The 57,671-nt window shown below is 39.5% G+C and carries 40 protein-coding genes and 1 pseudogene (2 of these 41 cut by a window edge); 38 read left to right on the top strand and 3 right to left on the bottom strand.

The window, feature by feature from the left end; genetic code table 11:
* The 37 genes and pseudogenes from ACDG22_RS11310 to ACDG22_RS11130 all read left to right on the top strand — a co-directional run.
* Positions 1-792, top strand: partial view of a tetratricopeptide repeat protein gene (locus tag ACDG22_RS11310; RefSeq protein ID WP_270230972.1) — the 3' portion only. Its footprint begins 621 nt before the window's first position; only the last 792 of its 1,413 coding nucleotides appear in the window; its start codon lies off the left edge, out of view; its stop codon occupies positions 790-792.
* Between the two features lie 30 nt (positions 793-822).
* Complete coding sequence (locus ACDG22_RS11305; protein ID WP_270230971.1) at positions 823-1,296, top strand: NfeD family protein; 474 nt, start codon at positions 823-825, stop codon at positions 1,294-1,296.
* A gap of 30 nt (positions 1,297-1,326) precedes the next feature.
* The gene (gene floA / locus ACDG22_RS11300; protein ID WP_007565113.1) at positions 1,327-2,328 is read left to right on the top strand and encodes a flotillin-like protein FloA; all 1,002 of its coding nucleotides are present in this window, start codon (positions 1,327-1,329) and stop codon (positions 2,326-2,328) included.
* Positions 2,329-2,380: 52 nt separating this feature from the next.
* A complete protein-coding gene (locus ACDG22_RS11295) occupies positions 2,381-3,259 on the top strand; it encodes a nucleoside phosphorylase (RefSeq protein ID WP_270230970.1) in 879 nt (292 codons plus the stop codon).
* 95 nt (positions 3,260-3,354) lie between these two features.
* Complete coding sequence (locus ACDG22_RS11290) at positions 3,355-3,849, top strand: GAF domain-containing protein (RefSeq protein WP_270230969.1); 495 nt, start codon at positions 3,355-3,357, stop codon at positions 3,847-3,849.
* Between the two features lie 71 nt (positions 3,850-3,920).
* Positions 3,921-5,384, top strand: a complete 1,464-nt coding sequence (gene mnmE / locus ACDG22_RS11285) for a tRNA uridine-5-carboxymethylaminomethyl(34) synthesis GTPase MnmE (RefSeq protein ID WP_270230968.1) — start codon at positions 3,921-3,923, stop codon at positions 5,382-5,384.
* A 282-nt stretch (positions 5,385-5,666) separates the two neighbouring features.
* Positions 5,667-6,572: a helix-turn-helix domain-containing protein gene (locus ACDG22_RS11280; RefSeq protein ID WP_270212817.1), complete on the top strand. Its 906-nt coding sequence runs from the start codon at positions 5,667-5,669 to the stop codon at positions 6,570-6,572.
* Between the two features lie 125 nt (positions 6,573-6,697).
* A pseudogene (locus tag ACDG22_RS11275) lies at positions 6,698-7,776 on the top strand (site-specific integrase).
* Positions 7,777-8,326: 550 nt separating this feature from the next.
* Positions 8,327-10,135 carry a reverse transcriptase/maturase family protein gene (locus tag ACDG22_RS11270; RefSeq protein WP_270230445.1) on the top strand — a complete coding sequence of 603 codons (1,809 nt, stop codon included), beginning with the start codon at positions 8,327-8,329 and terminating at the stop codon, positions 10,133-10,135.
* Positions 10,136-10,598: 463 nt separating this feature from the next.
* A complete protein-coding gene (locus ACDG22_RS11265; protein WP_270230989.1) occupies positions 10,599-11,387 on the top strand; it encodes a mobilization protein in 789 nt (262 codons plus the stop codon).
* 91 nt (positions 11,388-11,478) lie between these two features.
* On the top strand, positions 11,479-11,817 hold the full coding sequence (locus ACDG22_RS11260; RefSeq protein ID WP_270230988.1) for a helix-turn-helix domain-containing protein: 339 nt from the start codon (positions 11,479-11,481) through the stop codon (positions 11,815-11,817).
* A gap of 19 nt (positions 11,818-11,836) precedes the next feature.
* Positions 11,837-13,060: a primase-helicase family protein gene (locus tag ACDG22_RS11255; protein WP_270230987.1), complete on the top strand. Its 1,224-nt coding sequence runs from the start codon at positions 11,837-11,839 to the stop codon at positions 13,058-13,060.
* Positions 13,061-13,352: 292 nt separating this feature from the next.
* Positions 13,353-13,586 (top strand): helix-turn-helix transcriptional regulator, encoded by a 234-nt coding sequence (locus ACDG22_RS11250; protein ID WP_117817920.1) that lies wholly within the window; start codon positions 13,353-13,355, stop codon positions 13,584-13,586.
* A gap of 12 nt (positions 13,587-13,598) precedes the next feature.
* Positions 13,599-14,636, top strand: coding sequence for a helix-turn-helix transcriptional regulator (locus tag ACDG22_RS11245; RefSeq protein WP_270230986.1), 1,038 nt, complete (start codon positions 13,599-13,601; stop codon positions 14,634-14,636).
* 17 nt (positions 14,637-14,653) lie between these two features.
* Positions 14,654-15,781: a restriction endonuclease subunit M gene (locus ACDG22_RS11240; protein ID WP_270230985.1), complete on the top strand. Its 1,128-nt coding sequence runs from the start codon at positions 14,654-14,656 to the stop codon at positions 15,779-15,781.
* A 13-nt stretch (positions 15,782-15,794) separates the two neighbouring features.
* Positions 15,795-19,799, top strand: coding sequence for an Eco57I restriction-modification methylase domain-containing protein (locus tag ACDG22_RS11235; RefSeq protein ID WP_270672907.1), 4,005 nt, complete (start codon positions 15,795-15,797; stop codon positions 19,797-19,799).
* A complete protein-coding gene (locus ACDG22_RS11230; protein ID WP_270230934.1) occupies positions 19,799-20,233 on the top strand; it encodes a DUF6078 family protein in 435 nt (144 codons plus the stop codon). The genes ACDG22_RS11235 and ACDG22_RS11230 overlap by 1 nt, the downstream gene beginning before the upstream one ends.
* Positions 20,234-20,351: 118 nt before the next feature.
* Positions 20,352-21,110 (top strand): HNH endonuclease, encoded by a 759-nt coding sequence (locus ACDG22_RS11225; protein WP_270230933.1) that lies wholly within the window; start codon positions 20,352-20,354, stop codon positions 21,108-21,110.
* 148 nt (positions 21,111-21,258) lie between these two features.
* The gene (locus ACDG22_RS11220) at positions 21,259-25,080 is read left to right on the top strand and encodes a DUF6035 family protein (RefSeq protein WP_270230932.1); all 3,822 of its coding nucleotides are present in this window, start codon (positions 21,259-21,261) and stop codon (positions 25,078-25,080) included.
* A gap of 178 nt (positions 25,081-25,258) precedes the next feature.
* A complete protein-coding gene (locus ACDG22_RS11215) occupies positions 25,259-25,462 on the top strand; it encodes an AlbA family DNA-binding domain-containing protein (protein WP_333492535.1) in 204 nt (67 codons plus the stop codon).
* Between the two features lie 13 nt (positions 25,463-25,475).
* Complete coding sequence (locus ACDG22_RS11210) at positions 25,476-28,046, top strand: hypothetical protein (protein ID WP_270230931.1); 2,571 nt, start codon at positions 25,476-25,478, stop codon at positions 28,044-28,046.
* A 13-nt stretch (positions 28,047-28,059) separates the two neighbouring features.
* Positions 28,060-34,449 (top strand): DEAD/DEAH box helicase, encoded by a 6,390-nt coding sequence (locus ACDG22_RS11205; RefSeq protein WP_270230930.1) that lies wholly within the window; start codon positions 28,060-28,062, stop codon positions 34,447-34,449.
* A 322-nt stretch (positions 34,450-34,771) separates the two neighbouring features.
* Positions 34,772-35,725 (top strand): IS110 family RNA-guided transposase, encoded by a 954-nt coding sequence (locus tag ACDG22_RS11200; RefSeq protein WP_007566304.1) that lies wholly within the window; start codon positions 34,772-34,774, stop codon positions 35,723-35,725.
* A 565-nt stretch (positions 35,726-36,290) separates the two neighbouring features.
* Positions 36,291-40,037, top strand: coding sequence for a hypothetical protein (locus ACDG22_RS11195; protein WP_270231025.1), 3,747 nt, complete (start codon positions 36,291-36,293; stop codon positions 40,035-40,037).
* Positions 40,037-42,031 carry a hypothetical protein gene (locus ACDG22_RS11190; RefSeq protein ID WP_270231026.1) on the top strand — a complete coding sequence of 665 codons (1,995 nt, stop codon included), beginning with the start codon at positions 40,037-40,039 and terminating at the stop codon, positions 42,029-42,031. Before ACDG22_RS11195 ends, ACDG22_RS11190 begins: the two co-directional genes overlap by 1 nt.
* Before the next feature lie 248 nt (positions 42,032-42,279).
* Positions 42,280-42,522 carry an ATP-binding protein gene (locus ACDG22_RS11185; RefSeq protein ID WP_270231027.1) on the top strand — a complete coding sequence of 81 codons (243 nt, stop codon included), beginning with the start codon at positions 42,280-42,282 and terminating at the stop codon, positions 42,520-42,522.
* 368 nt (positions 42,523-42,890) lie between these two features.
* Complete coding sequence (locus ACDG22_RS11180; protein ID WP_370858887.1) at positions 42,891-43,211, top strand: hypothetical protein; 321 nt, start codon at positions 42,891-42,893, stop codon at positions 43,209-43,211.
* Positions 43,212-43,521: 310 nt separating this feature from the next.
* The gene (gene istA / locus ACDG22_RS11175; RefSeq protein ID WP_007566682.1) at positions 43,522-45,129 is read left to right on the top strand and encodes an IS21 family transposase; all 1,608 of its coding nucleotides are present in this window, start codon (positions 43,522-43,524) and stop codon (positions 45,127-45,129) included.
* 6 nt (positions 45,130-45,135) lie between these two features.
* Positions 45,136-45,858, top strand: coding sequence for an IS21-like element helper ATPase IstB (gene istB / locus ACDG22_RS11170; RefSeq protein WP_040311749.1), 723 nt, complete (start codon positions 45,136-45,138; stop codon positions 45,856-45,858).
* 190 nt (positions 45,859-46,048) lie between these two features.
* On the top strand, positions 46,049-46,393 hold the full coding sequence (gene tnpB, locus ACDG22_RS11165; RefSeq protein WP_007567398.1) for an IS66 family insertion sequence element accessory protein TnpB: 345 nt from the start codon (positions 46,049-46,051) through the stop codon (positions 46,391-46,393).
* 88 nt (positions 46,394-46,481) lie between these two features.
* A complete protein-coding gene (gene tnpC, locus ACDG22_RS11160; RefSeq protein ID WP_143723011.1) occupies positions 46,482-48,242 on the top strand; it encodes an IS66 family transposase in 1,761 nt (586 codons plus the stop codon).
* A 150-nt stretch (positions 48,243-48,392) separates the two neighbouring features.
* Entirely contained in the window at positions 48,393-49,412 is a 1,020-nt protein-coding gene (locus tag ACDG22_RS11155) for a PGN_0703 family putative restriction endonuclease (RefSeq protein ID WP_147331694.1), read from the top strand.
* An 87-nt stretch (positions 49,413-49,499) separates the two neighbouring features.
* Positions 49,500-50,450 carry a 5'-nucleotidase gene (locus ACDG22_RS11150; RefSeq protein WP_117695020.1) on the top strand — a complete coding sequence of 317 codons (951 nt, stop codon included), beginning with the start codon at positions 49,500-49,502 and terminating at the stop codon, positions 50,448-50,450.
* A 16-nt stretch (positions 50,451-50,466) separates the two neighbouring features.
* Entirely contained in the window at positions 50,467-53,181 is a 2,715-nt protein-coding gene (locus ACDG22_RS11145) for an AAA domain-containing protein (RefSeq protein ID WP_178269925.1), read from the top strand.
* Positions 53,178-53,528: a DUF6361 family protein gene (locus ACDG22_RS11140; protein ID WP_270230636.1), complete on the top strand. Its 351-nt coding sequence runs from the start codon at positions 53,178-53,180 to the stop codon at positions 53,526-53,528. The genes ACDG22_RS11145 and ACDG22_RS11140 overlap by 4 nt, the downstream gene beginning before the upstream one ends.
* Before the next feature lie 98 nt (positions 53,529-53,626).
* Complete coding sequence (locus ACDG22_RS11135) at positions 53,627-54,247, top strand: YiiX/YebB-like N1pC/P60 family cysteine hydrolase (protein WP_178269926.1); 621 nt, start codon at positions 53,627-53,629, stop codon at positions 54,245-54,247.
* Between the two features lie 57 nt (positions 54,248-54,304).
* Complete coding sequence (locus ACDG22_RS11130; RefSeq protein WP_178269927.1) at positions 54,305-54,703, top strand: DUF4878 domain-containing protein; 399 nt, start codon at positions 54,305-54,307, stop codon at positions 54,701-54,703.
* A gap of 48 nt (positions 54,704-54,751) precedes the next feature.
* On the opposite strand, the gene ACDG22_RS11125 is transcribed toward ACDG22_RS11130, so the two are convergent.
* Positions 54,752-55,555, bottom strand: coding sequence for a TrmH family RNA methyltransferase (locus tag ACDG22_RS11125; RefSeq protein WP_178269928.1), 804 nt, complete (start codon positions 55,553-55,555; stop codon positions 54,752-54,754).
* A gap of 105 nt (positions 55,556-55,660) precedes the next feature.
* Between ACDG22_RS11125 and ACDG22_RS11120 the strand changes: the two genes are divergently transcribed.
* Positions 55,661-56,686 (top strand): threonine aldolase family protein, encoded by a 1,026-nt coding sequence (locus tag ACDG22_RS11120; RefSeq protein ID WP_178269929.1) that lies wholly within the window; start codon positions 55,661-55,663, stop codon positions 56,684-56,686.
* Here ACDG22_RS11120 and ACDG22_RS11115 read toward each other — a convergent pair.
* Together ACDG22_RS11115 and ACDG22_RS11110 are read right to left on the bottom strand one after the other, a co-directional pair.
* Entirely contained in the window at positions 56,683-57,174 is a 492-nt protein-coding gene (locus ACDG22_RS11115) for a hypothetical protein (protein WP_270230638.1), read from the bottom strand. The two genes, ACDG22_RS11120 and ACDG22_RS11115, sit on opposite strands and share 4 nt — an antisense overlap.
* A gap of 20 nt (positions 57,175-57,194) precedes the next feature.
* Positions 57,195-57,671, bottom strand: the 3' portion of a protein-coding gene (locus tag ACDG22_RS11110; protein WP_270230639.1) for a hypothetical protein. It continues 123 nt past the right edge of the window; only the last 477 of its 600 coding nucleotides appear in the window; its start codon lies beyond the right edge, outside the window; the stop codon is at positions 57,195-57,197.

Here is a 57,671-nt window from a genome sequence, read left to right as displayed (position 1 = left end):
AAGTTGATAGACAAGTGGGAAGATGCCAAGCCATTAAGCGGTCTGGACGAATCAGGACATAACCAAAATTATCCGTTTATGGCATCAGATGGTATCACACTTTATTTTGGAGCCGAAGGAGATGAAAGTATGGGAGGATACGATATCTTCGTAACCCGTTATGATTCGGATGACAATACGTATCTCCGTCCGGATAACATCGGTATGCCGTTTAACTCTCCATACAATGATTATATGTATGCATTAGATGACTTGAACAATTTAGGGTGGTTTGCTTCTGATCGTTATCAGCCAGAAGGAAAAGTTTGTGTATATGTTTTCGTTCCTAACTCGACAAAACAGGTATACGACTACGAAACAGCTGACCCGCAAGCTATTATTGATGCTGCTACACTAAAAGAAATAAAGAAGACATGGAGTGATCCCGATAAAGTACGTATTGCCAGACAACATCTGGCTCAGGTATTGTATGGCAGAAGTACAGAAAAGAAAAAGAGTGACTTCCGTTTTGTCGTAGACGATAATGCTGTTTATCATACATTATCAGATTTTCGTTCTAAAGAAGCACGGCAGATGTATGCTTCATTCTTGCAGAAAGAGAAAGATCTTGCATCATTGGAAGAATCATTGACAAATCTTCGTGCTGCCTATCAGCAATCGAACAAAGCAGGAAAAGAAAAAATGGCTCCCGGTATATTAGATAAAGAAAAACGTACCAACGAGTTACGACATGAGCTGGAACAACTGACTTTATCTGTGCGCAATGCAGAGCTTAAAGCATTGAAACAGTAAAAAATAGACACCATTTTTATACGAGCAGATATGGAAACACTGATTATTATTGCACTTATTTTGGCGGGACTTTTACTTTTTGCTGTGGAAGTATTTCTAGTCCCCGGCATTACCCTTGCAGGAATAGCATCGGGAATCAGTCTGCTTTATGCCATTTGTTATGCTTTTCATTCCGTAGGAACACAGGTCGGATTTATTACGCTTGCCGTTGAAGCCGTTGGAATAATCGGTATAACCATTTGGTTCATGCGCTCCAAGACAGTAGACCGTCTTTCGCTCAAACAGACACTCGACTATAAACCAGAACCGCTGAAAGGAATCAATATTCAGGCTGGTGATACAGGCATGTCATTGACACGCCTTACCTTGATAGGAAATGCCGAGATAAACGGCCATATCATCGAAGTGCAATCAGCTGATGGATTTATCGAAGAGCGTACTCCCATACAAGTAACTCGTATAAATAATGGAACTGTATATGTGACACGCTACATACAACAGTAATTTTTTTAAACCTTAAAATATCAATTACCTATGATTGACCCTAACTATCTTCCATTCATTTTAGCGGCTGGAGGAGTTGTCTTACTGGCAGTCTTCTTCCATTACGTGCCTTTCTTTCTTTGGCTTTCTGCCAAAGTATCAGGTGTACGTATTTCGCTGGTTCAGCTTTTTCTGATGCGTATTCGTAATGTTCCGCCATATGTTATCGTACCTGCAATGATTGAAGCCCACAAGGCTGGTTTAAGCACTATTACACGCGATGAACTGGAAGCTCATTATATGGCAGGCGGTCATGTGGAAAAGGTAGTTCATGCACTGGTTTCAGCATCAAAAGCCAATATCGATTTGTCGTTCCAGATGGCTACCGGTATCGACCTTGCAGGACGTGATGTGTTTGAAGCCGTACAGATGTCTGTCAATCCGAAAGTTATTGATACGCCTCCTGTCACCGCCGTTGCCAAAGATGGTATCCAGCTTATTGCGAAAGCACGTGTAACTGTACGTGCCAATATCCGCCAGTTGGTAGGTGGAGCTGGTGAGGATACAGTCCTGGCACGCGTAGGCGAAGGTATTGTTTCATCTATCGGTTCATCGGAAAATCATAAATCGGTACTTGAAAATCCGGATTCTATTTCCAAACTTGTACTACGAAAAGGACTGGATGCAGGGACTGCATTCGAAATTTTATCTATTGATATTGCCGATATCGATATAGGTCGTAATATTGGAGCATCTTTACAGATAGATCAGGCCAATGCTGATAAAAATATTGCACAAGCCAAAGCTGAGGAACGCCGTGCAATGGCTGTTGCTTTGGAACAGGAAATGAAAGCAAAAGCAGAAGAAGCCCGTGCCAATGTAATACAGGCTGAAGCCGAAGTTCCAAAGGCTATGGCAGAAGCTTTCCGTACCGGCAATTTGGGAATCATGGATTATTACCGGATGAAAAATATTCAGGCAGATACAGATATGAGAAGCAGTATCGCCCGCCCGGACGCAAATCCTGCAGGACATGAACCGATAGGTAAATAATCATTATCATATAATAGCAAAAACTCAACTAACTAAATAAAAAAAGAATATTATGAAAAAGTACTTTCCACCCTCAGAACTGATTATAAATGAAGATGGTTCGGTATTTCATCTTCACGTAAAGCCGGAACATCTGGCCGATAAAGTTATCCTTGTGGGAGACCCCGGACGAGTAGCTCTTGTAGCATCGCATTTCGAAACAAAGGAATGTGAGATAGAAAGCCGTGAATTCCGTACCATAACCGGAACGTATAAAGGGAAACGTATTACAGTCACTTCTACCGGTATCGGATGCGACAACGTAGATATTGTTATGAACGAACTGGATGCATTGGCTAATATCAACTTTCAGACTCGTGAAGAAAATGACAACTTCCGGCAACTGGAAATCGTACGTATCGGTACTTGTGGAGGATTGCAACCTTATACTCCCGTGGGAACTTATATATGCTCTGAAATCTCTGTAGGGTTCGACGGACTGCTAAACTTCTACGAAGGAAGGAATGCAGTTTGCGACCTTCCGATGGAACGTGCCCTTTTAAATCACTTGGGATGGAGCGGAAACCTCTGTGCACCGGCTCCTTACGTTATCCATGCCAACAAGGAACTGGTTGAGCGTATTGCCGGAACAGATATGGTACGCGGCGTTACAGTAGCTTGTGGAGGTTTCTTCGGTCCACAAGGCAGACAGCTCCGCATTCCACTTGCCGACCCTCACCAGAATGAAAAGATTGAAAGTTTCGAATATCAGGGTCATCGCATAACCAACTTCGAAATGGAAAGTTCAGCACTTGCAGGGCTTGCACGTCTGCAAGGACATAAAGCTACCACTGTCTGCATGGTTATAGCCAATCGCGTAGCCAAAGAAGCCAATACAGGATATAAAAACAAAATAGACGACCTGATAAAGACAGTGCTTGAGCGAATCTGATATTTATAATTCTTCTTTTTTTATATATACAGGTTCCTCTGTTTATTGCAGAGGAACCTGTTTTGTCAAAAAAACAACAGCTATTTAGAATATTTATGGAAGCAAGTTTTAAACAAGATAGCAAACTAAACAAAGCAGAACGATATCAATTTTTTCTTACACAACTTACACCCCTTATAGAAGGTGAAAGAAACGAAGTCAGTGTATTGGCGAATACCAGTGCGGCCTTAAAGGAAGCTTTCGGCTTTTTCTGGGTAGGTTTCTATCTGGTACATGACGGTGAGCTTCATTTGGGGCCTTTTCAGGGCAGTATAGCCTGTTATCGTATTAAAAAAGGACGTGGAGTATGCGGCACGGCATGGTCGGAAGCCCGTACACAAGTTGTACCCGATGTAGATCAATTCCCAGGACATATCGCCTGTAGTTCGCTTTCCCGTTCGGAAATTGTCGTTCCGATCATAGTGAATGGAGAAGTAAAAGGAGTATTGGATATCGACAGTGATCAGCTTTTTACGTTCGATGAAACTGACCGGGTTTACCTTGAAAAAGTAGTAGACCTTCTTATCAGAGAACTTTACACTCAAGAATAATTATCACCCAAACTTTTCCGGATATAAGCTGAAAAGCCGTATCTTTGTATGATTTAAAAGCAAAAGACATCGTGAATATACAACAAACAGAAGATACTATTTGTGCCATTGCTACCGCACAAGGCGGAGCAATCGGTACGATCCGTGTTTCGGGTGCCCAGGCTATAGCCATAACCGACCGTATTTTTACTCCAATATCGGGAAAACCTCTGACAGAACGTAAGCCATATACCCTGACATTCGGACATATTCTTTCGCCTGCAGGTGAGATAATAGACGAAGTATTGGTAAGCCTTTTCCGTGCTCCTCATTCTTATACAGGTGAAGATTCTGTAGAAATATCTTGTCATGGATCATCATATATTCTGCAACAAGTAATGCAGCTCCTTATTAAGAATGGATGTCGTGCTGCGGGACCAGGTGAATATACTCAACGTGCCTTTTTGAATGGTAAAATGGACTTGAGTCAGGCTGAAGCAGTTGCAGACCTGATTGCCTCGACTTCTGCCGCTACACATCGTATGGCAATGAATCAGATGCGTGGAGGATTCAGTCGTGAATTATCTGCTTTAAGAGAGAAACTGCTCCATCTGACTTCACTCATGGAGTTGGAGTTGGACTTTAGCGACCACGAAGAACTGGAATTTGCAGATCGTTCAGAACTGGAAGAAATAGCTCAACAAATTGAACAAGTTATCAGCCATCTGGTAGATACATTTAGTGTCGGTAATGCTCTGAAAAATGGTGTACCGGTTGCCATCGTAGGAGAAACCAATGCAGGAAAGTCTACCCTATTGAATGCTCTCCTGAATGAAGAGCGTGCTATCGTGAGCGACATCCACGGTACAACACGTGATGTTATCGAGGACACTATGAATTTAGGTGGTGTCACTTTCCGCTTCATCGATACAGCCGGTATCCGTGAAACGACTGATACCATCGAAAGTTTAGGTATTGAACGAAGTTTCCAGAAACTGGAACAGGCAAATATTGTACTATGGGTTATCGATGCAACCTGTGCAAAAGAACAATACCACCAATTGGCCGAAAAGATTCTACCACGCTGCCAAGGCAAGCACCTGGTAATTGTACTCAACAAGACGGATCTGCTTCCGTTAACAGAGGAAAGCTTATCTTGTTCAGTAACCGATACTACGGCATCGATGCATAAGCCAATAGATGATCTGAAAGCTATTCTTCCTGATTTGCCTGAAGATGCTTGTGTCATTTCCCTTTCAGCCAAGCAGAAAGAGGGCCTTTCTCTACTTCAGAAGCAGTTGGTGGACTTCGCTGCCCTACCCGACCTTTCACAAAATGATGTGGTAGTCAGCAACATTCGTCACTATGAAGCACTAAGTCGTGCACTGGAAGCGATTCATCGCGTACAAGATGGACTGACCATGCAACTTTCTGGTGATTTGGTAAGTCAGGATTTACGTGAATGTCTTTTCCATCTGGCTGAAATTGTTGGTGGAGAAATCACTAACGATGAGGTATTGGGGAATATATTTAAACACTTCTGCATCGGGAAATAAGGTAGTATTACAAACCATAAACATCTATCATATTTAATTAGTAAGGCGTTCATTTAGAGCGCCTTTTCTTTTTGCCATCTACCATATAATAATGGTTTCTAATGGTTTTTCATTCATTTTTTGTGTCGATTTTGTACCGCATGGGCTGATTTGGGTATTTTGAGATTTGCAAGGTAGTAGAGAGATTTCAATATGGTACAATATAGTTCAATATGATACAACTATTTGCGTCCATAATTGGAGTAATAAATATAGTGTTTAACATAAAAAAATGAATGTAAAATGGCAGCAAGCAAAATTAGAATTAGAAAAATCTGCGAATACTGCGGACAAGAATTTTATGCCTTGAAAACATCTACACGCTTTTGTTCAAAATCATGTAATGATAGGGCGTATAAAATGAGACAGAGAGTCAATACTGTTAAAAAGGCAGAATCAGAAAATCTAACAGTATCTCAAGAACATACCTTTAGTGTAATTAATCAAAAAGAATATCTTTCAATAAAAGAAGTTGGAATACTTCTAGGAATCACATCAAGAGCAGTATATAATTATATTTATAGTGGACAACTGAAGGCAATAAAATTGAGTACAAGACTTACCATTATACATAAGTCTGACATAGACTCAATGATGAGTTCTACCCCTTATGTAAAACGAAACAGAATCTCTCACACTCCTATTACTGATTTTTATACTACCGCTGAAGTTGCAAGTAAATATGGAGTAAACGAATCGTGGATATTTAAAGTAGGGAAAGAACAAAATATACCCAAAGTTTTCAAAAGAGGAAAAACATACTGGAGTGCTAAGCATTTTGATAAATATTTTGCATCTAAAGCACCGGACTCCAACATTACGGAATGGTATTCAGTAGAAGATCTAACTGAAAAGTTTGGCATGACAACAAGTGCTATATATTCTTTTGTTTCCCGATTTGCTATTCCAAAGAAAAAAATCAAGCGACAAGTATTCTATTCCAAAAAGCATGTAGATATCGCCAAAGGTCTTGCTAAGGCTGAACCAGAATATTATACGACAGCCGAAGCTATGGAAAAATACAATCTCACACGTGACCAATTGTATCACTATGTAAAATGGCATCATATTAGTAAAGTGCAGGATGGAAAATATATCAAGATATCGCGCAAAGAGCTTGATGATCTGCTTGCTCCACCTTCGATTTAATGCTATTTACTGGTTATCCTGTGGTTAACTTTAAAATAACCACATCACCAGGAATACACTTGTTTATTTTGCTATCACCACAATAAGAATTAAACCTGAATATAAATTTTAATACATTATATATTATGAGACAACAAACATGTACTACTGTAACATTAAGACAACGCCCCATAAGAAACGGACGAATCTCTCTTTACTTGGACTACTACCCTGCTGTACGTAATCCTAAAACAATGCAACTGAGCAGACGTGAATATTTAGGATTTTACATTTATGCAACCCCCAAAAATGCAATTGAGCTAGATTACAATAATGAAATCCTAGCTAAAGCCGAACTTATCAGATGCCCCGGCAAGAGGCCGTAATCAATGAAGAATTTGGATTTATGGATCGACACAAAATGAGAGCCGATTTTATGGCATATTTCAAAGAAGTATGTCGTAAGAAAGATCATAAATGGCATATCGTTTATCTGCACTTTGAGAAATTTGTCAATGGCAAATGTATGTTTGGTGAAATAACTGTTGACCTATGTAACCGCTTCCGAGACTATCTTCTCCATGCAAGGCAACTAAAGCATACTGATAAAATGGTTTCCCGTAATTCAGCTGCCAGTTATTTCTCATTATTCAGAGGAGTTTTGAAACTTGCGTATAGAGATAAATATTTACGTGAAAATCCCAATGATTTTCTTGAAAAGATAGAAAGCAGGGATATTCATAAAGAGTTTTTAACACAAGATGAATTAAAGACTCTGGCTTCAACCCCATGCGATATCCCTGTATTAAGAAATGCATCCCTTTTCTCATGTCTTACCGGGTTACGCATCAGTGATATATTGAATCTTAAGTGGGAAAATTTATGCACAGCCCCTGATCTGGGACATTGCATTCGTCTTCGTACGCAAAAAACACAGACAGAAGCTCTACTACCTATCAGTTATGAAGCATACGCACTTTGTGGAGAACCGGGCACAGGTAAAGTGTTCAAAGAACTGCGACGTTGCATGACTGGATATCCTCTTAAAGCATGGATAAAGAAAGCTGGTATTCAAAAACATATAACATTCCACTGCTTTAGGCACACGTATGCTACACTACAGATTGCAGCCGGTACGGACATCTTCACAGTGTCAAAAATGCTTACTCATAAGAATGTTGCAACAACACAAATCTATGCTGGTGCGCCCAGAATGGTCGCTTAATAAATACTTCTTTAGCAAGAAGTTAGGATTGGGTTCGATATAATCCTATCGTCAATCAGTTTATCCAAAGGGGAAACCCGATGGGGAGTGTAGCATACTGATTAAAGCTCCAAGTCCACTAATAGTCAGGTGGCGACTGAGGGGCAAGACGAAAAGACATACATAAGGATGAAGCCTTGATTGGTTGAATGATAGTTCAGTGGTACCAAATCTTGCAACAACGGAAGACTATTATACATACGTTGTTTCATAGTACTCTGCCTATTTTGTGCGTTAGTGCAGAGCATAAAGAACCGACTATGACACAGCCGCAATAAGCGGACAAGAACGAAAGTCGCATCCGACAGTATGTCGTGCTAATAGTTATTAAGAGAACTAACTGGGGATTACCTAAGTCGGAACGCTGGAACAAACAGCTATAAAGAAAGCTTTTGAATATCCGATATGGTAACGGAACTTCCGTAGTAGTCCGAGCAAGGGAAAGCCTTGTACATGGCGAAGGGAAGTAGTCTGTAACTTTAATACAAACAACGGAAAACGTGAGAGACGTATGAGAAATCCAGAGCAAGTATTAAACATTTTAGCTGGACACAGCAATGAGCCCGAGTATAAATACGAAAGGCTTTACCGTATTCTATTCAATGAACAGATGTTCTTTGTCGCCTACCAACGTATGTGTGCAAAGCCGGGCAACATGACACCCGGCACAGATGGCAAAACTGAGGATGAAATGAGCATTGACAGGATAAACAAACTCATAGAGAGTATAAAGGATGAGACTTATAGTCCCAATCCTGCAAAGAGAACTTACATTCCGAAAAAGAATGGGAAGATGCGTCCGCTAGGAATACCGTCTTTTGAAGACAAATTGGTTCAAGAGGTAGTAAGAATGGTGCTTGAAGCCATATATGAGGGACACTTTGAGTGGACATCGCACGGTTTCAGACCCAACCGAAGCTGCCACACAGCACTGAAAAGTCTACAAAACAATTTCAACGGTGCAAAATGGTTCATTGAGGGAGATATAAAAGGCTTCTTTGACAACATAGACCATAATGTGCTGATAGAAATAATGAAAGGCAGAATAGCAGACGACAGATTTCTTCGTCTGATACGGAAATTCCTCAATGCAGGGTACATGGAAGAGTGGCAATTCAACAAGACTTATTCAGGGACACCGCAAGGTGGTATCATAAGCCCTATTTTGGCAAACATATACCTAGACAAGTTCGATAAGTACATGGATGAATATGCCAACAAATTCAATAAAGGGACAGCAAGAAGCCGCAACAAGGATATTTGCAAACTCAACAGCAGAGTACACTACCTAAAACGTAGGATAAATGAAGTAGAGGATGTAAACGTAAGAACAAGGATGGTAGAAGAACTGCACGAAAAGCAGAAGCTGATACTTACAATGCCAAGTGGCAATGATATGGATGTAAACTTTCGCAGGTTGAAATACGTGCGCTATGCCGATGATTTCCTTATCGGAGTTATCGGAACGAAAAACGAATGTGAGACAATCAAAGCTGACATCACTAAGTTTATGCAGGAAAAGTTAAGACTGGAGATGTCACAGGAAAAGACTTTGATTACAAATGCACAAGACAGCGCAAAATTTTTGGGTTACGAAATATATGTCCGTAAAGACTATGCCACAAAGAGAAACAGTAACGGAACAGTGCGCAGATACTTCAATGGGAACGTGATATTGCACGTTTCAAGAGAAGTAATCAAGAACAAGCTGCTCAGCCTCGAAGCCATGAAAGTTGTCACCAAACACGGCAAGGAGACATGGGTGTCAAAAGGCAGGACTTATATGATTGACAATGAAGCGCACGAGATTGTATCTCAGTTTAATACCGAAATACGAGGGTTCTACAACTATTACTCAATAGCAAACAATGCATCGGCTTTGGGACGCTCTTTCGGCTGTATTATGAAGTTCTCCATGTACAAAACTCTTGCTCAAAAGCTGAATATGTCAGTGAGAAAAGTCATTGAAAGATACCGCAAGGACAATCTCTTTGCAGTGCCTTTTGTAAACAAGGGAGGAGAAACCAAGTACAGGGTATTCTATAATGAGGGGTATGCCCGTAAAACGGATTGTGAAACAGCCCCAAGTGACAATCTGCCGTACATGTTCAAAACGCCATCGTTGAGTCTGATAGAAAGGCTTACAACAAAAACGTGCGAACTATGTGGCAAGCACGGAGAAGTGGTAATGCACCATGTCCGCACACTCAAAGAGTTAAAAGGTAAAAATGACTGGGAACGCAAAATGCTCTACATGCACAGAAAGACTTTGGTTGTATGTGCGGAGTGTAACGCAAAAATCCAGAGATGTGTCAAGTAAGATGATGTTACAGATGGAGAGCCGTATACATGGAGACGTGTAAGTACGGTTCGGGGGCAGGCAAACGAAAACCTACCGCTGTAAAGCGGAAAGGCGTTGTTTGCCGAGCCTACAATTAGTAAGTGAAAAGAAAAGAGAGACTGTAGATAAAATATCACTAAAGTAATATGCAATAAAATTGCATATCTGAAATAGACATGCAATAGTGATCAAAAGTTTTTATATGCATAGCCGTTGGGAAAATCGAAGTTTCCCCAACGGCTTTTTCATTTATGTAACAATACAAAATACAGTTAAAAGTGTAAATTTTCTTTGTTCACTTTTTTATAAGTATGATTGGCGATTTCATGGAGTATGATACTTATATTATATTAAAAACCAGACATTTTGTAATCTTTTCCTTTAATTTCTGATACTTCAAAAATATATTTGCATCAAAATCAATAACAAAAAATCACGAATTATGAAAAGATTAAATTTATTTCATTTTGCTGTAATATATGTAACTGCAATATGTTCAATTACCTCAATTCCCAGATATCTGATATTGAAAGGAAACTCTCCACATAGTCTGGATCTTGTATTATACTCACTCTTCACTACCCTACTTTTTATTACAATCATATTTATGGTTGAAACAGCTTACTGTAAATATATTGTACCTACAATATGTAATCTTATTGATGTATTACAAGATCAAAGAAGTAGAAGGGTTACCAAAATAAAGGGAAATACGAAAAGGAATGGTAGACTATCCATAAAACTATTTCATAAAACCATTGATGATGGTAAAGAAAAGACAGAAAATTCTATATTGTACTCTCATGAGGAAGAAGTAAGATTGGATAGAGAACGTATCAAAAAAGAAAAAGATGATACAATAAAAGAAGTCTTGTCTTATTTTGAAGCTACTTTCAAAGATATACTGACAAGCAATGAAATGAGTGTCATGAAAGAAAATATTATGGCCTTAAACAATAAAACAGAAATAAAGACAGCTGTATTACGTCGTTTGAATGGAGTTACATCAAAAGATCTATACCATTTAGCTAGAAATATCGGAAAGCGGTTAGGATGCTCAAACATGCAAATAGCACATTTCATCAAAAAAAGTTTTCAGCTTATGCTTGAAGATACAGAAATACTGACCATTTCCAGCAAACTCACCTGTAATGAAGGACGGTTTACAATAAAAATTATTCCTATCGGAACACCGCTCGTTGCACAATCTCTTCCCTTTTCAAGGGATTAATATAGAAAAAACATTACTATCCATTGGTTAACTTATAATCCACCAGTTAACCAATAATACACCATCTTTCTTTGCTGAAAATCAATTTAAAATGATGAAGATAAAATTAAATTTCGAGGAATTACCTCAAGCCACAGCTTTTCTATTGGAGAAGGTGGAAGAACTGACGATTTCTATTAATGAGATGAAGCAGTTATTAAAGAGACAGACAGCAGCAAAGGAAGAAATGATTGGTATTAACGAGGCTTGTGAGATACTCAGTCTGGCTAAGCCAACGGTTTATGCTCTTGTTCAGGCAAATAAAATTCCCTATTATCAACCTGGGAAAATGCTTAAATTCAAACGTACCGAACTTATGGAGTGGATGGAAAAAGTAGGAAAAAACCGATTGACAAAGAGAGCCTATACAAAGAGATACAAAAAGGAGTAAAACATAAACCAAAATCAGGATGGGAGGAATTTTAGATATGGGAAAAATTGAAATGACAGATGAATACGTAAGAGTTGGTACCACACTCTATAAAATAGTTTTTCAACCTCTTATTAATGGTACATTTGCCAAGCGTAGAGTCCCTTGGAGTATGGGGACTTTACGTTATGATCATGGGAAAGACTTCATAGCAAGTGTTCCTAAATACGATGGTTTCTGTACAGTTCCAAGTCACGTAGATTATAAGAGGAACATCGGCTCATTCCTTAATCTGTATGAGCCGATTACCCATACCCCTCAAAAAGGGAAGTTCCCACATATACAAGAACTTATTCTTCATATTTTCGGAGAACACTATGAGTTAGGTATGGATTACTTTCAGCTTCTTTATCTCAATCCTGTACAGAAACTACCAATTCTACTTTTGGTTTCTCAAGAAAGAAACACCGGTAAAAGTACTTTCCTGAATTTTCTGAAAGCAATCTTTCAGGATAATGTCACATTTAATACCAACGAAGACTTTCGTAGCCAGTTCAATGCTGATTGGGCCGGCAAATTACTCATTGGAGTTGACGAAGTGTTGCTTAACCGCAGAGAGGATTCTGAACGATTAAAGAATCTAAGTACAGCAAGTGTATACAAAATTGAAGCAAAGGGTAAAGACCGCTGTGAAGTGCAATTTTTTGGTAAATTTATCATGTGTTCCAATAATGAAGATACCCCTGTTCTTATAGAACCGGGAGAAACACGTTATTGGGTGCGAAAAATTAATCCTCTCAAAAATGACGATACGAGTTTTCTTCAAAAACTAATCACGGAAATTCCAGCATTCCTTTACTTTCTTCAACACCGTCAACTCACTACGGACAAAGAAAGTAGAATGTGGTTCAGTCCGCAACAGATACATACGCCAGCTCTCGACAGGATCATCAATTGTAGCAGGAATCATACAGAAATTGATCTTGCTGAAATCTGCTTAAATATCATGGATACCATGAGCCAGGATAAATTAACTTTCTGCATTAATGACATTCAACAGTTATTAATGCTTAGTAATATCAAGGTTGAAACCTATCAGATTCGAAACATTTTAAAAAGGAACTGGAAACTTACACCAACTGACAATTCTCTTGCTTATTCAACCTTTATAAAAAACTTCCCTCCAGGCCCTCCGTATCGGGAAGAAAAGAAAACTGGCCGCTACTATACCATTACAAAAGAATTTCTTAGAAAATTCCGATGATTTGATGAAATGATGAATATTGTTATTAAACAAAAGGGAATGAATGATTTATAACTCATCAAATTTTCATCATAATTCAGAAAAAAGACTCAATGTTTCTTTATTTGAGGCATTGAGCCTTTATGTAAATATAGATCCATTTGTACAATTATGAAATATATACATATTAAGTAATTAAATTGACGAAACAATCAATTATTTGGCTTTATATGTGATATTTCACCAAGATTATAGGAAATAATTAATAAAATATAATATTTTTGCATCCATATTATGATTAAAAAACTTAAGTATGGAGAAACAACCTATAAACCGAATAAAAGTGATGCTTGCTGAGCGAATGATATCAAATAAGGAATTAGCCGAAATGTTAGGAAAAGACCCAGCAACTATCTCCAAATGGGTTACTAATACTTCTCAACCGAATTTAGAGAATCTAATCGAAATAGCTCGTTGTCTCAAATGTGACCTAAACGACCTCGTCCGTCTTGACAATGTTGTTGCAGTTAAGCCCACAAATAACTAATGAAAGAACTCTATGCCAACCAATAAAAACGCACAACTCCGCTATCAGATACTTGACCGTTGTTTTAGCGATTTTCTTCATAAATATACCATTGACGACCTCATTGATAAAGTCAATGAAGTACTAATGGATATATCCGGAAGCCAGGTCAGTATCCGTCAGATACGTGAAGACATCAAATATATGAAGGATAGAGTTACCTACAATGCCCCTATTGAAGCTTACCCATACGAAGGCAGGAAGTGTTACTACCGCTATTCAGACAAAAACTTCTCAATATTTAATAATGAATTATCTACAGAAGAAGTAACCTCATTACGTTCAACCATTGATATTCTCAGCCGCTTTCGTGGTATTCCTACAAATGCATGGTTGGAAGATGTTATTTCTAATCTAGAATTTCGGTTTGGCGTAAGACCTAATCCTGAGAATGTAGTTGCATTCGAACAAAATGAGATGCAGAAAGGGACTGAGTTCTTAGGCGAATTGATTAATTCAGCCATAAATCATCAACCACTGAATATAGTATACCGTACTTTTACTGGCAATGAAAGTACAAACATTATTCATCCCTACCATATAAAACAGTTCAATAACCGATGGTTTCTTATAGGTTTACAGGAGGGTGAACATGCTAATTACATAACAAACAAGGCTTTAGACCGCATAGTGAAATTTACGCATGCCAATGTTCCTTTCATTCCAAATACAGAAATAAACTTCAATGACTATTTCAAAGATATAATTGGAGTGACTTTACCTAAAGAGCATCCAGAACCAGAAGAAATTATCCTACAATTCGATGCGGCTCGCTTTCCTTACATTACTAGTAAGCCGATTCATGCTTCTCAAATAGTAGAAGACGAAGAGAAACATATTATCAAGCTTAAAGTAAGACCCAACAAAGAGCTTGAAGCAAGAATATTTTCTTTTGGAAATCAGGTAACTGTACTCAAGCCTATATGGTTAAGGAAACAAATGATAGAAAAATTAGAAGATATATTGAAAAAGTATTCTACTATGCAGAAAGACTGCAATATAGAGCCATAACTTTGCAAACGAAAATTATGATAAAAGATGCAGATATAAGTGAGAATCAACTCCTCGTAGGTTATGGCGAAAAGGTTTGCATGAACCTTTTGAAGGATCATACCACCCAGCAGAATATCTACTGGGCAACCGACTCATATTCCGACTTGGGAGATGATTACACCTTCTTTGCTCCTATTACACTTGATAAGATAACATCCTATGTTTCAGATGATGGTATTGTCATCACAAAGGAAAAATATAAAGAGCTTGTTAAAGAAAATCCGGAGGTTAAAGAAAAATATCAGGAGATTATCCGTCCCCGTTCGGTAAAATCGAGAGAAGAGCAAACCCAACGAGCAAAAGATAAAGCCGAAGTTTTCACTCCAGCCTGGATTTGTAATGCTCAGAACAATCTTATTGATGAAGCATGGTTCGGGCGGAAAGAAGGACTGTTTAATTCTCCTGATCCGAACGACCCTCACAAATGGATTAATAATAAAGAAAAAATTATATTTCCTGAAGATAAGACATGGAAAGACTATGTGGTCGACATGCGTCTGGAGATAACATGTGGAGAGGCTCCTTATCTCTGTAACCGTTATGATGCCGTATCCGGTGAATATAATGATGATGTTAAGCATCGAATTGGCTTGCTCGATAGAAAACTGCGTATTGTGTCAGAAAATACCAAAGACTCTAAGGAATGGATTTTATGGGCAAAGATAGCTTTACGTTCCACTTATGGTTTTGAATGGCAGGGTGACAATCTATTGCTTGCCCGCGAAGCCCTGTTCTTTACTTTCGAGGAGCATTATATTGCGCAGTTCGGTGAGAAAAAGTTCAATCAGAACAAAATGCGCATGATGCCCGGTGTGGCATACATCATATCGTGGAACATCTGGCAAATGGATGGTTTGAAATTTGGATTGCCCGGATATGATCCCTACATTGAAAAAGAGCCATCAACCGGTAAACAACTTTCCATATCATTTGACGATGTTCAAGAAGAGAAACACGAGCCCGCTCCACACGAGCGGCTTTGCCTTGTCAAAGACTTTCTTGAAGGTATTAATCTCCAGAAAGCCACACTTAACTCAAAAGATTTCCATGACCTGAAGGCACCTAAATGTACCTTTGAGTTTTTAGTAAATAAGAATAATTAAAAACAATATATCTATGGCAACGTACTCAACCCTCGAAGAAATAAAGGTGGATACACAAGCTAATCCGTCTTCGAACAACCTGATCGTACTACGTTCAGAACAAAGAGACGCAATAGATCAAGCTAAAGAACGTTTCTGCAAGAAAACCGGTCGAAAAGGTGATTATCAATATACCGTTCTTCCTGAGTCCCGACAGTTTCTCTGGAATGCAAAGATGCGTTTCGGCAAGACCATCTGCGCCATGCAGCTGATGCGCGAAATGGACGTAAAGCGTACACTCATCATAACCCACCGCCCCGTTGTTGGCGACAGCTGGCTCAATGCTTTCCGTCAGGTTGTAGGCTCCAAAAATTCAGTTCCTAAAGTAGATGGAAACTCTGATATACACCACACTTATGGCTTTGGCACACGCTCAGATAATGAAAGCGAAGGTAACTTCTACGACCTTGAAAAATTTGTACAATCCGAAGGTAACCACTATGCTTTCTTCGTTTCAATGCAATATATGCGTCTCTCTGAGTTGGTCAACCTAAAGACGCAAGCAAAATATAAGAATCAATCTGGAGAGAACTCTGGAGGAGCTACTAAAATTGAGAATGAAAAACTGAAAGCTGATATTCTCAATGCCGATTGGGACCTTGTTATTATCGACGAGGCGCACGAGGGCACACGAACATCTTTGGGGAAAAGCGTCATTGATGATTTCTTGAAGAAGGACAAGACCAAGATGCTTTACCTCTCCGGAACACCCTTCAATCTCTATGAAGATTTCAAGGAAGATGAAATTTACACATGGGACTACATTGCAGAACAGCAGGCTAAGAAAAAATGGTATGAAGAGCATCCTAATGAAAAGAATCCATACGAGGAATTGCCGAAGATGAATATCTTCACTTATGACATCACCAAGAATATAAACAATGTACTTGACCAGACAGGTATATTTACTTTCCCTGAGTTCTTCCGTACATGGACAGGAAATCCCAAGGCAGACAATCCAAAATCTGATAAAAAAGCTATACCTATGCCTGTTGGTGCCAAAGGGCGTTTTGTACACGAAGCAGATGTGCTGAAGTTCCTGAATCTTCTCTGTACAAAAGACGCTGAAAATAACTTCCCGTTCTCTACTACGGAATATCGTAAGATGTTCCGACATACATTGTGGGTAGTTTCCCATGTCAACGAAGCAGCCGCCTTGGAACAGCTGCTTAACGAGCATCCCACATTCAGGCATTTCAAGGTAGTGAACGTAGCCGGCAAGAACGATGCGGACGAACAGAGTGAAAATGCACTCGATAAAGTACTCAATGCGATAGGTGAACTGCCGGAAAAGACTTCTACCATTACCATATCCTGTGGCCGTCTAACCACTGGAGTTACTGTCGCCCCTTGGACCGCAGTCTTCTATCTCAAAGGTGGCGACCGTGCTGCCACCTATATGCAGACCATTTTCCGCGTTCAGTCGCCTTACAAAACACCTGACGGCAAGATGAAAACAGAGTGTTATGTATTCGACTTTGCACCGGATCGTACCTTGAAGATTGTAGCCGAAACTTCAAAGTTTTCATCAATGGCAAAGACTAAGGATAAGCAAAAGAAAGAAGGCGAAGAAGAAAAGACCCAGGAAATGCGCGATAAGGAGACTGTCCGTGACTTCATCGAACTCTGCCCGGTTATTTCTATGGATGGTGGAAAGATGAGTCCTATGGATGTCAATACTATCTACAAGAAATTGGAGAGTGTCTATATCGACCGTTTGGTTCGTAAAGGCTTCGACGACCCTTGCCTCTATGTTCAGGAGGAGCTTAACAAAATTGACCCGAACATCATTAATAATATAGGCGAGAACGGAGGTCAGGCTCCCGACGAGAAACGAAAGGATGCCAAAGAAACAATCGACCTCAGCCACATGACAGAAGAACAGCGTGCGGCATGGGAAGAAAAAATTCGCCAAAAGAAAGCTGAAGCTGCAGAAAAGGCAAAGAAGAAAGCTCAAAAGGATGAGGAGTTCCGAAAGCAGTGGGAATCATGGAGTGAAGAAGAACGCGAGGAATGGCAACGTCAGGAAGCTGAGCGCATAGCCCGCCGTGAAAAGGCTAAGGAAGAGCGCGAAGAGTTCCGCAAGCGTATCACCAACATACGTGGAATAGCCCTGCGAATCCCGCTGCTGATGTATGGTGGAGCCGATGCGGGCGATACGAAAGAAGACATCACCGTGGATAACTTTACCCGTAAGATTAGTAATGACTCATGGTTCGAGTTCATGCCCAAAGGAATTTCGAAATCAGATTTCAACAAAATCAAGAAATGCTTTAATGCCACTCGTTTTGAAGAAGCAGGTAAGAAATATCGTGCCCTAACCCGAGAGGCTGATTTCATGCATGTGGACGAGCGTATCCGTCAGATTACGGAAATCTTCTCATATTTCCGCAATCCGGACAAGGAAACCGTCCTTACTCCATGGCGAGTGGTCAATATGCACATGAGCGATACTATAGGCGGCTATTGCTTCTATGACGAGAGTTTTGATGAAAAGACCGGACAACTGGTTACTCCCCGCTATGTTGATCAGGGAGATGTAACTCGTCAGCTTTTCGATAACGTGGATTTGGCAGGCGAAGTACAGACCAAAATTCTGGAAATCAACTCCAAGACAGGTCTCTACCCTCTTTACATCACCTATTCACTTTATCGTCGTCGGTTGAAAGAATACATTAAAGCAGAGTGCATTGATATTGATAGCGTAAGCGTTGAAGATGAACAAACCGTATGGGACGATATTATTAAAGACAATATCTATGTCATCTGCAACACTCCCATGGCTGTGGGTATCACCCGTCGTACACTCTTCGGCTTCCGCGATGTAGAGAGAAAAGCGAATATAAAGGATGAACAATTAATTAAACGTGCTTCCAACGACCAGGAAGGTCTTGTTAAAGAATTGAAGACTGTTGGTTTTTGGAAGGGTAATTCAAATAAACAAGAAATGAAATTTAATGCAGTGGTGGGAAATCCGCCGTATATGTTAAAACAAAATGACACAAGCGATGATCCTATATATCATCATTTTATCGATATATCATACAGTTTAGCTCATAAAGTAACACTTATAACACCTGCACGTTTTCTTTTTAATGCTGGTAAAACTCCAGCCGAATGGAATCGTAAGATTCTTAATAATAAGCATGTTAAGGTGATCTGGGTAAAGAACTCAAATGAAGTCTTCCCAAATGTTGATATTAAGGGAGGAGTCACAGTAACCTATTATGATTTATCTGCTGACTTTGGTAAAATAGGAACATATACACGCTTCGATGAACTCACTTCTATACTTCAAAAAGTCATAAATAGTAAAAAGTTTGAAAGTATAACAAGCATCATTTATTCACAAAATAAATTTGATCTTAATAAACTATATTCAGATCATCCAGAGTGTAAAACTATGATAGGAAGCAATGGTCGTGAACGCAGATTAACAACCTCTATTTTTAGCAATCTTGAACCATTGTTTAACAATCGTCCTGCTAATACAAATGAAATTACAATTTATGGACTTGTTAATAACAATAGACAAACGCGTGCTATTTTATCTAAATATATAGAAGATAATGGGAACTTAAAAAAATATAAAGTGCTATTACCTAAAAGCAATGGTAGCGGCGCGATAGGCGAATGCCTATCAACGCCACTATGCGGCGAGCCACTATGCGGCGAGCCACTATGCGGCTACACGCAATCTTTTATTAGTTTTGGAGCATATGATTCTACGCTAGAAGCTGAAAATAATATGAGCTATATAAAAACTAAATTTGCAAGAACTATGTTAGGAACCCTTAAAGTAACTCAAGATAATCCTCGAGACACTTGGGCTAATGTTCCAATGCAAGACTTCACTTCTAACAGTGACATTGATTGGAATAAAAGCATTCCAGAAATAGACCAACAATTATATGCCAAATATGGCCTTGATATATTTGAGATAGAATTTATCGAAAAGATGATTAAACCTATGGAATAATGCCAAAGAAACTTTATACATCCATCCCAAAGAATTACCCTGTATGCCAGCATAGTGACTGTCCAATGGCGGTCACATGCCTGCGTCAGATATCATATACTGAATTATTGGAAAATGAAGAATACCTTCATTTAATAAACCCCAACAAATGTAGCAAAGACGTTACTTGCAAATACTTTCGGGATAATCAGCCTATCATGTACGCGCGTGGATTCACAAACTTTCAGAAACGAATGTTTCCGGATCAGTATCTGAAGTTCATGAATCAGCTGATTGCCACATTCGGGCGAAATCCATACTTCGAACGCAGAAGAGGAGAAACTGCTCTATCCCCCAAAGAACAAGCAATAGTCCTCAAAGCATTAAAACGAGCAGGAGTAACCGAGGAAATGAAATTCGATAAGTATGAAGAGAATTTAAATTGGAATGACTAACTCAGTACTTATATAAAAGTATCGCAGTACTCTCATGAAAGTACTGCAGTACTTTGGTATAAGTATTATAGTACTTTAATAGAAGTACTGACTAAACCTAATATTAAACAGAAACAAGATGGTAAAGAAACAGACTATACCCACTTCTGAATCAATACGTAATGCCTATATACAGGAATTGCTGAAACGTAGGACTGATGTGGAATCTTTCGTGTCTTTCAGCGAAGTAGAACTGGTAACATTTATACGTAAATACGAGTCCACTACCTTTTCGAGTATTTACGAGTGCCTTGACCATAACTTCTACGACCGTGTTCGGGACCGCATTGCAACCAACCGGGAAATGGCAGCTATTGACGAGGAGGCGGAACTGATGTATTCTGTCCATCTGAAAACCTACTCTCAGTTCCTTGAATCAAAAGCATTCAAAAACTTGTTCAAACGCAAAATAAATTTGGAAGGAACAGTCAAGAAGGCACAGCCTCAACAGGAAGTAAAGGTACAAAAATTCCGTGAAGAAACAGAAGGTGAACGCAAACATATTACAAAAGAAATGGAAGTAATACGTAGAAACCCTCAGCTCCGCCAGCAATGTATAAGCCGCTATGGTTATCAGTGCCAATGCTGCGGTATGAACTTTGCCGAGATGTATGGTGAAGCACTTGGGACAAACTTTATAGAAGTACACCATTTAAAGCCAATTTCTACATTTGAAACAGAAGGTATTCCAAAGGATTTCGTAGAAAATCTTGTACCTTTATGTTCTAACTGCCACTCCATGATTCATCACATTGAACAGAGCGATCATCAACTCCGCGACTTGCGTGAAGCATACAAAGGCACAAAGAAAGAGCTGAGAGTATTGAAAGAGGACTGAGTAAACAACTCATAAATGGAAGCAAATTACTAAAACCGAATTAATAAGAATTTAATAGAAAAACATGATATCCATCAAAAGATATACAAGGTGGAGAAAATAAACAAGATAAAAGAAGTAATTTATTTAAACTTAAAACTTTTACCAGATGACTATTACTCAGAAGATAATAAATTATTTAGCAGGCTATAATATTTCTGAAAAGGTAGAACAATTACACCATGCTATAAAAGAAAAAGACAACACTATACATCAATTGAAAGAAACATGTAAAGGTATAGAGGAGAAATATCAATCACTTTATACACAGCAGAATGAAATAAGCAATGAAATCACTAAGTATAAGGAGGAAAATATAAGACTAGAGTCTGAAAAAAAACTACAAAGCAGTCAAATCTGTAATTTAAAAAATGAATTACAAAATTACGAAGAGATAATATCTGAGGAGAAAAACAAAAACAATGAAACTTTAGAAAAACTCACTGACACCATCAATAAGTGTAATAAGTTAGAAATAAATATTGATGAATATAAATCCTATAATAACAAACTACAATCTTTTATAAGTCAATCAAACGAAGATATAGCAAGATTGAAAAATGAAATTTCATCTCTAACAGAATCTATATCAGCCAAGGAAAATGAAATTCATGATTTAAGCCAGAAAAACAATGAGCTATCAGAAGCTTATTGTAGGCTACAAAATCAATTACAGACTGTATCCTACGAGATGCAGGATTTAAAAAATGAGAATGAAACATTAGAATCAAATTGTGAAAAACACCTTGAAAGAAACAATCAGATAGATAATGAAAACAAGAAATTACAAGAGCAATTAAATGAGCTGAATTTAAAGTATAACAACCTGAATTCTACGTATAATGAGTTGTATTCAAAGCATGAGGAATCCATAAAGCAAAGCCATTCTGATGAAGAAATAAGAAACCTCGAAAAACAAATTCAGACAAACGAAGAGACGATTGCATCTCTGAATCAAACATTATCCATTAAAGAAGATGAATTAAGGAGAATCAAAGATGAGAAAAAGCATCTGGAAAAAGCATTAGAAGACGAAAGGGTTCAGATAATTTCGCAGAGTACAAAAATTTCCAAATACAATAATCTTAACAATATATTGTACGAAGAGAATAAACAACTCAAAAATAGAATAGATTCACTGGAAAATAGACTCAAGAATGACAATATTTCAAGCAAAGAAGAGTCAAACAAGCAAGAATCTTTAAGTTTGGATTCACAAGTCAATTTAGAAAGCAGTCAGAAAGAGGCTGATAAATCTAACTCTATCGAAGAAAGGCCTGCAAAAACTCCTATCCCGAAAAGTTATAGACCTGTAAAAAACAAAGAACAAGAAGCTTTTCAGCTAAGCGATGGAAATATTGTTGACTTTCCGGAAATAACAAACGATACGGACGACACCACATCAAGATCTATAAGATATGTTTACAACGACAAGGGAGAAATAATAGATGCAGACAATTTCTTTCGGATGAGCAGTGCGGAAGAGATTGCACATGTAAGCAGAATGTTGTCCGAAGCAGATATAAAAAGCAGTAAATATTGGACTTGTGGAATATGTAGAGCGAGAGTGAAGATAGCACACAGAAGATATGGGAACAACAAAGAATCTTTGTTCTTCATGCATGCGCAAAAAAATGTAAATTGCCCATGGACAATCATGTCTGACAAATCGAATGACAATCACTACGAAGGAATTGATATAGAAGAGCTCACAGAAGAAGAAATAAAAACAGCCTTAAGTTCCGATACAAATGTGCTCCGTAGAGATTTAAAACTGAAGATTATATCTCTCCTGAATTCAGAGAAGAGTAAAGCATTGGGAGTAACCGATGTGAATATGGACAAAATTATTCGCAGCAATTTTCCGTATATGAAATGGAGACGTCCTGACATATCTTTTAACTTCAAGGATAGAAAGGTTGTTATAGAACTTCAGAACAACAATGTAGACCTGGATACTATTGTCGATAAAGATATATTCTATAGAATCAATAATGTTCAGGTAATATGGGTGTTTGGAAATGGGAATGAAAGCAAATATGACTATATGAAGTTGTTCAACTATAAGAACACTCTTTTTGCCAATCATAGGAATGTGTTTGTACTTGACAAAGAAGCCTTGGAAGAGTCTATTTCCAGAGATGAACTCTTGTTGAAGTGTAACTGGCTGGACGAAGATAATAAGTGGAAGTTTACACTTGAAAACTCTAATACCAATGGTAAACTTATCATATTAGAGGAATTGACATTTGATGATGAATTTTGCAAGCCATATTATTTTAATGCGAATGAAGCTTATTTCACGAAGCACCCAGAAGCCTATACAGAATATATGGGTACACTCATTAGCCGTGAAGGATTGAAAAAATCTATTGAAGATAAATGGGTAAACAGTAATCTTTACCAGGATGCTCTCACCGAGATGAGAAAAACGGGTAAATACGCTGAGATTTCAAAATATGGAGATTTATGGGGATTCCGCTTTAATAACAAGTCGCTGATAAATCCGATATTTACCAGCGAGCCTAAATTACAGGACAATAGGTTCTATAAGGTAGCATTGAATAATAAATTGGGAATCGTAGATAAATATGGTATGAAGATTATTGATTGGGATAATGATTTTGACTACGATGACATTTACTATGATGATATAAATAACTGCATCATATTCACAAAAGATAGCAAAATGGGTGTTGCAGATAAATTAGGAAATGAAATAGTTCCTGCAACCTATGAATCTATAGAACCATGGGACAAGGGTATATTCAAAGTTCAAAAAGGCAACAGATATGGACTTATTGACCTGAATAACAATATCATTACAGATATAAAATACAATAAAATAGGAAAACTTGAATCAGGCAGTGCCAAAGTAACTATTACCCACCCTACTCAATCGTGGAGACAACTCGAAAACTACATTGATAAAAAAGGTAAATTGATTTCAAAGTATTCTGACTTGAATGATGAGTATTGTCTGGTTCAAGAATTTGAGTTATTGGGAGTCTGCGATAAACTCAGAAATACTAAAATTCCATGTTTATACGATGATATACAATTATGGGTAGATGATTTGGTTAGGGTAAAGAGTAATGGCAAATGGGGCGTAATAAATATATCTGACAACTCCATTCGCATACCTATTAAATACGATAGTATAGGAAATTTCATTCATGGCGTTGCCAATGTTACATTTGTTGGTACTAAAAGTTGTATAAACATCAGAGGCGAAGAAGTTGTTGAGAAAAGTATCGAACTCCAAAATTCGCTGGCCAAGACACTTAAATCCGGCAAATGGGGAATTGAAGATAACAATGGTAATGAAATAGTAGCCCACATGTACGATGAAATTGGTTCTTTCAGAAGACGTTTAATCGGTATAATTAATAATCGTGTTGTGAAATTGGATGCATACTATGATTATCCTATACCAATGATAGGCAGATTAATGAACGAGGAAAATAATAAGTACATGATAAATATCGCAGGAGTTAGCAGTTACATATCTATCAGACAACTGATGAATATGAATCTAAACAGAACAGATGTATTTAATAATAATGATATTTGCGATAAATTAGGCTTTATGAATATTGATTTTATTAATGAACGATATGAACTTAGGTATATAAGTGAAAGTAATAAGTCAAAGCTTTTGAGTTTTGGTGACAAAAACTCGAATTTCACTTTAGGTGAGATTATAGAAGGCAAAATATCCAACATAAAAAAAACAAAAAAGAAATCTGGAGAGTACAGAATAGTTAGTATTTTAGTAAAATTTCCAGACAGCCGAATTACTGTAGTAAAAGCAAATAACTTCAATACCTCAAATAAAAATATCAACGATTATAATATAAATGATTCCATAAGACTAAAAAAATTAGGATTCGATGATAATATTGATAGAACTATTTGGCAAGTATTATAAACTATTATCGTATTTTTGCTATATAGTATAGTAAAGATTCTGAAAGCCATGGACATCAGTAAAAAAGATATAATATCCTAGAACCCCTAAAATAGTCTTATATGAACATCAACATATATATAGGTGAAACCACATAATACGACAAGAAGCAGGATGTGGAACGTCGTAAGGTTAAAAGCTGCTAAAAAGTGTCAGCGCGTTTGCAAACGGGACAAGCGGCAGTCTGCTATTTGGTATTGCCGACGATGACACTCTTGTAGGATTGAAAGATGCGAAAGAAGATACTGAATTTATCAGTCAGAAGATAAAAGAACGCATCGCCCCTATGCCACACATCAGATTTATTGGCAGTGGATATAGCGGACACTGGGTAGTTGGATAAAAAGAATCTGACAATGATAGAAAAACTAACGAAAGAATTAAAAGATAAAATAGCATCATTCGACATCTGTAAGCCATACGTCTGGCTACTTAAACTGTCGGAAGCAGATTTCAATGAGCTTGAAGTCTGCCTGAATGATATTGCTTCTGCTAATGGATTTTCAGCTTTAGTATCCCCTCAATTTGCAATAGAAACTATAATCTATATAGCTGAATGGTATAAGCGCAAGTATCAAAGCGGAAACAGTAATCCACTGGTGGAAAAGCTTAACCTTGAAGCCCTTTGGATTAATGCCAGCATTAACCAGAAACTGTTTCTCTATAATGATGATAAAGGTAACAAGCGTTGGCTATATTCCATTTACGTGCTCGGTGGTCTTGCTATTAAACATGAACTTGGCAGAAATGACAACATGAGATTCCTGAAAGGATTGTGTCGGATCTACCACGGTGAAGACTATACACTGGAAAATCTGGATGAAGCATCAAGAGCTATTGCTTTCCGTGAAAGTATCAAACGCTGTCACTCACTATATGAGTATATGCAGAATATACTCAATGGCCAAATGCCATTCGACGATGAGGATTTGAAAAATGCTGCATCTGATGTCAATCTCTTTGTAGCCGTTCTGAAAACTGCTAATGACGAGATTCTGAAAGTGAAGTTCCGTTTTGAATGGGTCGTCACTTTTTCACCTGATTACACGTTTATGTCCAGACGACTTAATGTCTTGCTGAAACCTGAAGAAGTTGGCGGTGGTTTACACCAGTATCTACGATATGACAGGGTTCATCTTTGGGGCGTGCCTCATCCTGAAACCCAGAGACACCTTTACGTCTATATTAGATTCTGTTACAATGAGAAAATTATTGAGCCAGCAACCATGGATAAGCCGATTATCACCTATTTGAATCATGGCTTGAACGATTTCGTGGCCTTTGGTGTGGAAAAAGGCGTACAGGTGAAGCATATTCCGGCTACTCGCTTCAACAAGATAGAAATCATAGTTAAGGATGATGATGGCAATGAATATCTGGCACAATCGGTCGATGCTATAGAATACATTCAGCTATGGAGATCCGATAGTATCTATAACACATGGACATCAACGCAGAATGCGCAGAGAGAAACAGCGTTACTCTTCACCCATCCCTGCAAATTGAAAGATGCAACCATTGCCAATGAAGTGTACAGTATGCCGTTCAATGACAGCCGGTTTGGTATCAGTGAAATATGGAACTGGATTTATATATACGATTCTGTTACTTTCTATACCCCCACAGGACGGGAAATATGTCTGTATAACAGAATAGGTTATGACCAAATTACTACAAGACTGTACTCCAACACGATTCACTACATTAATGGGGGCATGGTAAATCATTATTTCATAGATGATCCTGACATTAGCGAAGAACCTGACATAGAAAAACTTCCTCTTATTTTTGGTAAGGAAGACATCATTGTGCGACATTTTGCGACCAAAGACGACATCCTGAATGCCAGGCCGGAAAACGTTACTACTGCAGATTTAATAGAATATAAACAGCCAAACGGAAGATTTACAGAATGGACATCAGTTAGCGTGCCTTCTTATGGAGTAGCCATACTTAGAATTACAGTGAAGGGTAAACTGTTTCTTATTACTGTAGCTTATCTTCCAGAACTTGAAAAAAACAATCCGATAGTACGCGACTTCGATTACACATCTGTACGCTATCGCACTATGAACGGAGAAGAAGCAACCTATCAGGACAATATCCCTTTGGATAGTAAGGTATTGGCTCCGACAATACCTATCCAATACGGTGAGGAAGAAAGTTTCTTTATAGTAGATATATATCGCCCTACCCTCTTAAAGGAAGTCTTGCTTGACGGCAACATCATACAGTATCTGAAAGAAGATGAGACTCTGGACTTACCTTACATTTATAAGGATAGAACACAAGTCAATGATTTCAGTCGCAAAGGCTATCAGGCTTATCAATGCAATAATATCGGTAATATCTACACAGAGGATTTCATAAATATCTCTGGTAATCCAAGTATCGGGGAAGCAGCTATGAATGCATGGCGTATGGACAGACGTTTCATGGGAAATTTGCTTGATGCGGTGGCTCCTGACTGTCTTGTAGTATGCTTCGGCAACTCACAAGCTAATAGTTCTTGGGATGGAGAAAATGCTCTGTTCTGGAATTATGATGTCCGGACAGATCCTGAGCCTATCGATCCTGAAAATGAAGCAGACTCAAAAGATGTAGGCTTGATATTCCAGGACATCCGACATTCTAATAATCTGTCCTGCAATTTTGGATTGGACATCGACGACCCGTGGGCTTGGGACGATATAGAAGAGTCCGTACTGAAATGTTTCGAAGTGGCCAACACCTATGGTATCTATTTCTTCCTAATGAAACCACTGAGAGACTTGGATACTGACAAGATACCCGAAGAAATATATAAGCCCTTGTTTGAAAAAAGAGGTGGGCATCTGAGCGATGAAGATAAATTGGGATTAATCAGAATGAGTGATGAATTAGGCTTTGACTGGCCAGAATTTAATATTTTTGTTGACAAAGAATAACAATAAAACAGATATGAATTTCTCCGAATTATATAATAGTAACCGCAAGGCGGTAGAAAGAGCACTCGTAGCCATGTGGTGTGGCGAGTCGAACAATGAAAGTCAGCGTTCTTACATCAAGCAGATAAAGGCACTTATCAGTGACTTGTTTGCTCCCAAGAATGCAGTGCCTGTAGTTCAATGTATGAACTCCTATACACCTGTCTCATCTGATAAGGTTGAAAAAGCTAAGTCCTTGGTAGGTAAACTCTGGACAAAGCCATATCCACCATACGAACATCAGTATAAATGCTGGGATGTATTGCTGAACCAACATACTGCCGACAACAAGCCTAAATCAATCGTTGTAACAACAGGAACCGGCTCAGGTAAAACCGAATGTTTTATGATGCCTTTGGTTCACGACCTTTCTCTCCATGCGCAACCGGGAATGATTCAGGCTCTCTTTCTCTATCCACTGAATGCTCTTATGGAGGACCAGAAAGAACGCTTGGAGGAATTATTGACAAGAGCTGAAGAAACAACAGGAACCAGGCTTACCTACACAGTGTACAATGGTGATCTTCCTGAAATGGAACCTAAAAGTACAGACACATCTGATGATGCAAATAAGTTGCGTAAACGGATTGAACAGATTACAGGTGGAATATATGAATTTGTTCAGACTGACCCTAATGAGAAGGGACATTTTGAACTGAAGAATGCTAAATATTCCCATATGGTATATACCCGTAAGGATGTGCGGAATAATCCTCCGCATATTGTTCTGACAAACCCTACCATGCTGGAGTACATCCTGCTACGTGGAAGTGACGCAAATCTTATTGTGGCTGGAAGAAATAGTCTCAGATGGATCGCCATTGATGAAACACACTCTTATACAGGGGCCGGCGCAGCCGAGTTGGCCATGCTCCTGCGCCGTGTGCTGCTTGCCTTTAAAGTTGATGCGCAGGACATACGGTTTGCGACATCATCAGCAACTTTCGGCAATGGAGAAGATAAGGAAAAAGACGAACGCGAATTGAAAGAGTTCATAGCCGGAATTACAGGAATAAACGCAGACCAGGTAGAAGCTGTGGGTGGTAGCCGTATTGGTGAGACAGAAATTCCACAAGGAGAAGATGAAGAACGATGGAAAAAAATATTCCATTCAGATTACATCTCATTGGATGAATTGTATCCGGTGGAAGCTACTATAAGTGAAAAGTTACAATGGCTGGATGAAATGTGCCAGCGTGAAGAAAACAGATATAAAGATGCAGGACTGAAAATTCCCGATATGAAACTGAAGGTGCACTATTTTTACCGTGTACCCAACAATGGGCTTTATGTCCGTCTGAATGAGTTTTCTGATGGTTCCTTCAAGATTTATTCAGAAAATATCATAAACAGAAAGAAAGATGGTGAGGTTGATTCTTCAGAAGAAGTCCCACTATTAGAATTAAGCCGGTGCAAGCATTGCGGAGAATACGTAGCTGTCGCCATGGTTAACATGGAAGATTGGACATACGAACCTGTAGCAACAGACGATAGCGATATGTTTGATCTGGATATGGAAGAAAGTGATGACAGCTCAAGGAAGAACTATGTCATATTCGGTCTGTCCAAAACAAAAAGTATAAAGGGAGATAACAATGTATCATTCCGTTTGCTTCCTGGAGCCCAGCTGCAACCTGTGACTCCAGCTGATGAAGAGAATACTGACAGCTGGCATGTAGTAGGCAACATTCAAGGCTGTTGCCCTTATTGTAATGCAAAACAAGGAAAGAGCCATAATACGGACAAAGATATTGAAGACGATGCAAATGGGAATATGGAAGAAAACCGTCTTCAGAAACTCCGCCTTTCTGCAGATTTTATTTCTCGCATGATGGCACCAAGCATTCTTGATCAGCTGGACAAGGGAGAATCGACAACAGGTGGTATTGTACTGCACGACGGACAGCAATATATCAGTTTTGTAGATAGTCGTCAGGCTGCAGCAAAAGCTACATTGAAGCAGAATCTGGAACAGGAACGTATGTGGTTCTATAGTACGATATATCATGAGATGTGTTGCAGAAAAGCAAACGGAATCACAAAAGAAGCTGCTATGGCTCAAATTATGGCAGCTGTTCAAGCAGACCCCATGTCTATGTTGAAGTATGCTCCCATGTTACAAAATCTCCAATCGCCTGACACCAATGTGGTGCAAAAGCAATTGGACGATATGACATGCAACTATATGACATGGTCAGAGATTGCAGAACTACTAAAGAAAGATCCATATTGCCCGGTATTTGCCTCTGTATTTGTTAAACGGTCGGGAGAAAGTGACGAAATAGAAGATGGATTACCATCTGACGAAATAATTGACAAGTATGTACAGAGTATTATGGTGATGTATTTGTCACACCGTCCTGCATCAGCTGCATCACCAGAAAATTTAGGATTGTTCGAAGCTTGCTATCCGCAGCTCAAACAAATAGAGTTGCCTGATGAGGTACAAAATTTTAACAGTATTCTCAATAATCCGGCTAACCAAATTACCAAAGAGGACTGGCAAAACCTGATACAGGTTTACCTTGATTACACTGTCCGTAACAACCAGTCATTCTATCTTCGAATTCCAGGGAACGACAAAATTGACATATTTTCTACAGTGCGCTTTGCCACAGAAAAGCCTCGCCGCCGACCATTTAACAAGCCGAAATTGGAAGAAGGCAAAATATCTCAAGCCCGTATTGTACGATATTTGTGCGCATTGATTGCACGTGATGACCATTCACTTACCATCAATGGCGCTCAGCGTCAGTATTTCAAGATAATTTCTGATGTCGTAGATGCCCTTTGGAATACATTGACCAGTGACAAATATAAGATTCTTCAGGTAGGACAACGTCTGAACGATATGGGTAAATTCGTCAATGAGAAAGATAATGCTCCCCGTTTCAACCTAAATGATCTATGTTTCAAGCTCTATGATGACGTGTATCTGTGTGACACTAAAGCAGATGCTGGTCCTCATTCAGTATGTCTTCGACCTATTGGTAATAACTTCAAACGGTTCTCGCCTTATCTGGAAGGTGGCATTCCGGTTGAACTTAGAGAAGAGCTGCATGAACAATGGAATGTATTCCCTTACTATGTTGGTTCTGGCAAAAAGGAAGGTGACAGGAAATCAATTGAAGCATGGGCGAAAACACATCGGGCATTACTATGGGATCATAATATTTGGGGTACAGATGGTATATTTTCTGACCGTCTGGAGGATATTCATGCTTTTCCAAATCTATTCATTCAGCAGGAACATACAGCTCAAGTGGATAAGAATGTTGCTCGTGGATTACAATCTAAGTTCAAAGACCATACCATTAATATCCTTGCATGCTCAACAACCATGGAGATGGGTGTTGACCTTGGTAACCTGGAAGTCGTAATGCTTTCAAGTGTACCTCCAATGCCGGCCAACTACAAACAGCGTGCAGGACGAAGCGGTCGTAATAACAAGGTACGCAGTGCCTGTATCACACTTTGTAGTTCTGATGTGATTGGTCTCCGTACTTTGAGGAACCCGATTGAAAAGATTATAAACCGACCTGTTCGTGTACCGACTGTTGATTTAATGAGCCCGCAGGTCATACAGCGTCATGTGAATTCCTTCCTTGTCCGCTCCTTTGGGGTGTTTACCGACGGATCGAACGGAGGACGTCTTACTCAGAAAGTTGCAGATTACTACACTCCTTTTGAGGTACGAATCAGCAACGAAAAAATTCTTATATTGAAAAACGGTACAAACGAAACAGACCCAGATGATTTATTAGGTGATCCTAAAGGTACTATGTATGAGAAATTCAATATCTTATGCTCAAAACCTTTGGATAAAGAAATCAGAGAGGATCTGACCAAACTCCTGAAGGGAACATGTTATGATGGCAATCTTACTCAGGTAGTAAAGAACGCACAAGATATAAACGACAGATGTTATGCCGAGTTACGCAACAAACTGGTTGACTACAAAACGGCGTTCTCCGGTAGCGGTAAAATCAGCGATAGGTTCCGTATAAAGCTAAAGATGCAATACATTGAAGTGTTATACAAACGACTTCTCAATTTCTGGGCAACCAGTAGATTCACTCCTAACGCCAACATGCCGGTTAATGTGCTCACTCTCGACTTGAACAGTAACGGTAAGAAAGACTTCTTCACTCCGATGACATCATCTAACCCCTCCTATTCTTTACGTGATGCCATCGCGCAATATGTGCCGGGTAATAGTGTTGTAGTAGATGGTGTGGTATATTCTGTTCGAGGTATCGAAGTTACTAATATGTATGATGACAACCATAAGGCATACAAAACCATCTACCGTAATAGTGATAAGACTGTTATTGACGATCATAACCTCAGTAACCAAATCAGGTGGTCTGTGAATAATGCGAACGGACTGGAGATGATTCAACCGGTTGGTTTTATGCCTGATATGAACGAAAACAGAACTCGAATTATGGACAACAATGTTTATACAAGAGTGAGTGCACAGTTGATTGATGCTGACGATTGGCCCAATCACGTAACTGAGCCACATTTGTTTTCTGTTCGTCGTAATAATGAATCAGGCAATGCCAAAATTCTCTATTACAATGAAGGAAAAGGTTATGGATATTGTTTTTGTCCACGATGTGGAAGGACGGTTGTGGAAGAAGAAGTGGCCGATAAAAATAACCCTTTAAAATTCCCAGTCGAGTTTAACCCATTACATGCACCAAACAAAGAAGGACAACCACAAAAGCCCAATTATCATTTTGCCATTACTGGAAAGGAAATGCGTAAGAGCTGCAGTTGTTCCAATGACATCTCTAAAATAAAACGCAATGTCATTATTGGCGACATGATTCAGACAGATTTTAGCGAAATACGTATCCGACATAAAGGCATGAACAGGTGGATGTCCAACCGTGATGAAGAAGAAAAACTGCTTTTCACACTTGGAATGGCATTCACCCAGACACTGGTGGATATTTTAGGGAAGGAACGTGGGGCAGTAGATTTCACTATCATGCCAAACGGCCATATCTGTATCTTTGACTGTAATCCCGGTGGTGCAGGTTATGCCAACCAGATGGCAAATTTGCTTGTGATGAAGGAGGTTATCAAAGCCTCAAAGAAACTTTTGAGCGAAGCCCGTGAAAAGCAATCGAAGGATATGCTGCTTGACAAATTTACGCTTCGTTATGCAAAATTCCTCGATATTAATGCAGCTTTAGCGTGGATTGAAGAGGAGGAAGAAGTTGGAGATACTGTTCCACAAAATATCAAAGATGCGTTTCCGAATACTTCTCCATCGCAGACAACACTATATGATCTGAAGAAGGCGTTTGCTGCTTCACATCAGGATGTTGTATTGTTTGCAGATAACGATTATCAGGAATGGGATTATGAAGACAATGAGAACGGTTGGCAACCCCAGTTTATGAGCTACTTCGTCATGAAGAGCCACTATACTTCTTTCTGTATATTAAAGTCAAAGCAAGATAATATATCTGAACCAATTAAGGCTATTTGCCGAGAAATTAAGGCGTGGGCAAAGGGAGATGATATCAAGACCATATCAAACCCATGGATTGATAAAGACATATATCCTATTGCTTATATTGATGGCTATCTCTATTTTATGAACAACAAGGAAAATGCCCAACTCAATATCCAATGGGGCAATAATACCATGTTCTTCGTTCGTACAGATAATCCGGCATCAGGTGCCTCTGTAATTGATCTCTCCTACAAACCATCGGCTAAGCTTTTAAAGCTGTCTGGAGATAAATATAGAGAAATAAGTACCTGTCAGTTAGGAGATATACTACAGACTGAATCCGGAGGACTCATAGATCAGTTCATATCATACGCAAAGCAGAATGCCGAGACGTTGAAAATCAGTTATCAGGATGAACATCTAAAGAGCATCATGGGTATTATAATCACACTCCAGACGATTGAACACATAATAAAACAGATTGGTTCAGAGTTTGACATAGAGTTTATGATAGAGGTATATAAGGATGATAGAGGAAATGCAGACAGTATATGTGCAAACCAGCCTTCATCTGAGAAACGTGATGCATGGCTTACATCCCTTACCAAAGCGTGGATAGATGATCTTAGCTATGAGCATGGAATAAAAGGTACTCTTGTCCCTGTCGTTTCATTAAATAAGCGAACACTCACTCACTGGCGTGTGCTTACAATTACATGTGGTAAAAAAAGACTCTCTATCTATCCTGATGGAGGATTTATCAATGAATGGAACATAGGAAGACAACCTAACGGTGAACGATTTGATGTGGAGACAATCACTCATGACACAAATATTCATCTGTTTAGAAATAAAGACATTAAATTTGATATTATAATTGAAGACTGTTAAATAAAATATCAGAGTGTAATCAATAATAACATAAGAATCTTACAGGAAACATACTGAAGAATTCAAAATAGATAATCGACATATATAAGCAAAAACAATCACCACAAAAAATTATTCTGTTGTGCAGATAGACTGCACAACAGAATAATACCTTTACAACAAATATAGAAACTAATCATTAAAACAATGATTTTTCAATAATCTGATTAATTTAATATTACATAAAATGAAATACCCATGAGATAAAAAATCACGCCCAAGAGAATGTAAATAGTCAAGCTGAAGTTACCTTTGTATAGTGTAACCCTAAAATGTATCAGTTATGGCAGAAGTGACATTCCCTCAGTTGATACAGCGCGCTTGCGGTATCGACGTCCACCTGAAGGTTGTGGTGGCGACAATTGACGGAGCAGGCATCCAACGCGAGACCCGCTCATTCAAAACCTTCACGAGTTCTTTGAATGAATTGAAAGAATGGCTATTGTCCAATGGTGTAACGCATGTGGGAATGGAGAGTACCGGTGTTTACTGGAAGCCGGTTTATAAGGTTCTTGAAGATTCCATTCCCAATGTCTGGATAGTCAATGCCCGTCACATTAAGAATGTTCCGGGTCACAAGACAGACAAGATGGACAGCGAATGGATCTGCAAGCTTCTTCTGGCAGGTCTTCTCAAACCGAGCTATATTCCTCCCAAGGAGCAGCGTCAGCTTCGTGACCTGACGCGTTACCGGAACAAGCTTATTCAGCAGATAGCTTCAGAGAAGAACCGTATGATGCGTATTCTTGAAGACTGCAACATCAAGCTTTCAAGTGTAGTAAGTAATACAAGCGGTACGACAGCTACTTCTCTTATTGATATGCTTTGTGAAGGCAAAGTCCTTACTCTTGATGATATAAATTCAGTTTATCACGGTAAACTGTCAGCCAGTCCTGAAGAATTGCTTGAGGCGTGTACCGGTTTTGTTGAAGAGCATCACATTTATCTTCTTCAGATGATCCGAAAGGATATAGACCAGACTCAGACTTTGGTTGATGATTTGTCCGAACGTATAAAGAGACTGTTGTCCAAGTACGAGAATGTCCTTGAACTTCTCAGGGAGATTCCCGGTTTTAGCACCAAGGTTGTAGAGGATCTGGTTTCTGAGATAGGTCTTGACATGTCTCACTTCCCTTCTGAAAAGCATCTTTCGTCCTGGGCCGGTCTTTCTCCGGGCAACAACGAGAGTGCGGGTAAAAAAAAAGCGCACGAATCACTCACGGAAACAAACAGGTAAAGGCGGTAATCACAGAAGCCGCATGGGCTGCGACCCGTACAAAGAATACGTTTTTTAGTGAGAGATACCATCGTATAGCTGCCCGCAGAGGAAAGAAACGTGCCTTGATTGCAGTGGGACATTCTCAGTTGATATCCGTTTATCTGATACTGAGTACAGGGTCCCGTTACCATGAACTTGGAGCACAATATATGCAATCCAAGATAGAGCAGAAACGCAAGGTATATTTGTCTTCTGAACTTAAAAAGCTTGGATACAATGTCTCACTTACTAAAGTTCCACAAGCTGTAACACTGAACTAATAATATAGACCAAAGGCCGACTTTTACTGGAATTACCATAGCCCGACAATGAAATTGGTCTCAACAGCTAAGCGCCAAAGATTGTGACTTATGTACACGTGTATGAAACTTTTAAATTCTTAGCTGTTGCTATTTATTATTGTACAATAGCCGCACTTGTGTTCTCATAAGTGCTAATCTTTCTTTTATCCAAAACCTCGGATTTATATCAATTTTAGTATAAACCTGTCCTACTTTGTGTGTAGGACGCTTAATATTTACGTATGAAAACAGATAAAGAAAAACTTAGTGAATATGTCGAGGAAATCTTTAAACGATATACATCTTCAGGACTTCATATTTGCGACATTGCTACGGGTGGAGGTAAATCATACACTATCAGTAAGTTGACATGCGAATACTACCCTAAAGAGTTCAACAGAATAGTTATTCTATGCGTACAAAAAAAATTGGTAGAAGGAATAAACAGAGAAATCAATGAGTTTGTACATTCCAAAAACAGTATCATTTCACGCAATGACATTCTAGTAATAGATAATAATGAAGAGGTTATCAAAAAAGCAATTGATAATGGTGCTTTCGAGAAATTCATAGACCAGATAGAATCTTGTATTGAAGTATTATCAAGCGGAAATGTGAAGGTATTAACTTTTGGTTGCAAACGCATAAAAAAAACATACGAAGGGATCAAAAACCTTTTCCAGGTACAAGGTAATAGAAATGAACTTCTCTCCAATCAAATCTCTGATGCTGAACTAAAATTGAGAAATGATGTCCGTAATTTCTTTGAGATATATAAGAAATATTTAAAACAAACCAATAAAGAAAATGATATCAGTATTAATCAACTTATAAGAACTTTCCCAGCACTTTCTGAAGTATATCCCCAGGTTGATTATAAAAGAAAGAAAGTATTGTTGATGACAATACATAAAGCTATGTACGGCATAGATCCTATTATTTCTGAAAAAGTATACATAAATAATATTGCAGATGACAATCATAGAACTTTAATTATATTCGACGAATCAGATCAAGCAGCCATAGTTATGCGCAACACGATCATAGAGCAGGCAATTGACAATTACAGTGGCAGTAATCGTTTTGCGAAGGGATATAATGGCTATTTGCAATACAAACAATTGATAGACAATCCAGAGCATATATCAGATGAATATCATGGAGAACTGCTGCACGAGTGCTTAAACAAAGCCAATAATACAATCAAGTCAAGCTGGAACAAAGTTTTTGGAAATACTATACCATACAAAAACATATTCTTAGGAGACATTGAAGACCTGGAAAATTATCGCCGTGGAGTTTTCTTTTCTGGTTCAGGTTTAAGACTCAATGTATCGAATTCTAAAGACAATAAGCAATCGTATATCTGTTACAGTAAAGGAGAGAAACACTTCAAGCTTTTTCATGCAGAAAAGGATACGGAATTAAAGGAAAGCTTTGATTATGTAATTCCAATGGATAATTTTTTATCTCTAGTTATAGAGAATACAAAAGTTATAAAAGGACAATTATGTCAGGTAGTTAAAACAGCATTACAAACAAGTATTGAGAAGTTCAAGCAAACAGCAAAAGGTTTAGGGAAAAACAAACTTCCAGACAATCATTATTTAGGATATCCTACTATTGAAAGAGAAATCTATACACTGATTTCCAGATTCGAAACAAACTCTGATTACCAGTTTGCCCAACAGCTTTTAGAATTCATGACAAACAGAAAGAGCATTAATAAAAAATCGGAGAAACTGGATTTACCTGATTATTCAGTGTATTCACAAGGAGTTCAGCTTTATCAGGAAGAAATAGATGAGCGAGACAACCAACACAGAGTGAGACTGTCATGCCGAGAGATATCTACTACACCGGAAAAAATTCTGATAGATCTTATCCTATCAGGAAACATTTCTGTAGTTCTTTGCTCTGCTACGGCATCAAGCGCATCAGTTATCAGCAATTTTGATATCGAATATCTGAAAGAGCGTATTGGAGACAAAATACATGTACTATCCATGGAAGTAAAAAGCAAATTTGATGAGCTGGTATCCAACACCTACCCCAAAGGACATAAGGTAGAAATCATTCCTCTGGAACATTATGAATACGAAGATAAAAGAGACGAAAAGGCCGTTCTGCCAGATAAGTATCGTATTCTATTTTCTGAAGAAGCACGTAAGGACGGGCTGGATAATACATGGTTTAAATGTACAAAAAGATACCTTATGCATAACAAGAAAGAAGGTGAAAGTATTTCATTTCAACTCTATCGTCTTTTCCAGTTTATTGAGGCATATGCCTGGTTTATTAAACATGAGGATGTACACAGCATGATCTTCTTTCAGAACAGAATAGGTGATCCTATACAAACGAATGTACTAAGTTGCCTGATTGACGGCTCTTATAAACAGCAAAAATCAGTATTCGAAGATGAATTGCCAGAAGACTGGACAAATGAACATATCAGAATTAGTAAAAACTGGGAAGAAGTTGAAGGAACTATTCTAAAAGAACTAAGTGACAATAAAGATGCTAAAATAATGCTGATTTCTGCTTATGCAAGTTTTAAAGCAGGAGCAAATATGCAATATGAAATTCCTGACGGATTGGAATATATACAGGGAGATAATTGGAATAAGGAAGGCGAAAAACTCCAAAAAGATTGGGATGCCATGTATGTTCAATGCCCACGAACATATCTGATGATGAATACAGATGAGAACGAAATTAACTTCGAAAAAAGTCTTTATAATGTAATGCTCTCTCTTATGATGTTATACGAAAGAGGGTGCCTCTCAAAAAATGAGATTGCTTCGTGGTTATGTAAAGCTTTATCAAATAACTTCTGGTTTGGAGACAAAAACAACCCAGGTATTGCAAGAGACAAAGCTGAATGGGCACAAACAATAATAGAACAGGCTGTAGGACGTTTATGCAGAACAAGGAATAAACCGCAAACGACATACATACTTTACGACAAAGACATAAATTGTTTTTTTGACAAAGTAAACCTCAAAAAATCTTTAACCAAGGAATTCAGGAGTTTGGTAAGCTACATTCTTGCAGATGAACAAAAAACAGTAGATTCAAATATAAATAATGATGAGATAATAAGGTGCAATAATGCTAATTATGCAAAACGCCAACTTGACCGTATGCGGAATATTGCACTAAGATATACACCAAAACTTGGTAAAGAGGATTACTTTGATGACGAGGACGAGGATATAAATACAGTTCCATACAATGTTATGATAAATCAGAAAATGAATCAAAGTTATAAACAAACTATAATAAGAAAACCTGTCGTTTCTGATTTCAATGAGTTAGAAGATTCAGACAAAAATCTGAGCTTCATACATAAATGTTATGGTGACTGGAAAAGAAACAATGAAAATGAAATATTTTTCCATTATGACCCTAAACACAATAATTACTTCTGTCCTGCAACAAAAGGAAAACCAGGGCAATTCCCTGTTTCTCCACAATCTGTCAGACTGGATGTGTTGATGAAAAACGAAGTGATACGCCTATATTTCGAACAGAATGGGTTTGCTACGGACTGGGAAACTAAAGGAATGATCCTACATCCAGATATTCTAATGACTGATTATGCTGGTGAAATCGGTGAGGAAGCATTTAAAGCAATTGTATTACATTATACAAATTGTAAAGAAAATGAAATCAAACATCTTGAAGGACGTGACTACGAGCTTGCTGATTTTGTTATATGCAATCCTGACGGAAGCTATAAGATAGCATTTGATGTCAAGAATATGAATCCTGACATAGACCATGATGATAAGCCAGGAGAATTACCAACTAAAGAAAAACGAGCGATAAAGCGTAAAAGGCTTGGATGCCAACTTATCACTGTCAGCATGTTACAGCTTTCCAAAGAACCTATGGGAGACATAACTGAGATACATGGAATTATAGATGACAATGGAAAAATTATAGAAAGTGCAATAGAAACCCTTAAATTACTTATCGACTAATGAATAAAATTATAATCGACGAAAATTATATCAAGAGTTTACCTCTAACAACCAACAGAATTGAAGTTGCATGGAATGAAAATGTATTTTTCTCAAAATATGCAATAGTTTCTTATTACAGTACAAGTGCTGAACACAAAAATCTGGCCTACGAACAATTAAGTGATTCACCATGTTTATCTGTTGCCGGCATAAAAGCTATATGGGGTAATCAAAAATACTCAGCTGTTAAATTTTTTATATTAACGCACAAAGGTAACGCACGAGATATCCTTAACAGTCTTCAATCCTTTAAGGATATAGTAGCCAGAATAGATTCTTTAGAGCCATATAGCAATGAACTCAAAAACAGAATAGTGGCTTCACTTGCTATCAATTCACTTGGTAAAAAGAAAACAAGTAATATGATGTACAATGATGGCTCACTATTGGTTTGCGACAATACGAATTTCGGAATTCAAAAAAGGGAGCTGGTATGTCTAAAAGTTGAAGTCAACAAATATATGAATCTTGTTGCCAATACGCAATCTTTTACACATCCACTTAATGATAATGAATTACGCAAATACAAAAACTGTGTTTTTCAAAAATCAAAAGATTTTGACGGAGAATTATGGTCTGGACAAGCTGTTAAGCCTATTACAATCAAAACAGTAAAAGATGGTGAATACGATTTGAATAAACTATTCATTCTAAAGAAGAAATCAAAAAAAACTAAAAATAATGTCCCATACTGGCCATATAATCCTGATAAATATACCCACGGCAAACTTTTTGTACTTTTCCAAGTTGTAGAATCAGTTAATCAAGACTTCGATGGTATTCTTGAGATAAACTTCACAGATTATAAGGTTGAACACTATGATGAATGTAAAACAGAAGATGGTATTCTAAAATTAATGAGAGATTACTTAAAGGGAAAGACTATTTCATTTGAAGATTCTTTTTGCACTGATCTATCTAAAAACCTTATTCTGCAGTTCAAAGAAGAGGCACAGAAAATCATGCAAGGGACTCTAGAATTCCCTTTTAAACCAACTCCTGAAGATATGATAGTACGATTATGTGAACCGAAAGAGAATGAAGACACTAATACTAAATATATCAAATCAACTTATAGATTTACGAAAAACAATAATGCACTACAGCACATTACTTATTATAATAATGAGAAAAAAGATAAGATTGACAAAAACCGTGCAAGACGAATACTCATTGAGTTCATTGTAAAAGATTGTTTAGTAAGACGTACTATGCCGAAGGACTTGGCTATACTTATAGAAGGATGGGAATTCCTAAGGTACAAGATTAATCAAGGAAATGTTCATGGAGCTACTTTAAAAATAACCAATAATGGGAACTTACACATCGAACAATACGGATTATCACAAAATAGCTGTGGCGAAGATTTTGAATCTTTTGTAACTGAGAAATTACAATACACTGATTGCAGCAGAATTAACGGCGCCAAAGATTATATGGCATTAAAAAAAGATGGTAATGTATATCTTATTGTAGACACTGAAGAGATTCCTATTCTTGATGCAAAAGAAATTGATGAGGGATATGATGAAGTAGTTAATAATGGTGAAACCATTGCTATGTTTAAAAGAAAGAAAAACGTACACAAATATCTTCGAGGGTATATTGGATTTCATTTATGGAAATCAGAAGGGATTGATGGCAAAGCTAATGATTCGTTCTCATATATCTCAGGAATAAATAAAGAAAAAATAAAGTTCATCAACGGTAATAAAATGGACAAAATGCCACGAGCACGCAAAATATTTATCCTCAAAACAAATAATCAAGCTTTAGTAGATTCGCATATAAAAGAAATATGTAGTATGCTAAAATTTGGGTTTGGAAGATGGGATGAACTGATGACCTACCCATTCCCCTTTAAGTTTTTGTTAGAGTTTTTAGATAATGCTGCAGAAACTGCATATTCTAAACATTGGGAAGAAATATCATATTATAAGGATTTATTTTAATTAACATATTAATATCCCCAATTATGGGTAGTATACCTTAAAAGGAAAGAGTTCGGATAATACCGAATTCTTTCCTTTTAAGACTTCTGAAAACACATGTAAATTAGAGGAAGATATAAAACAAAAAAACATCTATAAATAGGTATCTCAATGAACATAGCAGAAATCAATCCACAAATTTTTCCACTGAAAAACGCCCAATAAGAATACCAAGTCCTGGATAGAGCGGTCACAAAAAGCCACCTGTATTGGAGAACAAGGTTGTATTCTTCAATATGATAAAATTCTCCGAAGAAGTAACTACGGCATCTCTTACTGGAAACTTCCTTAAATACATGGACAAGCTGATGAAATATGATCTGATAATACTAGATGACTTTGCCTTGAGAAGCATCGATGAACAGACAAGAATCGCACTTTACCAACTCTTGGATGATAATAAGGAGAATTACCGTTTGTCTATTATAATTACATCCCTGTTACCTACTTAAGTCTGGTATGGTTATCTAAAACCATGCTCTCAAACCGAATCAATTTTAGACAGACTTTTTAGCCATGCAGATAATATGACTTTTAGAGGAAAATCTTTACGTAAAAAAGAAAAATAATCATATTTTTGTAACAAACAAATCATCACCACCATTTTTGAGTGGCACGTTCCACTCTGATAAGGAGACTTTTTCTGCCACTATTTTCCACAGTCATAAGTGCTGATGATACAAAAAAACTTACTATGGAGTTAGTTTAAATGGGAGTACTTGGACTTAGAGGGCATACTCTGTAACCATTCTATTTTCCGCCTTGACACGCATGTTCCCTAAACCTACCTTTGCGCCGTAACCCTTAAACAACAATGATTATGGCAAAAGAAAAAGTAAACTACCAGGAGGTATATGACCTCTATCAGTTATGCAGTGAGACCAAGGATCTTCGTGAGTTCTGTGCGGATTATGGAGTAAATTACGACAAGTTCATGAACTGGCAGCGTCATCAGCTATGGAGCGAAAAGTTAGGCAAGACAGTCCAGGTTGAGCAGCCCAAGGTTGCCAAAGTCCGGATAACCGGCAAGCCTTGCAACAGTCCAACCGTAAAGTTGGAGGTGAAACAACCTGAAGGTGAATCTCCGATTACATATTCCGGAGCATACCCGTTCACTTTCCGGCAGCTTATTAGGGTATAAAACCATACCTTAAAAGCGTAATTTTTATCCGTTCATCCCCTAAAAGGATGAAAAAATGGATAACCAGACATTAAAATCTCAATTTTTCCGGAGCATATCCGTTCACCTCCGAGAATTGCAGGTTGTAGCACCCTTTTTCCGGAGCATACCCGTTCACTTTAGACGTATGCTTTCAGATTTTCCGGAGTATATCCGTTCAGCCGTGCATGGAATTGTGAGCGTATATCTTCGTTTCCGGAGCATATCCGTTCATTCTTTCCCCGGTTTCAGTTTCCTTTGTGCTGGTAAGCTAACAAGAAACAGCACAGTCATGGCAGGAACAACAAAGGATATGAGTCTGATAAAACAAGTACTCCAGCTCAAGCAGGCCGGAGAATCCAACCGCGGTGTAAGCCGCAAGTTACCGATTGACAAGGAAACCGTCAACGGTTATGTGAATACAGTAAAAGCCAACGGATGGAACATCAGCGACCTCCTTGAGATTGACGATCCCGAGTTGGAACGGATGTTCCATGCTGGTTCTCCGGCATATACGGACAGGAGAATGGAAGAGTTTCTGATCCTGCTACCCAGATACAGGGAACTGCTGGCGGACCCCAAATCCCATGTAAGCCGTCAGGTCCTGTTCGATGAATACCGTGCGACTCATCCCGATGGTTACGGCAAGTCACAGTTCTATTACCATCTGAAGCAGAATCTCGTTGCGAAGAAGGATGTTACGGCCGTACTGGCCAACACCTACAAACCGGGTGAAAAGCTCATGGTGGACTTTGCCGGTGACAAGCTCAGCTATGTGGATGCCGAAACCGGAGAAATTGTCAAGGTGGAGGTGTTTGTCGCCTGCATGCCTTACAGCGACTATACCTATGTGGTATGTGTACCTTCGCAGAAGACGGAGGACTTTCTGTATGCCATAAGGATGTGTCTGGAACATCTGGGCGGTGTACCTTCCATACTGACTCCTGACAACCTCAAATCGGCTGTAATCAGCAATGACCGGCATGAGCCGAAGCTGAACAAGGCTCTTGAGGACATGGGCAACTACTACCATTTCGTGGTACTGCCATGCGACCCGGCATCGCCGACACAGAAGGCTCTGGTAGAGGACTCCGTAAGGATTACATATAACCGTGTCTATGCCAGATTGCGTAACCGTACCTTCCATTCACTCCTGGAACTGAACCGTGCCGTATGGGAGCTGATGGAAAGGCACAACCAGACCCGTATGCAGAAGCGTCCCTACAGCCGTGAGGAGCGTTTTCATGCCATGGAGAAGGAGCTGCTGAAACCCTTGAAACCGGAACCCTATGAGATGCGCCTGTATGCCGATCTGAAAGTACAGGCAAACTGCCATGTGGAGCTGAGACAGGACAAGGTGACCCATTTTTACTCCGTCCCCTATATCCATGTAGGAAAACAGGCAAGAGTAGTCTTTACGCGTTCATGGGTCAAGGTCTATGTGGAGCAGAAACTGGTGGCCTCACATATCCGCAGCCATACATACGGCTATACCACAGTCAGGGAACATCTCGCATCCAGCTGCAGGGTGATTATGGAGCGTTCGGCAGCCTATTATGTGGAGAAAGCAAAAGATATATCACCTGACTGCCATGAATATGTAAAAAGAATCTTTGACCCCAAACGTACCGCACAGCCTGAAGAGGTGTATTACAAGCTGTGCAACTCCATAGTCAGCCTCAGAAGGAAGTATGACCTTGCCACGTTTGACCTTACCTGCCGTCAGTGCATGGAGTACGGTATTTACTCCTACAGCAAGTTTGAAGCCATACTCAGACGTAACGGCATGAATGCATCCGCAGACGAGACGGTAATCTTCCATGCGCCTACACCGTCAAACCACGGGAACATGCGCGGAAAAGACTATTTTACAGGAAATGACATAAACCAACAACAATAAATGATTATGAGCAACGAAACAGAAAGAACACTGCACGAGCTGAAGCTTCCGGGAATGGCAAGCTGCTGGAGCTCTCTGGAAGAAACACATCAGTTGGACAAGCTTACCCTGCGTGAAGGCATGCAGATCATGCTCCAGTACGAACGTGACACGAGAGGGAACAACCGCATCCAGCGTCTTATAAAGAATGCCGGCTTCCGTCTGAGAGCCTCGATGGAAGAACTTGAAACGGACACGGCAAGGGGCATACAGACCTGCTCTGCAGCCGACCTTGCAACCGGAAATTACATCACGGGCGGAATGACGGTCATCATTACCGGACCGGCAGGAACCGGGAAGTCCTACTTTGCCTGTGCCCTGGGTGACAGGGCATGCAGGAACGGCCGGAAGGTACTGTACTTCACGATGAACATGCTCATCGAGAACCTGAAGCTTGCACATCTGGAAGGACGGGAAACAAACTTCTTCCGGAAGCTGAACGCACATGACCTGCTGATTATCGATGACTTTGGGATGGTCAAGCTGGACGGCCAGATACAGCATGACTTTGAACAGATCATAGATGACCGGTACAACCGGAAGGCACTCATCCTGGCCAGCCAGCTTCCCGTTGCAGACTGGTATGATGTGTTCCAAAGCGAGCTCATTGCGGAAGCCTGTCTGGACAGAATCGTGCATAAGGCAATAAAATTTGACCTTAAAGGAGAGAGCCTAAGAAAGAAGTATTAACTTTGCCAACAACACTGAATACTAACTGGGGACTGAACGGATATCACCGGAAATGCTGAACGGGTATCCGCCGGAATATGCACTCCGATTAAGTGGGTAAAACTGCAATTGACATCAGGTGCCACATTGTTCCTAAGAAATACCACAGTTCTTGATTTGAGTCTGTTGCTTAATAAAATGATAGGATGATATGCTTGGACTTAGCGCTAACCTGAACTATTACCTGTTCAACGGTAATGTGGATTTGCGGAAAGGAATCTTCCGCCTGTGTGAGAGTATAAGGGAAGAGATGTCACTTGACCCGAGCGATGCATCCAATGTATATATGTTCATGTCCAGGAACCGAAAAGTTGTGAAAATACTTCATTATGAACGCGGATTTTATGTGCTTTACGAGAAACGTCCTGTCATGGGGAGATTCAAGAAACCTGTGTTTGATGAAGTCTCCAAATGCTACCGGATACAATGGTCGGACATGGCCTATCTTACGGAAAGTATAGTAGTTGACAAGATGTACGTCAGTCCGAAAGATTAATATTAATACATTGATTATCAATAAAAATAATATAAGAATAAACGATAAAAAGTTTGCGTAACTGCCTGATTTTTCGTACCTTTATATCATGATTGATGAAAGGGCATACGAGTTACTTTGCTGCCAACTGGGTCTGGCGAATGAGGAAAAGGCGGGGCTTCGCAAACAGGTAAACGAACTGATTGCGAGGCTTAAGGCTATTGAAGAATCAAACAAAGAGAACTCCAAGGCTCTGGTTGATACAATCAATGAGTTGTCCACAACAGTCGAGAATAATCGAAAGGAAATGGAACTTATGAGAAAGCAGCTTGAGGCAAAAGACGAGGTGAACATGATGCTTGCAAATGAGATATCCAATCTCAGGCTTCAACTTGAGGACAGCAGGAAACACCGTTTCGGCCGTACCTCAGAGCAAAGAAGGCTGCTGAACAACCGTAACATTGACAAGTCTGCAATGGAGAAGTCCGAGTACGACGGTTCTGGCAAGAAAGGTGATGATGATAATAAGACCGATGGTAACGGTACCGGCAGCAATACCTCTTCCGGTAACGTACCTGCACAGAACTGCAGGCCTTCAAGGAAAAAGGAAACTGCTCCCCGTGCAGCAAAGACCAGGCTGAAGGTGGATAAGGTAATTGTTCATGAAATAGAAGACTATTACCAACTCCCGGATGGTGCAAGGCTTATGAAGCGTAACGGAATGGCTGATGTGTGGGAATACAGGTTTATAGAACATGTGCGTGCTCATAACGTGGAGCATGTGTACAAGGTGGCAAGGGTAAAGCTTGCAGACGGCACTTTCACTAACACGATGGAGCATCCCTTGAAAAACCTTGGAGGAATCTTTTCCCCTGATTTGCTTGCCCGTCTGCTTTGTCTGAAATATGACTTCAGTATGCCTGAGAACAGACAGATAAGACTGCTTGCAAGAGAAGGCATCCACATAAGCAATACCACGCTGAACGGCTATATCCATAACGGAATCTCCAGGCTTAGGGAGTTTATGGAAGATGTCTTCAAGGAGTTTGTACAACAGGCAAAATACCTTATGGTTGACGAGACGACCGAGCTTGTCGGAGTTGAAACACCGGAAGGCAAGGCTTACAGGAGAAAGTATTTATGGGCTTTTTTTGCAAAGCATGTCAAGTTGGTTTACTATCATTACAATAACGGCAGCAGAGCCTCTGATGTAGCAAAGACCTTCCTTGAACATTTTATGGGATCTGTATCTACAGACGGATATACGGTTTACAGGATGTTCGACGGAGAAGACTCAAAGGTGCTTCATATAGGATGCTGGACACACTGCAGGAGGCTGTGGGTCGATGCCTTGCCATCAGACAGAACTGCGATGGATATAATAGACCCTATCGGTGATATGTTCAGAAATGAAGACTTGTTCCGCACAATGAAACTCAGCGGTGAGCAGATTAAGGAAAAAAGACTTAAGCTTACGAGACCTATTCTTGAACGTATCCATCATAAGGTGGTCATGATGATGCAGGATACCAAACTCATGGCAAACGAACTGATGAGAAAGGCTGTGAACTATACGATAAACCAGTGGAAATCCCTGAAAAATATCCTCAAGGACGGTTCTGCGGAAATATCGAACAACCTCTGTGAGCAAAGGATGAAACCTGTAAAGCTGCTGCTCAAGAACTGTATGAACATAGGCAGTGAGGATGCAGCAGGAAACTCGGCATTCATCTTTTCTCTGATAGAAAGCTGCAAGCTTAATGATATAGCCCCTCAGGATTACCTGAAGCACTTGTTTGAATGTATTCTTCATGGTAAGGACTGCGACAAGAAGGTCCTTCTGCCATGTTTTTATAAATCGGAATGTTAAAACTAAACTATTTTCTTGCGGACATTTTTATTTTATCGGCTGAAAAACAGCCGATAAAATTGTCGTGGCGGAAAATAGAATGGTTACGCATACTCTTGTAACTATAGAAATAATAGAGATAATATAATGGTTATAAATGATAATTGTCAGATGGAAAAAACAATCAACGGAGTAAAATACTATCTTCCCAGCAATCTAACCTTGGAACAAAAAGCTATTTATGTCCATATCATAGACTGGAAGCGTAAAAATATTACTACAGAAAGAGGCATGTATAAAGGGCATGAATACGATGCTATTTTCCCAAACGATACAACTATTCCGACAATGATATATGGACCAATCATACCTGTTTGGGAGGAAATGCAACGGAGTAATTTTGCTTATAAACTACATAAGTTTGCATATCATGCAGTAAGTTCTCAAACAGCCTGTATTAATCTGTTTATGCCTTTACTCCTTTCTAAAGATGTTGATCGTATATTACCAATGATCCCCGGATGTCCCTCAAATTTCAGTAAGATAGCTAGAGATAAACTATTTCACGGATTCTGTTTTGAATATTGGGGCCAAGATATTAAACAAGGAGCAGGCGTCTTAAACGATCATTCCCAATCAGCCGGAACTGACGCAGACGTAGCCATTGCTTACTATAACATAGAAGGCAAATTATGCCTATGGCTAATTGAACATAAACTTAGCGAGAAAGAATTTACAATATGCGGAGCATATAAAAGTAAAGCTAATAAATTAAAGACTAATTGTACTCAATATAATCTCATTAGTATAACCAAAGAGCCTCAGAAATGCTATTATCACATGATAGGATATAAATATTGGGATACTCTAAAAAGAAACCTAGATATATTCAAAGGCTCAATTGGTATCGAAGGTTGTCCTTTCAAGGATGGACTTAACCAACTATGGCGCAATCAGATACTTGCTTTAGCCTTACAGGAAACTGGAATATATAGTATGGTAACTTTTTCGGTATGCCATCATGCAAAAAGCACAATGTTAGACAAGTCAATCAATAAATACAAAGCATTGATCTGTGGAAATAGAATGTTCAGTTGTTTTACCAACTATGATGTGTTGAACATTGTATATAAACTAAATCATGACCTGCAAGAATGGATGCAATGGTATAAAGATGTCTATTACTTTTGATATCAGTAATCTAATAGTATTACAATTGTTTTTATGGGGGATAAATATAAAAAATTAATATAACACATTTAATATAATAACTAAAATATGCCATATCCTATAGAGAAAAAACTTGTAATTGCCGTATCAACTAGTGCTTTGTTTGATATGGAAGAATCTGATAGTATATATCGTGTAAAAGGCATTGATGCTTACAGAAAATATCAAGAACGGATGATTAACGAGCCACTAGGAAAGGGAGTTGCATTCCCTTTCATCAAACGTATCTTGAATTTAAATAATTCTTTCCCAGAAGATAAACCTATTGAAGTAGTTATATTTTCAAAAAATAGTCCAGAATCAGGATTAAGAGCATTCCGTAGTATTGCACATTATAATTTGGACATCTCTCGAGCTTGTTTTTCTTCAGGAAAAAGTAATTTTCAATATTTACCAGCCTTCAATGCATCATTATTTTTATCTGCAAATCCAGAAGATACAGAAAAAGCAATATCTGCAGGTTTTGCTGCAGGTACTGTTCTAGATACTAAAGTTATAGATGATGAAAATGACACACAACTTCGTCTTGGATTTGATTTTGATGGAGTAATAGCTGATGATTCTTCGGAACAATTTTATAAAGAAAATAAAGGAAATATGTCCGTTTATCATCATCATGAACTAGAACTTGCCTCCAATCCATTATCAGAAGGACCGATAGGAACACTATTGCAAAAAATATCATTTTTCCAACGCCTTGAAAATGCACAAGTAGACAAGAATCCTAATTACAAGAAAATTCTTAGTACAGCTATAATTACTGCAAGAAACGCTCCTGCACATGAACGTGTCGTAACTACATTAAAGAGCCTAAATATTGAAGTAGATGATGTATTCTTTCTCGGAGGAATAGATAAAACTCGAATACTAAATATTTTAAAACCACATATTTTCTTTGACGACCAGATGATACATTTAGATCATTTAGAAGATATACCTGCAGTACATATACCTTTTGGGATAGCCAACAAAAGAGATTCTGATATAGTTGAAAAATAAGTAAATATTTGATTGAATGGATGTTAAACAAAATATGATTGTAGATTTGGAGAAACGCGGTGACAAGCAAATGTTCATCACTGAACGTGTTTCTTCTATTTACCAAAACAAGAATGGACTTTGGACTGTTCGGTTTTCGTCATCACCACGTGTATTCAATTACAATCCGTCACGTTTACTTTGTCTAACACACCCTGACACAATTAATCTTGGAGAAAAAGGGCTATACATCAATAATAAACATATCAATAATGTAGCAGAATTACTACGTTTTACAGATGGTCGCTACATTTTTTATCGAGTGACCTATGACAATGGCTACTATGAGAATCTGGAAGGAAACGAGGTCTATATTACCCGTACCCCAATTGACAAAAATGGAGGTTCTATTTGGGATTATCTTCGCAAACTAGCTGCTGAAACAGGACTGATTGCGGAAGAAGATTATGAAAGTATTCTATCCAAACAATATGAATTGGTAGATGTGAAGCGTGATAATGTTCCCTTGGCTCAATACCTAGGTGACAAAACAAAATTGGTAACTTACTCCATGCCCAAACAAGTCTATTATCCGTTTGGATGCAATGCCAGCCAAAAAGCGGCCGTAGAAGCAGCATTGACACATCAGGTAAGCATTATTCAGGGACCTCCTGGAACCGGTAAGACACAGACGATACTGAATATCATTGCCAATCTGCTGATGAAAGGTAAAACGGTATTAGTCGTATCAAACAATAACTCGGCTGTTAAGAATGTAGCTGAGAAGCTAAACGGAGAAGGACTTGGCTTCCTTGTGGCCGAACTGGGTAGTGTACAAAACAAAAAAACATTCATCGCCAACCAGCCAGAGTATCCTACTATGGCAAATTGGACTATTGATAAACAAACAACTACAAAGAATCTAGCAAAAGACTCACTTCAAGCCGTTTCACAAGGATTTGGAGGTCAACTCCGGCAGGCCAAACTAAAGGCAGAATACGATGCCCTATTAAAAGAATCGAAATACAACGAAATGCGGGAAGACAACCATACAGAAGATGAATGGTTGAATGGCAAACCATCGGCTAAACTTATGAATTTGCTCAACCGCTATCAGATGATAGTTGAGAACGGACATAAGCCAGGTTTATGGTTCAGATTGCAATGGGCTTTCTTGTTAGGAACTAAAATATTGACATTTTTAAATAGAAAAGCGACAGATGTCATAAACAGTTTTGAGTCAGCCTACTACTTTTCTCGAAAAACAGAATTAGAGCAAGAGCTGGAATCGATTGCTTCAGCACTCCAAAGCATAGATATCCAAAAGAATATGAAAGAACTTCGTTCCTCTTCTCTACAACTATTGAAGGACAAGATAGCTAAACGGTATAATACCGGACAAAGGAAAAAATTTACCATCAAGGATATTAAGCGCAAAACAGAAGAGTTCCTGAAAGAATATCCGATTGTGCTCAGTACCACTTATTCGGCCAAAAGCTGTATCAGTAAAGACATGGTTTTTGACTATGTGATTATGGACGAAGCTTCACAAGTGGATATTAAGACGGGGGCTTTGGCTCTATCATGTGCCATGAACGCCGTGATTGTGGATGACGACAAACAGTTACCCAATGTGGTAAGCCGAGAAGAAGAATTGGCGTTAAGGGCTATTCAGACCACATACCAAGTGGACGACCGATACAATGCTGTCACGCACAGTTTTCTACAATCGTGCGTAGAAATATTTCGGGATGCGCCAGTAACACTGCTTAGAGAACATTATCGGTGCCATCCGAAAATCATAGAGTTCTGTAATCAGCGCTTTTACAATGGAGAACTGATTGCCATGACTACAGACGAAGGAGAAAAAGATGTATTGCAAGTAATTCGAACTGTACCCGGCAATCATGCCAGAGGACATTTCAACCAACGTGAAATAGATGTCATTACGCAAGAGGTATTATCGAAATGTACAGAATCGGAAAGTATAGGTATTATTACTCCGTATCGGGCTCAAGCTGAAGCAATCAATCAAGCTGTTAGAAAAGACATATCCAGTACAGTACACAAGTATCAAGGGCGAGAATGTGATACTATTATTATGAGTATGGTAGACAACTCTCCTACAGAATTCTCGGATGATGCCAACTTACTTAATGTTGCCATTTCACGTGCTAAGAGCAAATTATGTTTGGTAACGAACGGAAATGAAATGCCAGAGGATTCCAATCTCAGCCAGCTAATCAGTTATATTCAGTACAACAATTTTGAAGTGAAATCCAGTAAGTTGCATTCTGTCTTTGATTTGCTCTATCAGCAATATACGGCAGAAAGATTGGCTTACGAAGCTGCTCATCCTGCTGTCTCTGAACATTTATCAGAGAATCTAATATACGATATTCTGTTAAAAGCCATTGCTGAATTAGGTTTGCCTCATACGGGAGTACTTTGTCATTATCCACTGTCCAGACTTATTACCGACTGGAATCAACTGGAAGATAAAGAAAAAACATTTGCAGAAAGTCCATTCTCACATATAGATTTCCTGCTCTATAATTCCCTGACCAAACAGCCGATCAGTGCCATAGAAGTGGACGGATGGCATTTCCATAAGGAGAATGACGCCCAACTATCACGTGATAAGTTGAAAAATCAAATATTCACAAAGTTAGGGCTTCCTTTGATTCGCATTTCCACAACAGATACAGTGAATCAGGAAACGATAAAAAAATCATTATTAGCAATTTTATGAAATTAGGATATATACACAGCAACAGAGAAGAACAAACCCGAGTCATGCAAGTACTGAAAATGACTTCTGAATCTGTAGCTCTCGACGAACTCGGCATTGGCCGTATCCGTGATGCTTTTGCAGACCGTATGTTTCCCGGAATATCTACCCTGCAAAAGCACATGAAGTATTTCTCTCTTGTACAAGGATATGGTATTCAGCTTGCTGACGGTCCGTTAAGGGGACTGACGGCACGAGCTGTCATCGTGATAGACGAAAACGGCAAAGTGCGTTATACGCAATTGGTAAAAGAAGTTTCGAACGAACCCGACTACGAGGCTGCACTTCAAGCAGCAAACGAATTGTAAAGACTGAGGTCTTACAGTACGATTCATAAAAAAAACTGAACAAAAAAACATACTATCGAGCATTGGTAAAAAAATTAATTTATTACCTTTGTTCGTATATGAAGGAACTGCTTCACATACTCCCCGCTCTGCTTGCTCTCTGTTTATGTGTTTCCTGCAAGGATACAAAAGCAAAGAGCAAGCGGATTGTGCCTGCCGGAATATTGGCTGATGGTGATCTTGCATTCCGGCGCGGTACCGGACTGCTGAGTCACGTGGTTACTTCTGCCAGCAAAGACGGGGTTTACTCGCACGTGGGAATCTTAAAACAGATTGACAATGAATGGTTCGTTATTCATGCTGTCCCCGATGAGCCTGATTTTGAGGGTGACACCGACCGTGTAAAAACAGACCCGTTATCACGCTTTTTCGCCGAAGACAGAGCCGTACGTGGCGCAATAGCCAGAATTATGGATGATTCTATTGCAGCTTCGAGGGCTGCACATACTGCCTGGGAGATTACTCGAAAGGGAACTCTTTTTGATCATGATTACAATCTGGCAGATACTTCACAAATGTATTGTACCGAACTTGTAGAATTTGCCTACCAGAAAGCGGATATCTGTCTTTCGGAAGGAAGGCGTACGCAAATCAATGTTCCGGCAATGGGAGGAACATACCTCATGCCCGACGACATTGCAGCTAACAAACGATTAAAAATATTATACAGTTTTCCGTAAACTCAAGGTTTTTCTTTTCCTATATTCTATATTTATTAACTTTAAAATGTAAACACTATGATGAAACAACTGATTCGTTTGGGATTGATGCTGGTTGCTGTGCTAGCCATGGTATCGTGTACACCCAGTACACCTGGAGCCGCACTGAAAAATTACATGTCGGCACTAAGCGACAAGGATTATGAGAAGTTCATTGACGGATGCAACATCTCTGAGGCTGACAAAGCTAAGGAAATACGCGAGGGGCTTATTGCCATGATTCAGGAAAAGGGGTCAAAGACTATTGAGAAAAAGGGCGGACTAAAAGAGATTGAAATTGTTTCTGAGGAAATGGCTGAAGACGGCAACTCGGCGATTGTCACTTACAAGCAGCATTATGGCGACGGAAGTGTCAAAGAAGATACTCAGAAAATGATAAAGGTGGATGGTAAATGGCTGATGGATATCGGTAAATAATGAATTAGGTAATACAGAAAAGGGGCGTCGTAAAGCGCCCCTTATTTTTTACCGGCGTGCCCGCATCTCCCAGAAGGCTACAGCTGAGGCTGCCGCTACATTCAGTGAGTCGACACCATGCCACATCGGTATGCGGACTACATAATCGGACTCTGACATCACTTCGGCTGGAAGACCGTCGCCTTCGGTACCCATCACAATAGCCAAACGGGGAATTTCCTTGAGCTCCGGATAATCGATGGGAACGGAACGGTCGGTCAGAGCAAGGGAAGCGGTACAGAACCCCATTTCACGCAGCGAAGATACGGGACGGGGAAGCCATGTCCAGGGTACGAGAAAAACGGAGCCCATCGACACGCGTACGGCACGGCGGTTCAAAGGGTCGCACGAGTCGGGTGAAAGAAGGATGGCATCGATGCCCAGGGCTGCCGCTGAACGAAAGATGGCTCCGATATTGGTCGTATCGACAACACCGTGAATCACGGCAACACGACGGGCATCGCGGCAGACTTCCTCGGGAGTACGTGGAGCGGGACGCCGCATGGCACATAATACACCGCGTGTAAGCGTGTAGCCGGTAAGGCTTGCCAGAAGCTCGCGGCTGCCCGTATAAACGGGAATGTCACCGGCACGAAGAATGATATCGGCTGCATCTCCTTCGATATGTTTTTTCTCACAAAGCAGTGCAAGAGGCTGATAACCGGCATCGAGTGCCACACGGATTACTTTGGGGCTCTCGGCTATGAATATGCCCCTTTCGGGATCTATGCGGTTACGTAACTGGGCTTCGGTCAAGGTTCCGAACACGTCTACTCCTGGGTGTTCGAGGGAGGTTATTTCTATTACGGGCATATGGATATTCTTTTTTCTTGCCAAAGTTAAGAAAGAATATCGGCCGGAGCAAAGTTTTTTTCTCTACCTTTGTCTGCAAAGAAAACAAACTAAAGAATAACTGTTATGCTACATTTTGATACAGACTATATGGAAGGGGCACATCCGGAAGTGATGCGCCGCCTGATGGAAACTAATCTGGAACAGACATCCGGATATGGAAGCGATGATTATACACGCCATGCCCGTGAACTGATACGCCAGGCATGCGGACAGCCCGAAGCGGGAGTATATTTCCTGGTTGGGGGTACGCAGACCAATGCAACTGTCATCGACGGGCTGCTTGCCCGCCACGAAGGTGTACTGGGAGCAGAAACAGCGCACATCAATGTGCACGAGGCAGGAGCCATCGAGGCTTCCGGACATAAGGTGCTGACATTGCCTCAACATGAAGGAAAGCTTTGTGCTGAGGAGGTAGAAGCATATATCGCCGATTTTTACCGTGATGAAACTTACGAACACATGGTGGCTCCGGGAATGGTGTATATTTCTCACCCTACTGAATATGGTACATTGTACTCGCTCAGTGAACTGGAGGCTTTGAGCCGGGTATGCCGCAAGGCGAATATTCCGCTTTATATGGATGGTGCACGTCTGGGATATGGTCTGGCTGCTCCAGGTACAAATGTCACCTTGCAGGACATTGCCCGTCTGTGTGATGTGTTTTATATAGGGGGAACAAAGGTGGGTGCATTGTTCGGCGAGGCAGTAGTGGCTCCGCATACGGAACGTCTGCCGCATTTTTTCCCGCTGATTAAACAGCACGGAGCACTGCTCGCCAAGGGACGCCTGTTGGGTATTCAGTTTGAAACGCTGTTTACTGACGGACTTTATCTGGAGATGGGGAAACATGCTGTCCGTCTGGCACAGAAACTGAAACAGGGTTTTGTCCAAAAAGGGTATAAACTTCATATGGATTCGCCAACCAACCAGCAGTTTGTCTGCTTGCCTAACGCGGATATCGACCGCCTTTCGGCACATGCAACCTTCGAGTTATGGGGACCACGCGGAGAAGAGGAAACGGTGGTACGCTTCGTAACCAGCTGGGCTACACGCGAGGCTGACGTAGACGCATTGATCGATTTACTCTAATCGGCTTCTTCGATAGAGAAACGGTTTACGGTGACGGCAATGGAATATTTTATCAGTCCGTCACCGGAAAACATGGTTCCACCGCCTTGTATACACATACGTACGCTCATACCATCGTTTGCCGTGAGAAGATATTCGCCGGAATGCTTCTGCTCGTTTACGGTATACCACATGCCGTTCTGTCCGTATTGTACCTCGACGTAGCTTCCATCGGTTTCATAATCCCATGAAAGCCGGTATCGGGAAGTGTTTCCCCGGTGAAAAGTAAATATACAGGTGGAATCGTCATAGTCGACATACGACAGTGAGGTCACTTCTTCCGGATAGAAATTCAGGGCTATGCGGCTTACCGTATCATTGGATATTATGTTATTCATAACATACTCGGTATAGGTTTCTCCCAAGTGTTTCTTTTCAAGGGGATAATAGTCGAGTTCTTCATTCTGGCAAGAGCCAAACCACATGGCAGCGCATATAATCACTGCCATGCTATATACTATTTTCATGCTCATTCGTGTTCTGTTTCATTCTGTAACATTTCAACAGGAAAATCTTCCTCGTGAGGTGCTGGTCTTCCGGCTTCGGGCATCGGATGTGGCACAGGCTGCTCGGGCTTCATTGTCAGCCACAGGTCGTACTGCTCGTCTGTCAGAATCTTACGGAGCTTCTTTATTTTCTTTTCGGCACGCTCTTGCATCTCTTCTTTCATCTTATCATCGCCGGCTGGTGGTGTCATCATAGGAGGTCTGCCTCCGCCCATCATTGGAGGCTGACCTCCACCATTCATCATCGGGGGACGTCCTCCTTCTCTCATTGGAGGACGGTTCATGTCCTTTCCCCCACGGCCTATCAGGACCTCCAGTTTTTCCCTTTCTTCTTTCAGATTAAGCTTGTAAAGCTTCTTATATTGCTTCTCGGTAAGATTAAGTACCTTATCCATTTCATCGGTACGCCTGCGTGCCGTTTTCTCAGGGTTAGTTATTTC

The organism is Phocaeicola coprocola, from assembly GCF_041333015.1.
Classification (GTDB): Bacteria; Bacteroidota; Bacteroidia; order Bacteroidales; family Bacteroidaceae; genus Phocaeicola; species Phocaeicola coprocola.
Note: the sequence above shows the minus strand (reverse complement) of the source record. Positions and strands in the feature narration are given on the sequence as shown.

What these genes read in the sequence shown, in the direction of transcription:
- ACDG22_RS11130 (WP_178269927.1), top strand. Translation starts at nt 54,305, where the DNA reads ATGATGAAACAACTGATTCGTTTGGGATTGATGCTGGTTGCTGTGCTA.
- ACDG22_RS11200 (WP_007566304.1), top strand. Translation starts at nt 34,772, where the DNA reads ATGGCAGAAGTGACATTCCCTCAGTTGATACAGCGCGCTTGCGGTATC.
- ACDG22_RS11250 (WP_117817920.1), top strand. Translation starts at nt 13,353, where the DNA reads ATGGAGAAACAACCTATAAACCGAATAAAAGTGATGCTTGCTGAGCGA.
- ACDG22_RS11120 (WP_178269929.1), top strand. Translation starts at nt 55,661, where the DNA reads ATGCTACATTTTGATACAGACTATATGGAAGGGGCACATCCGGAAGTG.
- ACDG22_RS11280 (WP_270212817.1), top strand. Translation starts at nt 5,667, where the DNA reads ATGGCAGCAAGCAAAATTAGAATTAGAAAAATCTGCGAATACTGCGGA.
- ACDG22_RS11230 (WP_270230934.1), top strand. Translation starts at nt 19,799, where the DNA reads ATGCCAAAGAAACTTTATACATCCATCCCAAAGAATTACCCTGTATGC.
- ACDG22_RS11305 (WP_270230971.1), top strand. Translation starts at nt 823, where the DNA reads ATGGAAACACTGATTATTATTGCACTTATTTTGGCGGGACTTTTACTT.
- ACDG22_RS11245 (WP_270230986.1), top strand. Translation starts at nt 13,599, where the DNA reads ATGCCAACCAATAAAAACGCACAACTCCGCTATCAGATACTTGACCGT.
- ACDG22_RS11135 (WP_178269926.1), top strand. Translation starts at nt 53,627, where the DNA reads ATGAAGGAACTGCTTCACATACTCCCCGCTCTGCTTGCTCTCTGTTTA.
- ACDG22_RS11145 (WP_178269925.1), top strand. Translation starts at nt 50,467, where the DNA reads ATGGATGTTAAACAAAATATGATTGTAGATTTGGAGAAACGCGGTGAC.
- floA (WP_007565113.1), top strand. Translation starts at nt 1,327, where the DNA reads ATGATTGACCCTAACTATCTTCCATTCATTTTAGCGGCTGGAGGAGTT.
- ACDG22_RS11195 (WP_270231025.1), top strand. Translation starts at nt 36,291, where the DNA reads ATGAAAACAGATAAAGAAAAACTTAGTGAATATGTCGAGGAAATCTTT.
- ACDG22_RS11155 (WP_147331694.1), top strand. Translation starts at nt 48,393, where the DNA reads ATGGAAAAAACAATCAACGGAGTAAAATACTATCTTCCCAGCAATCTA.
- ACDG22_RS11255 (WP_270230987.1), top strand. Translation starts at nt 11,837, where the DNA reads ATGGGAGGAATTTTAGATATGGGAAAAATTGAAATGACAGATGAATAC.
- ACDG22_RS11190 (WP_270231026.1), top strand. Translation starts at nt 40,037, where the DNA reads ATGAATAAAATTATAATCGACGAAAATTATATCAAGAGTTTACCTCTA.
- tnpB (WP_007567398.1), top strand. Translation starts at nt 46,049, where the DNA reads ATGCTTGGACTTAGCGCTAACCTGAACTATTACCTGTTCAACGGTAAT.
- tnpC (WP_143723011.1), top strand. Translation starts at nt 46,482, where the DNA reads ATGATTGATGAAAGGGCATACGAGTTACTTTGCTGCCAACTGGGTCTG.
- ACDG22_RS11235 (WP_270672907.1), top strand. Translation starts at nt 15,795, where the DNA reads ATGGCAACGTACTCAACCCTCGAAGAAATAAAGGTGGATACACAAGCT.
- ACDG22_RS11125 (WP_178269928.1), bottom strand. Translation starts at nt 55,555, where the DNA reads ATGCCCGTAATAGAAATAACCTCCCTCGAACACCCAGGAGTAGACGTG.
- ACDG22_RS11225 (WP_270230933.1), top strand. Translation starts at nt 20,352, where the DNA reads ATGGTAAAGAAACAGACTATACCCACTTCTGAATCAATACGTAATGCC.
- ACDG22_RS11240 (WP_270230985.1), top strand. Translation starts at nt 14,654, where the DNA reads ATGATAAAAGATGCAGATATAAGTGAGAATCAACTCCTCGTAGGTTAT.
- ACDG22_RS11180 (WP_370858887.1), top strand. Translation starts at nt 42,891, where the DNA reads ATGGCAAAAGAAAAAGTAAACTACCAGGAGGTATATGACCTCTATCAG.
- ACDG22_RS11150 (WP_117695020.1), top strand. Translation starts at nt 49,500, where the DNA reads ATGCCATATCCTATAGAGAAAAAACTTGTAATTGCCGTATCAACTAGT.
- ACDG22_RS11265 (WP_270230989.1), top strand. Translation starts at nt 10,599, where the DNA reads ATGAAAAGATTAAATTTATTTCATTTTGCTGTAATATATGTAACTGCA.
- ACDG22_RS11140 (WP_270230636.1), top strand. Translation starts at nt 53,178, where the DNA reads ATGAAATTAGGATATATACACAGCAACAGAGAAGAACAAACCCGAGTC.
- ACDG22_RS11260 (WP_270230988.1), top strand. Translation starts at nt 11,479, where the DNA reads ATGATGAAGATAAAATTAAATTTCGAGGAATTACCTCAAGCCACAGCT.
- ACDG22_RS11295 (WP_270230970.1), top strand. Translation starts at nt 2,381, where the DNA reads ATGAAAAAGTACTTTCCACCCTCAGAACTGATTATAAATGAAGATGGT.
- ACDG22_RS11290 (WP_270230969.1), top strand. Translation starts at nt 3,355, where the DNA reads ATGGAAGCAAGTTTTAAACAAGATAGCAAACTAAACAAAGCAGAACGA.
- ACDG22_RS11115 (WP_270230638.1), bottom strand. Translation starts at nt 57,174, where the DNA reads ATGGCAGTGATTATATGCGCTGCCATGTGGTTTGGCTCTTGCCAGAAT.
- istA (WP_007566682.1), top strand. Translation starts at nt 43,522, where the DNA reads ATGGCAGGAACAACAAAGGATATGAGTCTGATAAAACAAGTACTCCAG.
- ACDG22_RS11270 (WP_270230445.1), top strand. Translation starts at nt 8,327, where the DNA reads ATGAGAAATCCAGAGCAAGTATTAAACATTTTAGCTGGACACAGCAAT.
- ACDG22_RS11210 (WP_270230931.1), top strand. Translation starts at nt 25,476, where the DNA reads ATGATAGAAAAACTAACGAAAGAATTAAAAGATAAAATAGCATCATTC.
- istB (WP_040311749.1), top strand. Translation starts at nt 45,136, where the DNA reads ATGAGCAACGAAACAGAAAGAACACTGCACGAGCTGAAGCTTCCGGGA.
- ACDG22_RS11205 (WP_270230930.1), top strand. Translation starts at nt 28,060, where the DNA reads ATGAATTTCTCCGAATTATATAATAGTAACCGCAAGGCGGTAGAAAGA.
- ACDG22_RS11220 (WP_270230932.1), top strand. Translation starts at nt 21,259, where the DNA reads ATGACTATTACTCAGAAGATAATAAATTATTTAGCAGGCTATAATATT.